At 62.2% G+C, this 57,671-nt stretch carries 46 protein-coding genes (2 of these 46 only partly in view); 15 read left to right on the top strand and 31 right to left on the bottom strand.

Annotation, left to right across the window (positions count from 1 at the left end; genetic code table 11):
• Both ABIE62_RS07195 and ABIE62_RS07190 read right to left on the bottom strand, forming a co-directional pair.
• A protein-coding gene (locus tag ABIE62_RS07195; protein ID WP_354324777.1) for an acyl-CoA dehydrogenase family protein crosses the window boundary here: on the bottom strand, positions 1–1,426 show its 5' portion. It extends 218 nt beyond the left edge of the window; the window shows 1,426 of its 1,644 coding nt (coding positions 1–1,426); it begins with the start codon at positions 1,424–1,426; the stop codon falls past the left edge of the window.
• A gap of 7 nt (positions 1,427–1,433) precedes the next feature.
• A complete protein-coding gene (locus ABIE62_RS07190) occupies positions 1,434–2,600 on the bottom strand; it encodes an acyl-CoA dehydrogenase family protein (RefSeq protein ID WP_354324776.1) in 1,167 nt (388 codons plus the stop codon).
• A gap of 373 nt (positions 2,601–2,973) precedes the next feature.
• Here ABIE62_RS07190 and ABIE62_RS07185 point away from each other — a divergent pair, with 373 nt between their 5' ends.
• From ABIE62_RS07185 to ABIE62_RS07170, 4 genes are all read left to right on the top strand, one after another.
• A complete protein-coding gene (locus tag ABIE62_RS07185) occupies positions 2,974–5,544 on the top strand; it encodes a TonB-dependent receptor (RefSeq protein ID WP_354324774.1) in 2,571 nt (856 codons plus the stop codon).
• Positions 5,544–6,398 (top strand): hypothetical protein, encoded by an 855-nt coding sequence (locus ABIE62_RS07180; protein ID WP_354324773.1) that lies wholly within the window; start codon positions 5,544–5,546, stop codon positions 6,396–6,398. Before ABIE62_RS07185 ends, ABIE62_RS07180 begins: the two co-directional genes overlap by 1 nt.
• 93 nt (positions 6,399–6,491) lie before the next feature.
• Complete coding sequence (locus ABIE62_RS07175) at positions 6,492–7,907, top strand: MmgE/PrpD family protein (RefSeq protein ID WP_354324771.1); 1,416 nt, start codon at positions 6,492–6,494, stop codon at positions 7,905–7,907.
• A 13-nt stretch (positions 7,908–7,920) separates the two neighbouring features.
• Entirely contained in the window at positions 7,921–8,769 is an 849-nt protein-coding gene (locus ABIE62_RS07170; protein WP_354324770.1) for an NTP transferase domain-containing protein, read from the top strand.
• Here ABIE62_RS07170 and ABIE62_RS07165 read toward each other — a convergent pair.
• From ABIE62_RS07165 to ABIE62_RS07155, 3 genes are all read right to left on the bottom strand, one after another.
• Positions 8,764–10,068 (bottom strand): nucleotide sugar dehydrogenase, encoded by a 1,305-nt coding sequence (locus ABIE62_RS07165; RefSeq protein WP_354324768.1) that lies wholly within the window; start codon positions 10,066–10,068, stop codon positions 8,764–8,766. The genes ABIE62_RS07170 and ABIE62_RS07165 overlap by 6 nt on opposite strands.
• A gap of 7 nt (positions 10,069–10,075) precedes the next feature.
• Complete coding sequence (locus ABIE62_RS07160) at positions 10,076–10,834, bottom strand: glycosyltransferase family 2 protein (RefSeq protein ID WP_354324767.1); 759 nt, start codon at positions 10,832–10,834, stop codon at positions 10,076–10,078.
• Between the two features lie 64 nt (positions 10,835–10,898).
• Complete coding sequence (locus ABIE62_RS07155) at positions 10,899–12,020, bottom strand: hypothetical protein (protein ID WP_354324765.1); 1,122 nt, start codon at positions 12,018–12,020, stop codon at positions 10,899–10,901.
• A 189-nt stretch (positions 12,021–12,209) separates the two neighbouring features.
• On the opposite strand from ABIE62_RS07155, the gene ABIE62_RS07150 reads away from it, so the two are divergent.
• Positions 12,210–13,643 carry an NAD-dependent succinate-semialdehyde dehydrogenase gene (locus ABIE62_RS07150; protein WP_354324763.1) on the top strand — a complete coding sequence of 478 codons (1,434 nt, stop codon included), beginning with the start codon at positions 12,210–12,212 and terminating at the stop codon, positions 13,641–13,643.
• A gap of 27 nt (positions 13,644–13,670) precedes the next feature.
• Here the strand turns inward: ABIE62_RS07150 and ABIE62_RS07145 are convergent, their stop codons facing one another.
• Positions 13,671–14,465, bottom strand: a complete 795-nt coding sequence (locus tag ABIE62_RS07145; protein ID WP_354324761.1) for an outer membrane protein assembly factor BamD — start codon at positions 14,463–14,465, stop codon at positions 13,671–13,673.
• Between the two features lie 107 nt (positions 14,466–14,572).
• Here ABIE62_RS07145 and ABIE62_RS07140 point away from each other — a divergent pair, with 107 nt between their 5' ends.
• The gene (locus ABIE62_RS07140; RefSeq protein ID WP_354324759.1) at positions 14,573–15,400 is read left to right on the top strand and encodes a hypothetical protein; all 828 of its coding nucleotides are present in this window, start codon (positions 14,573–14,575) and stop codon (positions 15,398–15,400) included.
• 104 nt (positions 15,401–15,504) lie between these two features.
• On the opposite strand, the gene ABIE62_RS07135 is transcribed toward ABIE62_RS07140, so the two are convergent.
• The 4 genes from ABIE62_RS07135 to ABIE62_RS07120 form a co-directional block, all read right to left on the bottom strand.
• Positions 15,505–17,223 carry a restriction endonuclease gene (locus tag ABIE62_RS07135; protein WP_354324757.1) on the bottom strand — a complete coding sequence of 573 codons (1,719 nt, stop codon included), beginning with the start codon at positions 17,221–17,223 and terminating at the stop codon, positions 15,505–15,507.
• 351 nt (positions 17,224–17,574) lie between these two features.
• Positions 17,575–19,392: a translation elongation factor 4 gene (lepA, locus tag ABIE62_RS07130; protein ID WP_354324755.1), complete on the bottom strand. Its 1,818-nt coding sequence runs from the start codon at positions 19,390–19,392 to the stop codon at positions 17,575–17,577.
• An 82-nt stretch (positions 19,393–19,474) separates the two neighbouring features.
• Complete coding sequence (locus ABIE62_RS07125) at positions 19,475–21,553, bottom strand: putative bifunctional diguanylate cyclase/phosphodiesterase (protein WP_354324753.1); 2,079 nt, start codon at positions 21,551–21,553, stop codon at positions 19,475–19,477.
• 191 nt (positions 21,554–21,744) lie between these two features.
• The gene (locus tag ABIE62_RS07120) at positions 21,745–24,531 is read right to left on the bottom strand and encodes an EAL domain-containing protein (protein WP_354324751.1); all 2,787 of its coding nucleotides are present in this window, start codon (positions 24,529–24,531) and stop codon (positions 21,745–21,747) included.
• A 196-nt stretch (positions 24,532–24,727) separates the two neighbouring features.
• On the opposite strand from ABIE62_RS07120, the gene ABIE62_RS07115 reads away from it, so the two are divergent.
• The 3 genes from ABIE62_RS07115 (at position 24,728) to ABIE62_RS07105 (ending at position 29,247) form a co-directional block, all read left to right on the top strand.
• Entirely contained in the window at positions 24,728–26,425 is a 1,698-nt protein-coding gene (locus ABIE62_RS07115; RefSeq protein ID WP_354324749.1) for a PHA/PHB synthase family protein, read from the top strand.
• 130 nt (positions 26,426–26,555) lie between these two features.
• Positions 26,556–27,419: an alpha/beta fold hydrolase gene (locus tag ABIE62_RS07110; RefSeq protein WP_354324747.1), complete on the top strand. Its 864-nt coding sequence runs from the start codon at positions 26,556–26,558 to the stop codon at positions 27,417–27,419.
• Positions 27,420–27,480: 61 nt separating this feature from the next.
• Positions 27,481–29,247: an N-acyl-D-amino-acid deacylase family protein gene (locus ABIE62_RS07105; RefSeq protein WP_354324745.1), complete on the top strand. Its 1,767-nt coding sequence runs from the start codon at positions 27,481–27,483 to the stop codon at positions 29,245–29,247.
• Positions 29,248–29,259: 12 nt separating this feature from the next.
• Here the strand turns inward: ABIE62_RS07105 and ABIE62_RS07100 are convergent, their stop codons facing one another.
• The 6 genes from ABIE62_RS07100 to plsY all read right to left on the bottom strand — a co-directional run bounded on the left by ABIE62_RS07100 (position 29,260) and on the right by plsY (position 36,059).
• Positions 29,260–30,342, bottom strand: coding sequence for a DUF2855 family protein (locus ABIE62_RS07100; RefSeq protein ID WP_354324743.1), 1,083 nt, complete (start codon positions 30,340–30,342; stop codon positions 29,260–29,262).
• A 242-nt stretch (positions 30,343–30,584) separates the two neighbouring features.
• A complete protein-coding gene (locus ABIE62_RS07095) occupies positions 30,585–31,205 on the bottom strand; it encodes a response regulator (RefSeq protein ID WP_354324741.1) in 621 nt (206 codons plus the stop codon).
• Positions 31,202–31,504, bottom strand: a complete 303-nt coding sequence (locus ABIE62_RS07090) for a hypothetical protein (protein WP_354324739.1) — start codon at positions 31,502–31,504, stop codon at positions 31,202–31,204. Before ABIE62_RS07090 ends, ABIE62_RS07095 begins: the two co-directional genes overlap by 4 nt.
• A 96-nt stretch (positions 31,505–31,600) precedes the next feature.
• Positions 31,601–34,189 (bottom strand): type I DNA topoisomerase, encoded by a 2,589-nt coding sequence (gene topA, locus ABIE62_RS07085; RefSeq protein WP_354324738.1) that lies wholly within the window; start codon positions 34,187–34,189, stop codon positions 31,601–31,603.
• Between the two features lie 87 nt (positions 34,190–34,276).
• The gene (dprA, locus tag ABIE62_RS07080; protein ID WP_354324736.1) at positions 34,277–35,398 is read right to left on the bottom strand and encodes a DNA-processing protein DprA; all 1,122 of its coding nucleotides are present in this window, start codon (positions 35,396–35,398) and stop codon (positions 34,277–34,279) included.
• Positions 35,399–35,474: 76 nt separating this feature from the next.
• The gene (plsY, locus tag ABIE62_RS07075; RefSeq protein WP_354324734.1) at positions 35,475–36,059 is read right to left on the bottom strand and encodes a glycerol-3-phosphate 1-O-acyltransferase PlsY; all 585 of its coding nucleotides are present in this window, start codon (positions 36,057–36,059) and stop codon (positions 35,475–35,477) included.
• A 116-nt stretch (positions 36,060–36,175) separates the two neighbouring features.
• Between plsY and murI the strand changes: the two genes are divergently transcribed.
• The 5 genes from murI (at position 36,176) to ABIE62_RS07050 (ending at position 40,395) form a co-directional block, all read left to right on the top strand.
• A complete protein-coding gene (gene murI / locus ABIE62_RS07070; protein WP_354324732.1) occupies positions 36,176–36,967 on the top strand; it encodes a glutamate racemase in 792 nt (263 codons plus the stop codon).
• 174 nt (positions 36,968–37,141) lie between these two features.
• On the top strand, positions 37,142–38,362 hold the full coding sequence (hemA, locus tag ABIE62_RS07065) for a 5-aminolevulinate synthase (RefSeq protein WP_354324973.1): 1,221 nt from the start codon (positions 37,142–37,144) through the stop codon (positions 38,360–38,362).
• A gap of 84 nt (positions 38,363–38,446) precedes the next feature.
• Positions 38,447–39,139 (top strand): nitroreductase, encoded by a 693-nt coding sequence (locus ABIE62_RS07060; protein ID WP_354324731.1) that lies wholly within the window; start codon positions 38,447–38,449, stop codon positions 39,137–39,139.
• Between the two features lie 114 nt (positions 39,140–39,253).
• Positions 39,254–39,856, top strand: coding sequence for a cytochrome b/b6 domain-containing protein (locus ABIE62_RS07055; RefSeq protein WP_354324730.1), 603 nt, complete (start codon positions 39,254–39,256; stop codon positions 39,854–39,856).
• The gene (locus ABIE62_RS07050) at positions 39,853–40,395 is read left to right on the top strand and encodes a helix-turn-helix transcriptional regulator (RefSeq protein WP_354324728.1); all 543 of its coding nucleotides are present in this window, start codon (positions 39,853–39,855) and stop codon (positions 40,393–40,395) included. Before ABIE62_RS07055 ends, ABIE62_RS07050 begins: the two co-directional genes overlap by 4 nt.
• A 302-nt stretch (positions 40,396–40,697) precedes the next feature.
• Here the strand turns inward: ABIE62_RS07050 and ABIE62_RS07045 are convergent, their stop codons facing one another.
• The 12 genes from ABIE62_RS07045 to ABIE62_RS06990 all read right to left on the bottom strand — a co-directional run bounded on the left by ABIE62_RS07045 (position 40,698) and on the right by ABIE62_RS06990 (position 52,934).
• Positions 40,698–41,882: a molybdopterin molybdotransferase MoeA gene (locus tag ABIE62_RS07045; RefSeq protein WP_354324726.1), complete on the bottom strand. Its 1,185-nt coding sequence runs from the start codon at positions 41,880–41,882 to the stop codon at positions 40,698–40,700.
• Positions 41,879–42,415, bottom strand: coding sequence for a molybdenum cofactor synthesis domain-containing protein (locus ABIE62_RS07040; RefSeq protein WP_354324725.1), 537 nt, complete (start codon positions 42,413–42,415; stop codon positions 41,879–41,881). Before ABIE62_RS07040 ends, ABIE62_RS07045 begins: the two co-directional genes overlap by 4 nt.
• Positions 42,416–42,567: 152 nt before the next feature.
• Positions 42,568–44,622 (bottom strand): ATP-binding protein, encoded by a 2,055-nt coding sequence (locus ABIE62_RS07035; RefSeq protein WP_354324723.1) that lies wholly within the window; start codon positions 44,620–44,622, stop codon positions 42,568–42,570.
• An 86-nt stretch (positions 44,623–44,708) separates the two neighbouring features.
• Positions 44,709–45,125, bottom strand: coding sequence for a lysozyme inhibitor LprI family protein (locus ABIE62_RS07030; protein WP_354324721.1), 417 nt, complete (start codon positions 45,123–45,125; stop codon positions 44,709–44,711).
• Positions 45,122–45,913: a heme-dependent oxidative N-demethylase family protein gene (locus tag ABIE62_RS07025; protein ID WP_354324719.1), complete on the bottom strand. Its 792-nt coding sequence runs from the start codon at positions 45,911–45,913 to the stop codon at positions 45,122–45,124. Before ABIE62_RS07025 ends, ABIE62_RS07030 begins: the two co-directional genes overlap by 4 nt.
• A 108-nt stretch (positions 45,914–46,021) precedes the next feature.
• Positions 46,022–47,032, bottom strand: a complete 1,011-nt coding sequence (bioB, locus tag ABIE62_RS07020) for a biotin synthase BioB (RefSeq protein WP_354324717.1) — start codon at positions 47,030–47,032, stop codon at positions 46,022–46,024.
• A complete protein-coding gene (locus ABIE62_RS07015) occupies positions 47,025–47,267 on the bottom strand; it encodes a hypothetical protein (protein WP_354324715.1) in 243 nt (80 codons plus the stop codon). Before ABIE62_RS07015 ends, bioB begins: the two co-directional genes overlap by 8 nt.
• 135 nt (positions 47,268–47,402) lie before the next feature.
• Positions 47,403–49,568 carry a methylmalonyl-CoA mutase gene (scpA, locus tag ABIE62_RS07010; protein WP_354324713.1) on the bottom strand — a complete coding sequence of 722 codons (2,166 nt, stop codon included), beginning with the start codon at positions 49,566–49,568 and terminating at the stop codon, positions 47,403–47,405.
• A 117-nt stretch (positions 49,569–49,685) separates the two neighbouring features.
• Positions 49,686–50,471: an enoyl-CoA hydratase-related protein gene (locus ABIE62_RS07005; RefSeq protein WP_354324711.1), complete on the bottom strand. Its 786-nt coding sequence runs from the start codon at positions 50,469–50,471 to the stop codon at positions 49,686–49,688.
• Positions 50,472–50,571: 100 nt separating this feature from the next.
• Positions 50,572–51,024: a methylmalonyl-CoA epimerase gene (gene mce, locus ABIE62_RS07000; RefSeq protein ID WP_354324709.1), complete on the bottom strand. Its 453-nt coding sequence runs from the start codon at positions 51,022–51,024 to the stop codon at positions 50,572–50,574.
• On the bottom strand, positions 51,024–51,356 hold the full coding sequence (locus ABIE62_RS06995) for a Rap1a/Tai family immunity protein (RefSeq protein WP_354324972.1): 333 nt from the start codon (positions 51,354–51,356) through the stop codon (positions 51,024–51,026). Before ABIE62_RS06995 ends, mce begins: the two co-directional genes overlap by 1 nt.
• Before the next feature lie 45 nt (positions 51,357–51,401).
• Positions 51,402–52,934 carry an acyl-CoA carboxylase subunit beta gene (locus ABIE62_RS06990; RefSeq protein ID WP_354324708.1) on the bottom strand — a complete coding sequence of 511 codons (1,533 nt, stop codon included), beginning with the start codon at positions 52,932–52,934 and terminating at the stop codon, positions 51,402–51,404.
• 106 nt (positions 52,935–53,040) lie between these two features.
• On the opposite strand from ABIE62_RS06990, the gene ABIE62_RS06985 reads away from it, so the two are divergent.
• Positions 53,041–54,147, top strand: a complete 1,107-nt coding sequence (locus ABIE62_RS06985; protein ID WP_354324706.1) for an NAD(P)/FAD-dependent oxidoreductase — start codon at positions 53,041–53,043, stop codon at positions 54,145–54,147.
• A gap of 3 nt (positions 54,148–54,150) precedes the next feature.
• Here the strand turns inward: ABIE62_RS06985 and gorA are convergent, their stop codons facing one another.
• The 3 genes from gorA to pgi form a co-directional block, all read right to left on the bottom strand.
• On the bottom strand, positions 54,151–55,503 hold the full coding sequence (gene gorA / locus ABIE62_RS06980; RefSeq protein ID WP_354324704.1) for a glutathione-disulfide reductase: 1,353 nt from the start codon (positions 55,501–55,503) through the stop codon (positions 54,151–54,153).
• 185 nt (positions 55,504–55,688) lie between these two features.
• Positions 55,689–57,221, bottom strand: a complete 1,533-nt coding sequence (locus ABIE62_RS06975; RefSeq protein WP_354324702.1) for a DEAD/DEAH box helicase — start codon at positions 57,219–57,221, stop codon at positions 55,689–55,691.
• 216 nt (positions 57,222–57,437) lie between these two features.
• Positions 57,438–57,671: the end of a glucose-6-phosphate isomerase gene (pgi, locus tag ABIE62_RS06970; protein ID WP_354324700.1), read on the bottom strand. Its footprint extends 1,329 nt past the window's final position; only the last 234 of its 1,563 coding nucleotides appear in the window; the start codon falls outside the window, past its right edge; it ends in the stop codon at positions 57,438–57,440.

The following is a 57,671-nucleotide window of genomic DNA, read 5'->3' as shown; positions in this document are numbered from 1 at the left end:
GCGCACCGCGATCCTTGGCCCGCGCGGCATAGTAGGTCAGTTCGCGCGCCATCACGATTTCTACTGCCATCAATGCCAGCTTGTCCGACACGCGCGGAAACTGCGTCAGCGCCGCGCCAAACTGCTTGCGCCCCTGCGCATAATCGAGCGCCAGATCAAAAGCGTTCCACGCCACACCGATGGCACGCGCGGCTGTTTGAATGCGCGCGCCTTCAAAGGTGCGCATCAGCTGTTTGAAGCCCTGCCCTTCCGCCCCGCCCAGCAGGCCATCCGCGGCGACCGCAAAGCCATCAAACCCCAGCGCATATTCCTTCATCCCGCGATAGCCGAGCACGGCAATCTCGCTGCCGTCGATCCCGGCATCGGGGAACGGCGCGGCTTCGCTGCCGCGCGTCTTTTCCGCCAGCAGCATCGAAAGGCCCGCATAGCCGGGGCGCGAGGGGTCACTGCGCACCAGCATCGTCATCAAATCAGCGCGCGCGGCGTGGGTGATCCAGGTTTTCGCCCCCGTAACCCGCCAGCTGCCATCGGCCTGCCGTTCGGCGCGGGTGCGAACGCTGGCAAGATCGCTGCCGGTATCGGGTTCGGTGAACACGGCAGCGGGCAGGCACGATCCATCGGCGATACGCGGCAGAAACCGCGCCTTTTGCTGCGGCGTGCCATTGGCCGCGATCAGCTCGCCTGCGATTTCGGATCGCGTGCCAAGCGATCCGGCACAAATCCACCCGCGCGACAATTCTTCGGACACCACCGCCATCGCCAGCTTGCCCAGCCCCAGCCCGCCGTGGTCTTCGGGGATGCAGATGCCGAACACGCCAAGCGCGGCCATTTCCGCGATCACCGCATCGGGGATCAGCGCATCGGCAAGGTGCCACTGATGCGCGAAAGGCGTAATTTGCTGCGCGGTAAAGGCGCGAAATTGCTGACGAATCAGATCGAGCGTTGCGTCCCCCAATCCCTCATCCGGGCGCACGCCATCGGCCAGCAATGCAGTAAGCGCGGCGCGGGTATCGGGCGTGCTGCCATCGGCCAGCAGGCGCGCAACTGCCGGATACGCTGACAGCGCGCGCGCCTCAGCCCCGGTGCCGAACGCCGATGGGCGCACCACCTCGCTCGCGCTCATCGGCAATCCGCTGGCAATCTGCGCGAGGTATTCGCCAAACCCGATCCGCAGTGTCAGTTCTTCGGCCTCGCCAAACTGCCCCGCCGCATCGGCCCGCACGGCCCAATCGAGCGTCGCCTCCAGCGCAGCGATGCTTGCCGCGATCCACGCAAAGCCATGCACGCCGTGCTGTTCGCGCGCCATCAGCGCAGGCTGCGGCGCGCCGTCAGGGGCAACCGCGTACAACACTGCTGCCCGCACCGCCTCGGCATAATCGCGCGCCGCGCCAAGGCTGGCGCGCGCTGTATCAATCCATTCGCTCATGCCCGGATCATTCCCGCGTGCCCAGCAATTGGCGCGCCACCACCCAGTTATGCACCTCGCTTGGCCCGTCATAGATGCGCATGGTGCGCAGTTTGTTGGACATGAGGTAAAGCGGCAATTCGCGGGTCATCCCCATCGCGCCGAACATCTGCATCGCGTGATCGACTATCTCGTAAGCGCTTTCGATACAGAAGCTCTTGATCATCGAGATTTCGCTGCGGGTATCGCGGCCTTCGTCGATTTTCCACGCGCAGTCATAGGTCATCAACCGCATCGCGTGGATTTTGGTCGCGGCGTCGCTGATCCAGTTCTGCACCGTCTGACGCGCCGATAATGGCTTGCCAAAGGTGGTGCGCTGCGGGGCGTAATCCACCATCATGTCGAGCGCGCGGCTGGCCATGCCGATCGCCCATGATGCCATCTCGATCCGCCGCGTGCCCAGCCGCACCTGCATCGGCGCAAACCCCTGCCCGCGCGTGCCGAGCAGTTTCCACCCCGGTACGCGGCAATCCTCCAGCACGATTTCATAGGTCGCGGTGCCATCGATCATCGGGATCTTGCGCAGCACGTTGAAGCCGGGGGTATCACGGTCAACCAGAAAGGCCGACATCGCGTTGCGGCCATTGGGGTTCTTGTCGGTCACGGCCATCAGGATGGTGAAATCCGCCTCTGCCCCGCGGGTGATCCAGATCTTGCGGCCATTGATGATCCAGTCATCGCCGTCCTCAACCGCCAAGGTGGTCATGCCTGCCGGATCGGCCCCCGCGCCGGGTTCGGAAATGCCGATGGCAGAGATGGTCTCGCCGCGCACATAGGGTTCCAGATAGGCGGCGCGCTGGCGTTCATCGGCGGCGACCATCAGCATCCGCAGATTGGGGGAATCGGGCGGCAGGGTATAGGGCACAGCGGTGCGGCCCAATTCCTCGTTCACGCCAACCATCGCCACCATCGGCAGGTTCATGCCTCCGACTTCCTCGGGCGCGTCGAGCCCCCACAGGCCCAATTCGCGCGACACCGCATCAACCGCAGCGGTTTCCTGTGGGGTGAGATAGCTGCCCTGCCCGGCGGATTCGCGCGCCAGCACGCTGGCTTCGAGCGGCATCAACTGGTCGCGCACAAACTTGCCGACCAGATCTTTCAACATGGTGTGTTCGTGGCTGAGATCAAAATTCATCTGCGGTGTGTCCCCGGCTGCGGTTGGATGCCATGCCCCCTGACAACACACAATCCGGCGCGTGTCACCCGCAGGATTGCGCGGTGGAGGTAAAAATTGGGGGGTGCACGGGGTCGCTGTCAATTATTTGTCGTAAATAAAACCTGACAGAAAACTTACAGAATTGTCATTTTTGACTCACGTTGAAACAATAGTTTGCCATTGCTGCGATCAGTCATGAATGATCCGGCATTCAATTTCATAAAACATTCACTGATTTGCCACGCCTGCGCAAAAATAGCCGCATAGGTGCCCCTGCGTATTCGGAATGTCGGTTCAACCGGCAGATAGGGGAAATCAGATGAAGGCCTATTTATTTGCAGGTGTGTGCTCAGTGGCGGCCCTTGCGGCCCAGCCAGTCTATGCGCAAACGACCGATAATGCTGACGATCTTGCAGAAACCGACGAAGGAATCGTCGTCACCGGCTTTCGCCAGAGCGAAGAGCGCGCGATTGAGGCCAAGCGCAAAGTCTTTGTGGTCAGCGATGGGGTTTCGGCTGATGACATCGGCCGCCTGCCCGATCTCAACACGGCGGCAGCGCTGCGGCGCATCCCCGGTGTGGCGGTGCGCAATGACCAGAACGAACCGCGTTTCGCGGTGATACGCGGTCTGGCACCAACCTATAACCGCACCCAGATCAACGGCGCGATCGTCGCCTCGGCCGACCTTGGCGGATCGCGCACGATCCCGCTCGACGTGATCCCCTCATCCATCGCCAGCGAAATGGCGGTGCTCAAGACCCTGACCCCCGATATGGACCCCAACGCGATTGGCGGGATCATCAACATCAAGACCAAAAGCGCGTTCAGCGAAAGCCGCCCGTTCCTGACCGGCACGGCGGCCTATACTCTGTTTGAACAGCAAAATGATGTCGAGCGTGATGCCCTGTCGTGGCGCGCCAACATGACCGGAGGCACCCAGTTGGGTAGCGATGATCAGTTCGGCGTGGTGCTCGCGCTCGATTATTCGCGCCGCAATTATGACATCACCCAGTTCGAAACCGCCAACCCCAGCTTCAATGAATTCACCGCCGCCGGCACGCCGACCACACTCGGCAGCCCGACCGGCAATGGCATAGCGGTTCCGCTGGAACGCCGCCTGTTCCTGTATAACAACGTGCGCGAGAGGTTCGGTTCGGCCTTGTCGCTGGAATGGCAGGCCAACCCCGATCTCTACATGCGGCTGTTCGGCACCTTCAACCGGTTTGACGATGATGAAACCCGCCACGAAAACCGGTTCCAGCAGCGCGGCAATATCACCAATCAGACCCCGACCAGCGGCACCTTTGAACGCGCCCGCAACCAGATAGGGCTGAACACGCCGCAGCAACGCCAGGAAATCTGGAACGCGCAGTATAATCTGGCCTGGGGCGGCGAAGGCCCGTTGCGGGTGGATGTGGACGCCATCTATTCGGGCGCGCATGGCCGCCAGCGCAATGCGTCCGAAGCCTTCCGCACGCCAACCGGCACCGATTTCGGGTTCAATTTCGACAGCAGCGATTTCTTCTTCAACTTCTTCCCGATCAACCCGAGCGCGATTGCCGATCCGGCCCGCCACATCCATGTCAGCCGCAATGAGACGCTCGCGACCGTCGATCAGGATGTGTATGAATTGCGCGGCGCGTTGACCTATGCACAGGAAAGCGGCAGCTTTGATTACGAAGTGAAGGCTGGCGGCCTCTATCGCCGCACCGATCACGTCAGCGATCAGGATCAGACCACCTTTACCGTCGATCCGGCCTCGGGCCTGGTTTACACGCTCGACGGAGCATTCACCCGCAATCCGATGGAGGTAATCGGCGGACAGCGGTTTGATCTGGTGGTTGACCGCACTTTCACCACTGCGTTCTTCAACGCCAACCGGTCTTCGTTCCGCGCGGTTGAAAACAATATCGTGTCCGACTTTACCGTGGACGAGGATATTTACGCCGGTTTCCTTCAGGGCCGCGTGACCACCGGCCCGGTAACGCTGCTGGGCGGATTGCGTTATGAACGCACCGAAACGTCGAGCGCCGCATCACGCGTGGTCAACGGGGTGATCGAACCGGCCAATGCCGATGGCTCCACCAATGATTGGCTGCCCAGCGTCCATCTGCGCTGGGATGTCACCGACGATTTCGTCATCCGCGCGGCCTATACCACCACCATCAGCCGTGCCGATTTTGGCAGCGTGACCGCCGCAGAAACCGTCAGCTTTGCCACCGGGACGAGGCCCACGGTCAGCCGCGGCAATCCCGGCCTCAGCCCGCGCAAGAGCGACGGGCTTGACGCGTCGCTCGAATATTTCACCGGCAATGGCGGGCTGGTATCGCTCGGCGTGTTCTACAAGGATATTTCGAACGAGATTTTCACCCTCACCGTGGTGGAAACGCTCGATGTCGGGCGTGGGCCGGAAGAGGTTGAAATCTCGCAGCCGTTCAATGCCCAAAGCGCCGAATTGCTGGGGGTTGAAGCCGCTATCCAGCAGCCGTTGACCTTCCTGCCCGCGCCGTTTGACGGGCTCGGCGTCAACCTCAACGCCACCTATGTCGATAGTGATCTGACCGTGCTGACCGCCGCCGGGCCACGGAACCGCGGGTTTTTCTTCCAACCCAAATGGACGACCAACGCTGCGATCTATTTTGACAAGGGGCCGATCCAGGCGCGCGTCGCCTATAATTACACTGGCGGCTATCTGGAAACGATCAATTCCACCATCCCCGATGCCGACCAGTTCTGGAAATCACGCACCACGGTGGATGCGCAATTGCGCTATCGCCTGACCGATAATGTCGAAATCTTTGTCGAAGGCGAAAACCTGACCGATAGCGGGCGAATCGAACTCACCGGGCCGAACCGTGATCTGTTGCAGGAAGCGGCGGAATTTGGCCGGGCGTTCTCTATCGGCGTATCGGCGAAGCTGTGATGCGGGGGTTGATTGTACTGGGCGCGCTGACCGCCCTCACCGCCCCGGCCCACGCGCAGGACAGCGATGCTGAGCAGGTGCGCCCGCCGGTATCCGCGCCTGCCACCGTGTTGCACAGCTGGCAGGCACCCGAGGCGCGGCAGGGCGCGGCGGTGGATGATGCGCATTTCTATGCCATCACCAACGCGCGGATCGGCAAATATCGCCGTTCTGACGGGGCGAAAGTCGCCGAATGGGTGGGTGATGCGGATGCCGCACGCGGCGGGCGGCGCATCGTGCACATCAATAGCTGCGCGGTGATCGCGGCTGAGCTGGTATGCGCCCATTCCAACTTCCCGCATCTGCCGATGGCGAGTTCGGTTGAGGTGTTCGACACTGCCACCTTGCGCCATATCCGCTCGATCCCGCTGGGCCTGCGCGCGGGATCATTGACCTGGCTGGTTCGGCACGAAGGCCATTGGTGGGCGGGCTTTGCCAATTATGGCCAGCGCGGCGGTGAGCCGGGGCGCGATCACCGTTTCACCCGGATCGCGCAGTTGGACGACAATTGGCAGGAAATTGCCAGCTATGCCCTGCCCGCCGATGTTCTGGCGGCGCTCGCCCCGATGAGCGCATCGGGCGGCGCATTCGGGCCCGATGGCTTGCTGTATCTGACCGGGCATGATGAACCTGAAATCTATCAGCTGCGCTTGCCGCAACAGGGCGCCGTGCTCGAATGGGTCGGCACAATCCCCGCGCCGCTCGCCGGGCAGGCGTGGGCGTGGGATCCCACATCGTTGGAGGGGCGCTGGCGGATTTTCGGGATCAGGCGCGCGACATCCGAAGTGATCGAATTCCAGCTTCCGGACAGGTGACGTTACCGGCGCAATGCTTGTGCAATGAGCGCGGCATAGCTATCGGCCCTGCGACTGTGCACAAACGGGCGCAACCGGGCCGAGGCGAACAACGTGAACACCAATCCGCTTGATATCTATGGCGCATGGATTGCTGACGTGCCGGATCGCTGGCCTGACGATGCGCGCGACTGGGCGCACCGCGAATTTGTCGATACGCTGGCGGTGATGGTGCCCGGCGCGGCAGAACCGGTGGCGCACAAACTGTTCGCCACCCTCGCCCCGTGGGGCAGCGGGCCTTGCACCGTGATCGGTCAGCCGCAGATGCTGGCTGCACCGTGGGCCGCGATGGTCAATGGCACGATCGCCCACGTGCTCGATTTCGATGACAATTTCGATCCGCCAAAGGCCCACCCCACCACCGTGCTGCTGCCCGCGATCATGGCGATTGCCGAGCAGGAACGGCTTTCGGGCGCGGCCTGCATTGATGCCTATATTGTCGGGCTGCAAATCCTTGGGCGGATCGGACAGGGGCTGAACCCCGCGCACCGCAACCGCGGCTGGCACGCCACCGCCACCGTCGGGGTGATGGGGGCCACGGCGGCGGTAGCGCGGCTGATGAAGCTTGACGCCGCCGCCTGCGCGCGCGCGCTGTCGATTGCCACCAGCATGTCGGCCGGGTTCATGAGCCAGTTCGGCACCGAGATGAAGCCAGTTCACGCCGGGCTGGCGGCCAAGGGCGGGATCATGGCGGCCAGCATGGCGCGCGCCGGGATCACCGCCGGGCGCGATACGCTGGACGGGCCCACCGGGATGAACCGGCTGATGGTGGGGCCGGATTACGAAGAATTGCGCGATACCATCACCCATATCGAACATGGTCAGAACCTGCGGTTTGAACTCGACAATGTGGGCGATCCGCTGCTGATCACCGCGCACAAGTTCCGGGTGAAGCGGTTTCCCACCTGCGGCGCGATCCACCGCGCGATGGACGGGGTGCAGCACCTGATGCAGACCCACGGGTTTGGCGCTGATGCCGTCGCCAGCGTGGATCTGCATATGCCGCGCGTGCATTTCAACAATGTCTTCTACACCGATCCGCAAACCCCGCTGGAAGCGAAGTTTTCCGCCGAATATGCGGTCGGCTGCATCCTTGCGCGCGGCGATTGCACGCTGGCGGATTTCACGCCTGAACGGGTGATGGGCGCCGATGTGCGCGGCCTGTTCCCGATCATCCACCGCCACCCGGTGGACAGGCTGGAGGGCGAATTTCCAACCGAGGTTCACATTACCCTCAAGGATGGGCGGCGCTTCACCTCGGTCAATGAATGGCCGCTGGGCAGCAAGGCCGCGCCGTTTACCTGGGCGCAATATTGGGGCAAGTTTGACGCCTGCAGCGCCGGGGTCATCACCGCGCAGGCCCGCGATCATCTGCGCGCCGCTCTCGAACAATTCCCCGCCCTTGCCGACGCGGGCGACGTGATGCGCCGCGCCGGGCAGGCCTTCGCCCCGCCCGCTGCCAACGGATAAGACAGGACAGATCATGCCAAGCCAGACAGTTACGCATCCCCAAACGGCCGGGCAAAAGCCAGCCGTGCTGGTGATGGCCGCCAGCCGCCGGGGGGTGGATGATCCGGTCGCAAAATTGCAGGGCAAGGCGCACAAATGCCTCGTCGAGATCGACGGGCAGGTGATGCTCGAACGGGTGCTGGAAGCGCTGATCGACAGCGATTGTTTTGATCGCATCCACGTCTCGCTCGACACGCCCGATGTGCTGGAGGCGACCCCGCGGATGCAGGCATGGGCGGCGGCCGGCACCACGGTTTTCGTCGCCGCGCGCGGTAATCTGGCGGACAGCGTGATCGCGGCGGTTGAAGAAATCGACAACCCGCTGCCGCTCGTCATCACCACCGGCGACAATGCGCTGCACACGCCCGAACTGGTACGCGATTTCGTGAACGGGTTTCTGGAATGCAGCGAAGACGTGGCGCTCGGCCTGTCGAGCGAGGAAGTGGTGCTGCGCGAATTCGCCAATTCAGGTCTGGCGTTTCACCAGCTCAAGGATGGGGGATCATCATCGTGCAACCTCTATGGCCTGCGCAATGCCCGCGCGCTGAGCGCGGTGAAGGTGTTTGAAGGCGGCGGCCAGTTCGGCAAGCGGCATATGCGCATCCTGAAGGCATTCGGGGTGTGGCCGTTTGTGCTCTACAAGCTGAAACTGACCACGATGCGCGGGCTGATTACCGCCATCGGTCGGCGGTTGGGGGTGACAATGGCCCCGGTGATGCTCGATTACCCGTTCGGCCCGATCGATGTCGACCACAAGCATTCGTTCGAGATTACCGAGGCCGCGCTGATCCGCCGCCGCATCGCCGCTGAAAAGGCTCTATAAGCGCTGATCAGCAGCGCCCTTCGGCAGCGCGGCTTTGACATCATACAGTGCCGCCCCCGGCTTACCCAGCGCGCGAATGGCCTCTGCCCCCATCGCGACAATATCGCCGTGCGCCACTGCAAGGATGATCCCGTCATATTTGCCGGGTCCCAGCGTGGTCAGCGGGCGGATGCCATATTCACGCTCGCATTCATCGCCATCGACCCAGGTGTCATAGACATCGGCGGCAATGTCGAATTCACGAAGGTGCTCCACAATGCTCGCCACTTTGGTGTTGCGGTGATCGGGGCAATCTTCCTTGAAGGCAAAGCCCAGCACCAACACCCGCAGATTATCGCGCAATAACCCCTTGCGCCCCATCAGGCGGACGAACTGGTTGACCACATATTTGCCCACGCGGTCATTGATCCGGCGCCCGGCCAGGATCACTTCGGGGTGGTGGCCGATTTCTTCGGCCTTGTGGGTCAGGTAATAGGGATCAACCCCGATGCAGTGCCCGCCGACCAGTCCGGGGCGCACCGCCATGAAGTTCCACTTGGTGCCCGCCGCCTCCAGCACTTCGGTGGTGTCGATGTCGAGCAGGTTGCAGATCATCGCCAATTCGTTGGCGAGCGCGATGTTGAGATCGCGCTGGGTGTTTTCCATCACCTTGGCCGCTTCGGCCACGCGGATCGAGCTGGCCCGGTGGGTGCCTGCCGTCACCACGCTGCGATACAGCGCATCGACGAAATCGGCCGCAGCCGGGGTCGATCCGCTGGTGATCTTGAGGATATCGGGCAGCTTGCGCAGTTTATCGCCGGGGTTGATCCGTTCGGGGCTGTAACCGCAGAAAAAGTCGCGATTATAGGTCAGGCCTGACAGTTCTTCCAGAATCGGCACGCAAAATTCATCGGTGCAGCCGGGATAGACCGTGCTTTCATAAATCACCACATCGCCGCGTTTCAGCACCATACCGATCGCGCGGGTGGCGCTTTCCAGCGGGAACAGATCGGGATGGTTGTGATCATTCAGCGGGGTCGGAACGGTGACGATGAACACGTTGCACGCCGCCATGCTGGCCCAGTCGAGCGTGAAATCAAGCTGGGTCGCGGCGGCCAGTTCTTCAGGCGAGGCTTCGCGGGTTTCATCATGCCCGGCGCGCAGGTTTTCAATCCGTCCGGCGCGAATATCGATCCCGACTGTCGGGTATTTCTGTCCGAAGGCGACCGCCACCGGCAGGCCGACATAGCCCAGCCCGACGACCCCGATCCGCGCTGCATCCAGCGTCAGCGGAAACCCTTGCGATTCGTGCTGGCTCATCGGCGTGTCAGCGTTCGGTGGTTTGCAGCGGCCAATAGCCGGACAGGATGCGTTCACCACCCTCCCCGCGCTCAACCTCGGCGATCACACGCTTGCCAATGCCTGACAGATTGCCTTCGTGCATCCGGTAGGAAAACAGCGCTTCGGGGATATGCAGCCCCTTCCAGCCATTGGCGATGATGCGTTTCCACTTGTGGTGTTTCGTCCCCTTGCGGATGGTTTCATCATAGGGGGCGGTTTCCATCACCGGCGCAGCCAGACACATCGCCGGTTCGGGAATGAAGGAATAGCGTTCAATCAGCGCCGGATCGAACGCGGTCGAGCGGCCCCGGTCAAGCACTTCGCCGGTCTGCGAAATCAGCGTGCAATCGGAATAGACGATGGCAATGGCAGGGTCTTCAGCCCGCGCAGCTTCGAGTTCAGCTATCGTCCGTTCTGCATAGCCGGGGCTGAGCAGATCGTCGGAATCATGGATCACGAAATAATGCCCGCGCGCATGGGGCATCCCGCGATTGAGCGCGCCCAGTTTGCCGACATTTTCGGGCAGTGCGATCAGCTGGGTCGAAAACAGCCGGTCGGCTGCCGCATCAAGCGCGGCGCGGATGACCTCCACCGAATTATCGGTGCTGGCATCATCCACCACGATCAGTTCGATCGGGGCATAGGTCTGATCGGCAATGCTGGCGATGGATTCGCTGACAAAGCGGGCGTAATTGTAGTTCGGGATGACGACGCTCAGCAGGCCGTCGGGGAGAGTTTCGGTCAATGGGTGTTCCACTTGTCAATGGGGCCGCGTGGCGCGATGGCGCGCTTTAGCCCGATTACGGCGATTATGCCAAGGCCTGCGCGCGCGGAAAGAGATTTGCGGGCGATGAATCGAGCTGCGCCAGCGCATCGCCGCAGATTTCCGCCACGCGCCGCCGGTCTGCTTCGGAAATGGACGCACGCTTTTGCGCGCTGTCCGATGTGAACTGCTGCTGGTTGTTATCGTCTTTGGAATGGAAGTTGAACTGTTCGAGCATCAGCGCAAGCTGGTCTGCATCGGGCCTGAAATTCAACCCGCGCGCCAGAATATCAGCGAATTTTTCGGGCTTGATGTCGGTGTAATTCACCAGCGCCGCCCGCCCTTCCATCTGCGCGGCAAACCGCAAATATCGGGCAAAGCAATGCGCCAGATATTCGATTTTATCCATCGCTGCGGTGCTGCGCCAATCCTGCCCGGACAGGAATCCGGCCTGCCGACGCCCCTTGGCCCACACCACGGCAGAGGTTTCACGCAGCACCGAGGCGATGACTTCCACCGGATCGCGATAGAGAAACAGCGCCGGAACCTGCGGAAACGCTGCCAGCGCAAAATCCATATACAGCGTGTTCCACGAAATGAACTTGATGAACGCGCGTTCTTCCTGCGCAAACCGGCGGCGGGTCATCGCTAGCACCAGATTGCGAAACGCATGCAGATTTTCCGCGCTTGGGACGGCATCTTCGGCCCAGTCGCGCGTGATCGTGGCCCAGAACCCGCGCTGCAACGGCGCGCCCTGATTGATCACCAGATGGCGCGGGCTGCGGGCCAGCGCCTTGCCGGTCAGGGTCGAACCGCAGCGCGAAATGTGGAACATGAAACCGCTCGGATCGATCGGATCGGCAAGGATGCGGTCGTCCTGCAAAATTGCAAAATCGGTGACGAAAGACGCACGCAAAACGCCCTGCTCGGCCAGCGTGCTGATGGTGAAAATATGCTGCCATTCGCGATAGGGATAATCGCCAATGTCAGCCCAGAACACCTTGCCACTGCCGCCGCTGTCAACCTCGGGATCAATCGCAACCGGGATCATTCCCGGCGCAGCGTGGATCGCCGCAATGGCATCCTCTGCGCCGAGGGTGCGGCTGGCGATCCCCGGAATCAGGCCGGAGACCACTTCGTGATCGGGCAAGGCGTAAAGAGCGGTCAAAGAAAATCCGTCGGCTGGGTTGCATCATCCGCAGCTTCGCGGACACGCGGCCCTAAGGTTCGCGCCGCCGCGCTGTCAACCGCTGGCGCAATAATCGCGCTCGGCCCTTTTCAAGTCCGGGCAAAATCGGCACAGCACCACGCGAACAGCACAGCGGGCTTTTCACGCTGGCGCAGCAGGCAAGGCGACATGACGAAACTCTTTTCGATGCTCAACCCCGATGCGATTGACGATGCAGGCGGCCTGGCGGTGATGAACCCGGCCACGGGCGCGCTGCTGGCCAAGGTGCGCACCTACTCCGCGCAGGAAATTGACGGCATCATCCACGCCGCTGAAGCCGCCCGGCGCGATTGGGCAGGCGAAACCGCACGCGTGCGCGCCGCCCGGCTGCGCGACTGGTTCAACCTCATCGTGGCCCAGCGCGAACAGCTCGCGGAAATCTGCACGCTCGAATGCGGCAAACCGCTGGCCGAAGCGCGGGCCGAGGTCGATTATGCCGCCAGCTTCGTCGAATGGTTCGCCGAAGAGGCCCGCCGCGCTTACGGCGAAACCATCCCCAGCTTTGCTCCCGGCAAGGAGATTCTGGTGCGCAAGGAGCCGGTCGGCACCTGCGCCGCGATTACCCCGTGGAACTTTCCGCTGGCGATGATCACCCGAAAATCCGCCCCGGCGTTGGCAGCGGGTTGCGCGATGGTGATCAAACCGTCCGAACTCACCCCGCTCTCCGCGCTCGCGCTGGAAGCGCTGGCGCATCAGGCCGGCATTCCCGCCGCAATCCTGCGGATCGTGCCGAGCAATCAGCCCGCCGAAGTCGGCCAGCTGTTCTGTTCGCACCCGGTGATCCGCAAGATCAGCTTCACCGGATCAACCGCGGTGGGCAAATTGCTGCTCGAACAGGCGGGGAGCACGGTCAAGAAAGCCTGCATGGAACTGGGCGGCAATGCACCGTTTATCGTGTTCGACGATGCCGATCTGGATGCGGCGGTGGACGGTGCGATGATCGCCAAGTTCCGCAACGCCGGGCAGGCCTGCATCGGCGCCAACCGCCTGCTGGTGCAGCGCGGGGTGCATGATCGCTTTGCCGCCGCGCTGGCTGAGCGCGCAGGCGCACTGAAGGTCGGCAACGGGATGGATCCTGAAAGCCAGATCGGCCCGCTGATCAACACCCGCGCGCTGGAAAAGGTCGAACGGCTGACCGATGCCGCGATGGCGAGCGGGGCCAGCCGGCTGTGCGGCGGCGGCAGGCACAATGCCGGGGCGCAGTTCTATACCCCCACCGTGCTGACCGGGGTAACGCAAGCCATGGACATCGCGCAGCAGGAGGTGTTCGGCCCGGTCGCCTCGATCATCCCCTTTGCCGACGAAGCAGAGGCGATCCGCATCGCCAATGACACCCGCTCCGGCCTCGCCAGCTATTGCTACACCAGCGACCATGCGCGCGCGTGGCGGGTGATGGGGGCGCTGGAATACGGGATGGTCGCAATCAACGAAGGGTTGCTCGGCACCGAAGTCGCGCCGTTCGGCGGGATCAAGGAATCCGGTTTGGGCCGCGAAGGATCACGCCACGGCATGGACGAATATCTCGAACTGAAATATGCCCTGATGGGCGGCTTGCGGGGCTGAACTCGCTGCGAAGGCTCGGCTGATGGCCTAGGAGGCGGTCACGTCCTGCGCGTGCTTGTCGATCAGCTTGAACGCGCGTTCGTACCAAACGCTGCCGGGATAATTCGTCCCCAGCACCGCCGCATATTTGACCGCTTCGTTAGGCAGGCCAAGCGCGAGGCTGCTTTCGGTCAGGCGAAACAGTGCCTCTGGCGTGTGGCTGGTGGTATCGAATTTTTCGACCACATTGCGGAACCGCATATCGGCGGCCAGCCACAGGCCCGAACGCTGGTAATGCCGGCCGATCTCCATTTCCTTGCCCGCAAGGTGATCGGCCACCAGATCCAGCTTCAACCGCGCATCGGCGGCATATTCGGTCTGGGGAAAGCGGCGGTTGACTTCGCGCAGCGCGGTCTGCGCCTGCTCGGTGATTTTCTGATCGCGGTTCACATCGCTGATCTGTTCGTAATAACTCAGCGCGATCAGGTAATGCGCATAGGGCGCATCCTTGTTGCCGGGGTGGATCGACAGGAACCGCTGCGAATTCTGGATCGCCTTGTTGTAATCGCGCGCGATGTAATAGCTGAACGCACTCATCAACTGCGCCCGGCGGGCCCAGGGGGAATAGGGGTGCTGACGCTCCACCTCATCAAACAGCGCCGCCGCCTGCAAGGTGTTGCCCCGGTCAAGCCGCCGCTGTGCCTCGGCATAAAGCGTTTCGACATCGCGCGCGACGTAGGCGACGTCCTTGCCCTCGGTGCTGCCAGCGCAGGCCGACAGGGTGGCAAAGGTCGCCGCAATCAAGGCTGCGCGCGCGATACGGGAGGGGAGTGTGGTTGTCATGCGAAGCCCTATAACCAGCCCCGCGCTGAACGCCAAGTGAAGCTGCACACCATGTGCGCAGCCGCCCACATTTTCCTACCTTGAGGTTTTGTGCTGCACCTTACCCCATGACCAGACGATCAGACCCCCGCACCGCCCGCCTCCCCGTTCCAGTGGGAGAGCTGCCCGCCTTCAACCCCGTCCCGCGCCAATGCGAACGCCACGACGGCTGGACACCGCAGCGCCAGATCGCCTTCATCGAGGCGCTGGCCGATACCGGATCGGTCGCGGCGGCGTGCAAGGCGGTCGATATGAGCCAGCCCGGTGCCTACTACCTGCGCCGCCAGCCGGGGGCGGAGGAATTCCGCGCCGCGTGGAACAAGGCGCTCGACCTCGGCGTGCAGCGGATCGAGGATGTGGCGATGGACCGCGCGCTGAACGGCGTGGAGGAACCGGTCTATTCCTATGGCGCACTGATCGGCACCCGCACCCGTTACAACGACCGGCTGCTGATGTTCATGCTGAGAAACCGCGCCCCGCACCGCTTTGCCGATGGCGGCAGCAAGGCAATGAACGCGGTCGACGCGATGCAGGTCGAACGGCTGAAAAAGCAATGGCGCAAGGAATGGGAGAGCGAAAGCGGCAACCTCTCACCCGAAGAAGCGCGCGCCAGCATCGACCGCAAAATCAACGCAATCCGCTGCCGGGTGGAGGCCAAGCAGGCCGCCGCATGGGCCAAGCTGTCAGACGAAACGCGCGCCGCATGGGCGCGGTTTGCGGAACTGCGCAACCGCGACCTCGAAGCCGCCGCCGCCAGCGAAGCCGAACGCGCGCTGGTCAACGTCACTCCGACGCACGACTGGCCCAACATGGAACCGCCGGGGCCGAGAAAGCCGCCGGAGCCGAGACCGCCGAAGACGGTTTGGACGTTGACGGATGATGGGTTTGGGCCGTGATGCGCGGTAATCCTCCCCCATTGGGGGAGGGGCGGATGCGGGTGTTCTCGACGGTAGCAAGGCCAAGCTGCAAGCCGGTGCGCACCATCCCCAACAGTGGCAAATTATCCTTTATTGTTCGCGAGTTCGCGCGCCTCCCGCAAATCAATTTTTGCTTTTTGGCCATGACGTTCCATCATGTGCAGCAGATTGGCCCCGTTCATCAATGTTATGGGCTTGCCGTTAGCAAAGCTATAGGCGTCAGGCCCATAGTCGGCAGTTGTCACCAATATGCCTCGTGACGCGCCTTCGTTCATTACTGTCCCGTAAAGGTCACGAACGGCCGAAACACCAACCGTTCGAGTATATCGTTTCGCCTGAATGACGATCTTGCCACCCGTAATCGGATCGGGATCAAATGCGACAGCATCGACCCCGCCGTCACTGCTTGATTGAGTCACTTTGACCTCGCCTCCACGGGACTCGAATTCGCGCTCAAAGAGTTCGCGCACCAAATGTTCAAAGTCCTCCCAGGAGATAGAGGCAAGGTTCGTTTCAGAGTTTATCGTCGATCCGACCTCACGAGCTTCAATAAACCGGCGATCCTCTGTATCCATCTCCATCACTGGCGGAATAGCAACCAAGGTTGAGAGTGATGCTGCCGAAACCCCCTTAAGCGATTTGAAGCATACCTTCGGCTCGACACGAGCGAGGTCGATTGCGGAAAAAATTTGCTTTCCAACCAATACAGAAAGAATGCAAACTCGTTGCTCAACCCCTTTTGCGGGATCAACGAAATTTACAAAACCATTGAACAGAATTTTTTCAATATTGTTGAATTCATCCGCTTCGAATATTTCGTGTAAGGTTCTTAAGCAAATCTGATAACATACTTTTTCGAAATTATTCTTCTTGTCCCTTTCTGAAATATGGCTTTCTCGCAATTCACCCGTCACCTTTACGAACTTGACTTGTCGCACACTCGGGAGTGCATCCGGTGCGGGCAGATCGTAAGCCAACTTGATGAGCTTTTGCTCACTATTATATTGAATTAAATATGATTTTTCAAATAAGCCCCTGTAGTCTGACGCCTCAAGCACCAAAGACGCATGCTCGATGACGGCATCCTCGTTACCTTGGGCGACTTCGGTTTTTAGGCGATCAACTTCCGCATGTGATGCAGCCTGCTCAACCTCAAATTGCTCCCTTTTTGCCGAGTGGTCAGCCCAAAAGGTAGCCCTGCTTGCCTCCCATGCGACGATTGCATTTGCGTGATTGGAGGCACGCTGCTTTTCACGCACCTCCCAATCGGAAATTGTCGCTTGGTGGCTCTGTTCAGCGGCCGCAAGGAGACTTGATTTCCGCCCAAAGACGACATCAAAAAAGCCTATCTTCGGCTCGCTATAGACAGGTTTAACCTCAGGCCGAGAGGTGGGTTTTGAATCTGGAAATGACTTAGGATAATTATATTGACTCTTATCCTTTAATTCTTCCCAATTAATACGATCATCAACATTGAGTGTATATTGAAGAATTGTATCGAGGCCATCTAACTTATGAATTGCGTCTGCCGTCATTTCTTCAGCAGCAGCGTGCCCAGCAACAATGTTATTTTTCTTGGTCAGATGCTCGAATTTATCATCCCATGACGCCATAAGCGCGTCCATTTTGCTTTGCAGGATGAAAATTTCGGGTGCGCTCACTTCCTTGTGAACGTTGAGATGCTTGTGACGAACGTCAATATAGTAACGAAGAATGCGGTCACCACGCGCACTCCACTTCACATTCAACTCACCTACGACGAGGTTTTCCAGGTTTGTGGAATGAATGGTGATGCCCGCCATATTCGCCCCGCTTCAATATGTTAATGGTTATACGGAAGCTTAGAGCAGACTGTGCTGGCCCTCAAGTGCGCTTGTGCGCACGTCGCCCTCCGGCTCGCAGAAGGGGGAAGTGCGACCACTCTTTAAAAAACCGTTCGTGCTGAGCTTGTCGAAACACTGCACTTTCTTTGAACCGAGGAAAGAAGTGAAGGACAGCCCTTCGACAAGCTCAGGGCGAACGAGACGTGGGGTTACTCCTCCCCCATCCGCAGCGCAGCAATAAACGCCTCCTGCGGAATGCTCACATTCCCCCCGGCCTTCGCCGGGGCAGGCCGCCGTTCGGGCGCTCCCGCATCCTCAGAATGAGAGAGATCACTCTTCACCCATACGTAGAGCGGCAATGAAGGCTTCCTGCGGGATTGAGACGTTTCCATACTCCCTCATTCTCGCCTTGCCCTTCTTCTGCTTGTCGAGCAGCTTCTTCTTGCGCGAGATGTCGCCGCCGTAACACTTGGCGGTCACGTCCTTGCGCATGGCGGCGATGGTTTCGCGGGCGATTACCTTGCCGCCGATCGCCGCCTGAATCGGGATTTTGAACAGGTGGCGCGGGATCAGGTCTTTCAGGCGTTCGCACATCCCGCGGCCGCGTTCTTCCGCCACGTGGCGGTGGACGATCAGCGATAGCGCGTCGACCGGCTCTCCATTGACGAGGATGTTCATCTTCACCAGATCGCCTTCACGCGTGCCGATCTGTTCGTAATCGAAGGAGGCATAGCCTCGCGAAATTGATTTCAGCCTATCGTAAAAGTCAAAAACCACTTCGTTGAGCGGCAATTCATACGTCACCTGCGCGCGGCCACCGACATAGGTGAGTTCGGTCTGGATGCCGCGCCGATCCTGACACAATTTCAGGATGCTGCCGAGGTATTCGTCGGGCGTGTAGATCACCGCCTTGATCCACGGTTCCTCGATCACGTCGATGCGGTTCACGTCCGGCCAATCGGCGGGGTTGTGAATGTCGATGGTCTTGGCATCCTCGGTCTTGGTATGGCCAAGGTGGATGCGATAGACCACCGATGGCGCGGTGGTGATGAGGTCGAGGTCGTATTCGCGGGTCAGGCGTTCCTGAATGATTTCAAGGTGCAACAGCCCGAGGAACCCGCAGCGGAAACCGAAACCGAGCGCGGCGCTGCTTTCCATCTCGAAAGAGAAACTCGCATCGTTCAGCCGAAGTTTGGCGATGCTCTCGCGCAGTTTTTCAAAGTCCGCCGCGTCCACCGGGAACAGCCCGCAGAACACCACCGGCTGCACTTCCTTGTAGCCGGGCAGCGGGGTGTCCGATCCGTTTTTGACCGTGGTGATGGTGTCGCCGACGCGGGCCTGCTCCACCTCCTTGATCTGCGCGGTGATGAAGCCGATTTCGCCGGGGCCGAGTTCATTCAGGTCGGTGCGCTTGGGGGTGAAGCAGCCCACGCGGTCAACCAGATGCTGCGTGCCGCCCTGCATGAAGCGGATGTTGAGGCCCTTGGTCAGCTTGCCGTCGATCACCCGCACCAGGATGACCACGCCGAGGTAGGGGTCATACCAGGAATCGATCAGGCTGGCGGTGAGCGGGGCGTCAATCTTGCCCTTGGGCGGGGGGATGCGGGTGACGACGGCTTCGAGCACGTCTTCGATCCCGATGCCCGATTTGGCGCTGGTGAGCACCGCGTCGGATGCATCAAGCCCGATGATCTCCTCGATCTCGGCCTTGACCTTTTCGGGGTCGGCGGCGGGCAGATCGATCTTGTTGATGACGCAGACGATCTCGTGGTCGTGTTCAATCGACTGGTAAACATTGGCGAGGGTTTGCGCCTCGACGCCCTGCGCGGCGTCAACGACCAGCAGCGCGCCTTCGCACGCGGCGAGGCTGCGTGATACTTCGTAGGCGAAATCGACGTGGCCGGGCGTGTCCATCAGGTTGAGCTGATAGGTGTCCCCATCCTTGGCGGTGTAGTTGAGCCGCACGGTCTGGGCCTTGATGGTGATCCCGCGCTCTTTTTCAATGTCCATGTTATCAAGCACTTGCTCGGACATTTCACGCGCAGTCAACCCGCCGGTGAACTGGATCAGCCGGTCAGCCAGGGTGGATTTGCCGTGGTCAATATGGGCGATTATCGAAAAATTGCGGATTTTGGAGAGGTCGGTCATCGCCCGCGACTTAGCGCCGGGTCAAACAGATGTCATTCGAGAAAAACGCAACACCTTGCGCCTCAGGCCGGGCGCCCCGATGCTAGCCCAGATCGGCGCGGGGCGGCATGGCGTAACCGAACTTGGGAATTGCTCCGCTTTGTTCGATCCCGTGAAAGTTGCCGGGGCCAAGCGCCGCGAGCGGCGAACCGGCGGCGGCGATTGCATAGGGTGACACCCGGTTGCGCGTGCACAGCCCGCCCGCCCCATCTTCGATCAGCGATTGTTCGAACTCCAGCCCCTGAACATCGCCATTGCTGCGGATAACAGTCGCCACCGCCAACTGCCCGCCGCCCAGATCGACAACGAATTGCGTTCCTTTCGGCACGTCCGCCAACCCCTGGATCAAGGCCCCAGTCTTGGACAGGTTGCGCAGAGTCACTTCGTAGGCGTAATCATCATGGATGACTTGAATCTTGCGGAACACCGTTCGCCGCCGCGCGCGGCGGGAGCGGTCGGCACCGGGCACGATCTTCCACGTGCCCCCGGCCATTTCCTCTTCGATGGTATCGTAATCGACCGGTTCGCTGAAGATCGGCCCGCCAAGATAGCGAACCCCGCAATCCTTGAGCGATTCGAGCAAGACCGCGCTTTCGATGCCGTTGGCGATGGTATCCATCTGTAGCGCCCCGGCCAAAGCGACGATGGCGCGCACCAGTCCCAGCTCGCGATTATCGTCCCGCCCGGCTTCGGCCACCAGTTTTTCATCGATCTTGATCGAATCAAATGGCGCCCGGCGCAGGTAAGCAAGCGAGGAATAGCCGCTGCCAAATTCATCGAGGGTCAGGCGCACGCCCAATTTGAACAGCGCGGCGAGCGCGTGATCGACGATGTTGGCATCGCCAAAGAACACCGCTTCGCTGATTTCAAGCTCAAGGCGAGCAGGAGCAATGCCTGCTGCGTTCACAGCCTGCGCCACGTGTTCAACGAAATCGTCGGCAAGAAAAAGCGACACCGGCACATCGACTGCCACCCACACGCTTTCAGGCCATAGCGCGGCGCGCTGGCACGCCTCGGCGACGGCCCAGCGGCCGACATCGCCGGCCAGGCTCGAACCTTCGACGATTTGGGCAAACTCCTCCTCGTCGATGATCCCGCGCTCGTCATGATCCCAGCACACATGGGCTTCGAGCGCGCAGACCGATTGCGAGGCTGCGTCGACAATCGGTTCGAACCGCAGAAACAATTGTTCCTCGCTCAGTGCAGTCCCAAGGTTCTGCTCGAGCCGCCTGCGGAAGATCGTTTCGTTTTCAAGCTCGCCAGAGAAAAAGCGATATTGCGCGCGCCCGCCGTTCTTAGCGGCATAAAGCGCAAGGTCGGCGGAACGCACGACCTCTTCCCGGGTGACACCATCATGCGGCGCAATCGCAATCCCGACCGATGCGCCGATGACGCAGCGCCCTTCTTCGAGGCTGTAGGGCTGGCGCACCATGGTAATGATCTTCATCGCCAGATCGCCCAGCACGCCGCGATCGTCGATATCGGGCAGCATGACCTGAAATTCGTCGCCGCCCAACCGGCCAATCTCGCATTCGCGATCAATCGCCCGCCCAAGCCGTGCGGCGACCTGTTTGAGCAGTTCGTCACCCGCCGCGTGGCCAAGCGTGTCGTTAACCTGCTTGAAGCGATCGAGGTCGATCATCATCACCGCGCAATTGCGGCGCGCAGCCTTGAACGCGGTTAGCGTCGCATCGATATGCTGCGCCATGCGGTAGCGATTGCTAAGGCCGGTGAGCGTGTCAAACCGCGTCAGGCGTTCGGTTTCCGCCTCGCGGTGATATTCATCGGTAATGTCCGCGCCGGTGCCACGAAATCCGGCAAACTGCCCGTCCGGCGTAAACAGGGGGTGCCCCGCCAGCCGCAGCACAGCGCCGCCCTGACGCCGCACGGCGTGCACTGCCATTCCGGAAAACGCCTTGTGTGCGGCCAGCATCAGCGGCAACGACTTGCCGCGCCCTTCCCGGTCTGCGGCTGTAAAAATCGAAACCAGCGGCTGACCCAGCAACTCGTTGAGAGGCAGTTCCAGCCGGGATGCAATCGCACTTGAAAGATAGGTCAGTTGGCCGCTGGCATCGCTTGCCCAGAACCAGCCAAGCCCGGATTGTTCAAGTTCATCGAGCATAGCCAAACGATCGCCATCGGACAGAGCCGAGGCGACCGGAGCACGCAGCAAACGCGATGCTGCACTGTTGCGCAAAGACAAGAGACCCTTGAGGGACATCTCGTGCAAGACCTCCAAACATCGAATGCGACAACCATGCGTGGCCGCCAGTCGTCATTCGGCAGAGGTAAACCCCGATGGTTATTTTTATCCTAATTTGCTTGCTTAAAGATTGCCCCTCTGCGCCGCGAACCCGTGGCTTGCGTGACACTTGGCAAATGGTCGGCGGATGGGGTGCCTTTACCATGCGAGGGGCCGAGCGCCTCAAACGAGCCATCGGCGCGGCGTTTGAGCGGTTCGTGGAATTCCACCCCGGCGCGGCTTTCGCGCGCCCAGCGAACTTTGCCGGCAACCATTTGGCCCGGGCAAAATGCGATCTGCACCTCGCATCCCTCCGGCACATTCCACAGGCCATCGATCATCGCGCCGCTTTCGGCAATATTGCGCAGCGTCGCATCGTGCCGAACGCCATTTTCCAGCACCACGACACGGCGCAGCAGGTTCTGACGAGGGGCGCGCGCTGATTGCGGGCCATCTGGCTGAACGGTGAGGTTGCCCGACGCCAGCACGGCCGCATCGTCAGCAGTCATCGGCTTGAAATAGATATGCCCCTGCACGTGGCTGCAACCCAGCAGCCGCACCAGTTCCAGTTCGTCAAGCGTCTCCACCCCTTCAGCGGTGGTTTCCATGTGCAGCGCCTCAGCCAGACTCGTGATCGAGGCGATGATCGCGCCGTTGCGGCTGTCTTGATCGGTCGCACCTTGCACAAAGCTACGATCGATCTTGATCTTGTCGAACGGCGCTTTCTTGAGATAGCCGAGCGATGAATAGCCGGTGCCGAAATCATCGAGCGCCAGCCGCACCCCGACGCGCTTCAACGCCGCGAACATCGCATCGGTTCCAGCGTTGTCGTTCAGAAACACGCTCTCGGTAATTTCAAGTTCAAGCCGCGATGGCGCAACCCCGCTATGCGCCAGGGCATTGGCAACGATGGTGGGCAATTCCGGGTTGGCAAATTGCAACGCCGAAATATTGACGGCGCAGCGGATCGGGCTGGGCCAGCGCGCAAGATCGGCGCAGGCGGTGCGCAGCGCCCATTGTCCCAGCCGATCGATCAGGCCCGCATCTTCGGCAATCGGCACGAACTTGGCGGGTGAAAGCCAGCCACGCGTGGGGTGGTTCCATCGCATCAGCGCCTCAAACCCGACAATCTTCTCGGTCGCGGCGCAGACCACGGGCTGGTAATGCAGGTCAAGCTCGCCGCGAACCATCGCGTCGCGCAGATCCTGTTCCAGCTCGGCGCGTTCTTCGGCTGCGGCGTGGAGATTTTCGGCAAAGAACCGGAACACACCGCGCCCCGCGTCCTTTGCGGAATAGAGCGCCAGATCGACATTGCGGATCAGTTCTTCGCTGGTCGAACCATGCTCGGGCGCGAGCGCAATCCCGACCGATGCGCCGATCACCACGCTTTGCCCCAGAACCGCATAGGGTTGCGACAGCGCAGCGATAATCTCGCGCGCGATATGGCCAAGTGTGGTGCGATCCTGCTGGCCGGGCACGATGACCTCGAATTCATCCCCACCCAGCCGGCCGCACCGTCCCGCGCCATCAATCACCCGTTCGAGCCGCTGCGCCACCTGTTTCAGCAAGGCATCGCCCGCCGGATGGCCGAGCGTATCGTTGACCTGTTTGAAGCGGTCAAGATCAAGCATCAGCACGGCGCAGGCCCGTTCACGCGCGCTCGGCGCGGCAAGGATCTGTTCAAGCACCTGGCTCATCTGCACCCGGTTTGCGAGCCCGGTCAGCGAATCAAAATGGGCCAATCGCGAAACTTGCTGTTCGCTGCGACGCTGTTCCGTAAGATCGGTGCCGTGGCCGCGAAAGCCGCAGAAATTCTTGTAGGAATCATATACCGGCCGCCCAGTCAGCGCCCACCAGCGTTCTTCGTTATCGGTCGCGGCGCGCAGTTCGACATCACGGAAAGCGGAACGCGCCGACAGGTGAAAGGAAAGCGTGCGCGCGGCATCATGTGTTCCGGCGCCGGAATGGAAAATCTCGCTCAACGGAAGCCCGCACAGCGCGTCGGCAGTCTTTCCCAGAGCCAGCGCGGCCCTGGGCGAAATATAGGTGATCAGACCGCGCCGGTCGATTTCCCAGAACCAGCCCTGCCCCGTCTCCTCAAAGCTGCGCAAGATATCCTCGGCCCGCGCGGCGACACGTTCACGCGCCTCACGCTCCAGCCTATTCCGCTCGGAAACTGCCCATTGGAACCGCGCGATCAACGCCAATGCGATTGCCGCACCGGTCAGGGCAGCAAATGTCAAAGCGCCGGGGGCAATGACAGCAAACCCCGCCCAACTGGCAATCTTGGCGAAAAACAGCGACGTGATGCGCGCCTTGAACAACAAGGCCGAAGCCGCGTTGATGCACAGCAGCGTTGCCGCCGCCCATTGCCACGGCAGGCCCTCGCCTACCCACGACGCCAAGGCATAGCCCGCGCAGGCCATTGGCAGCACAATTGCCGCCAGAACAACCAGCATACACGCAGCGTGCGATCCCTCGGCCTTGCGCTCAATCGCGGCAAACAGCGGCCCGCAGGCGATCATGGCCACGGATACCAGTGCCGCTGCGCCCGTCGTTGCCGATGGCAAACCCTGCGCCACGCCAGCCGCGACCGCAAACGCTGATAGCAGACACACGGCCATGCCGCCGGACTGAAGTGGCAGGTTGAACAGGCGACGCTCCGCAGGCAATGTAATCGCGCGGGTCAGCCCATCGAGTTGTTCGGTGCGATTGCGATCAAACCCGCGTCGTTCGCTGCGTCCGCGCAGGTTAACCTCAATCGGCTCATTGGTTAAAACATCGCGGATTCCCGGCGCTCCGCCGGAGGGAACAGGGTCGACAGATTCGACTTTTCGATTGAGCTCCCCGACCATCATCGAGAATCTGCCCAAAACCTTTGAGAGAAGCGTTAATCGCAAAGGTAAACATTTTGTGGACGCGAACGAATCTGATCAGTCATCACCGCCTGCGCGCGCTTGCAACTTGGCGCGGCTCGCGCCATTCTGCTGAAAATGGCTCCGTTAACCGATGGCACGCCAGGCCAGCGGGCGGAAGCCAGACACGGGGGAACCTATGGCACGCAGCGAAGTGAAGCTCGAAAACGAAGCAGCCCAGTCCACCAATGCGCTTGGCCCGCTGATCGGTGTGGCGCGCGAGGATTTCGTCAGCGCGGTTGCGCTGCTGCTGCGCGAAACCGCATCCGATCCAACCCGGTTGATCCGCCACTCTACCGCGATGGCTCAGGACATGGTCAAGATTCTGACCGGCAAGAGCGAACTGGCGCCCGATCCCAAAGACAAACGGTTCATGGACCCGGCCTGGGCCTACAACCCGTTTTTCCGCGCCGGGGCGCAATATTACCTTGCGGTGCAAAAAGGAATGCGGGGCTGGCTGGACGAACTGGAACTGGATGAACTGGAACGCAACCGTGCCAACTTCATCGCCAACATCATCCTTGATGGCCTGTCGCCCACCAACACCCTGGCCGGCAACCCGACCGCGCAGAAACGGGTGATCGATTCAGGCGGCCTGTCGCTCATCAAGGGGTTACAGAACGCCTATCACGACATCGTCCACAACAAGGGCATGGTCAGCCAAGTCGACAAGCGCCCGTTCAAGCTGGGCGAGAATGTCGCAACGTCCAAAGGCGCGGTCGTGCTGCGCACCGAAATGATGGAGCTGGTCCACTACGCGCCCACCACCGACGAAGTGTATGAAATCCCGCAGCTGACCATCCCGCCGCAGATCAACAAGATGTATATCAACGACCTCAGCCCCGATAAGTCGGTGGTGAAATGGCAGGTCGATAACGGCATCCAGACCTTCGTCATATCATGGCGCAACCCGACCAAGGAGCAGGGCCGCTGGGGCATGGCGGATTACGTCCATTCCTGCCGCGAAGCGATGGAGGCGGTCGCAGCGATTACGGGCGCGAAGAAGGTCAATGTTTCGGCCGGGTGTTCGGGCGGACAGACCGCCGCGATGGTGGCGAGCAAGCTGGCCGCCGAAAAGTCCGACCTGCTCGGCACGCTGACGCTGATGGTGTGCGTGCTGCACCCGAAGGCAACCGACATCGAAGCCGGGTCGCTGGTCAGCGAAAACGGCATGAAACTCGCCCGCCAGCGCGCCAGCAAGGCCGGTGTGATCAAAGCCGATGATCTGGCGCGCGGCTTTGCATGGCTGCGCCCCAACGACCTGATCTGGAACTACGTCATCAACAACTACCTGCTCGGCGCCGATCCGCCAGCATTCGACGTGCTGTTCTGGAATGCGGATGCCACCAACCTTTCCGCCAGCCTGATGGGCGATTTCCTCACCGTGTACGAAACCCTCGCCTTCACCAAGAAAGGCGAGGTCGAGATGGTCGATCACAAGATCGATCTCAGCAAGGTGACATCCGATCTGTTCATCCTTGGCGGGGTGACCGATCATATCACCCCGTGGAAGGCGACCTATCGTTCGACCCAGCTGTTCGGATCGAAGGATGTGACCTACGTACTCAGCCAATCAGGGCATATGCAGGCGATCCTCAACCCGCCGACCAATCCCAAGGCCAAGTATTTCGTGCAGGCGAAAAAGGGCAAGCTGCCCGCCACCGCGGATGAATGGCTGCAAGGCACCGAAGAGGTCAAAGGCAGCTGGTGGCCGCTGTGGATGGAATGGGTGCAGGCGCGCTCGGGCAAGAAAAAGCCCGCACCCACCGAACTGGGCAACAAAGCCTATGCCCCAACCGATCCGGCACCGGGACTCTACGTCCGCGAAGAAGTCTGATATTGCGGTGCAGCGCAAATGCTGCCTAACGGGCAGCACAGGCGCGAAATTATTATCGGCTCGCTCGTTCAAGGATTGACGAACGCGCCTGACCCGCGCCGCAGCAGGCGCACAGAAAGGACTGGTTTTCGTGGCCAATGCAATGGACGGCGCTGTCGTCACAATGGAACAGGTTGGCGGCCGGACGCTACGGGTTGCGGCATGGCGGCTGGATATGCCGTCGGACCATCTGCCAGTTCTGTTCTTCAACGGCATCGGCGCGAATATCGAAGCGGTCGCCCCGCTCGCCGCAGCCATGCCCGAACGCGGCTTCATCATGTTCGATATGCCGGGCACGGGCGAATCGCCCGATCCGCTGATCCCCTACAACCCCTTCACCATGAGCTGGACGGCGGCGCAGCTGCTGGGGCGCTATGGGCTTGATCAGGTTGATGTGATGGGCGTTTCATGGGGCGGCGCGCTGGCGCAGCACTTTGCGCTCCAGCACCCCGGCCGCACCCGGCGGCTGACGCTGATTGCGACCACGCCGGGAATGCTGATGGTGCCGGGCAACCCCGCCGCCTTCACCAAAATGGCCGATCCGCGCCGCTATATTGATCCCGAATTCATGAATGAACACTTCGCCACGCTGTATGGCGGGGTCGACAAGGACGGGGCGGAACACCAGAAAGACAGCCATATCGGCCGGTTAAAGCCCCCTTCCCCGCGCGGGTATATGTATCAGCTGATGTGTATGCTCGGCTGGACCAGCCTGCCCGCCCTGCCCTTCATGTCCAAGGAAACGCTGATCATGATGGGCGAGGACGATCAGATAGTGCCCGTCATCAACGGCAAGATTTTGAAAGCGATGATCCCCAAATCGCGGCTGGTGACATTCGCGGGCGGCGGGCATCTGTTCCTGCTGACCCACGCCGATGAAAGCGTCGCCGCGATCCGTGCATTCCTGAATGAACCTCACACGGAAAAGGAAGCGCGGCGGATGGCTGCGGCATAATCCCGCCGCTGGACAGCACGCCCGCTTTGCGACATTCTCCCGCGCAAACGGGAGAGAGAATATGGCGCAATTTGATCTGATCATCCGCGGCGGCACCATCGTTGATGGCAGCGGCGCACCGGGCTTTGTCGGCGATGTTGCCGTGAAAGACGGGCTGATCGCTGCGGTCGGGCAGATCGCGGGCAGCGCCGATCAGGAAATCGACGCGACCGGCAAGATCGTCACCCCCGGTTTTGTCGATATTCACACCCATTATGATGGGCAGGCGACCTGGGACCAAGAAATGGCCCCGTCAAGCTGGCACGGGGTGACAACCGTGGTGATGGGCAATTGCGGAGTCGGCTTTGCCCCCGCCAAGCCTGACCGCCACGAATGGCTGATCAGCCTGATGGAAGGGGTGGAGGACATTCCCGGCACCGCGCTGGCCGAAGGGATGACGTGGGATTGGGAAACCTTCCCCGAATATCTCGATGCCTTGGAAAAGCTCCCCCGCACGGTCGATATCGGCACCCACGTGCCCCACGGCGCGGTGCGCGCCTATGTGTTGGGGGAACGCGAACAGCCGGGCGCCGTGCCCACGGCCGACGACATCGCCGCCATGTCAGCCATTGTCGAAGAAGGCGTGCGCGCCGGTGCGCTCGGCTTTTCCACGTCGCGCACGGTGCTGCACAAATCGGTTGATGGCGAGCTTGTCCCCGGCACCACTGCTACGCCCGAAGAACTGATCGCGATCGGCAAGGCGATGGGACGCGCTACCGCAGCAGGTGGCCACGCGGTGTTCGAAATGGCGAGCGACCTGAAACGCGAATGGAACGAGTTCGAATGGATGGGCAAGCTCAGCCGCGAGGCCAGGATCCCCGTCACCTTCGCCGCGCTGCAATCGATCGCCAAGGAAATCCCGCTCGACGAACAAATCGCGCTGATGCGCGCCGAAAACGACAATGGTGCCAATATCGTCGCCCAGATCGCGCTGCGCGGGAACGGCATCATCATGGCGTGGCAGGGCACGGTGAACCCCTTTGCCTTCCGCCCAAGCTGGCAGGAAATCAAGGAATTGCCGTGGGAAGCGCAGAAGGCGAAACTGCTCGATCCCGCGTTCAAGGCGCGGTTGCTCGCTGAACCGAATGATTACTCCGCCGCGCCGCAGGATATCCTTGGCGTGGTGATGGTCATCTCCCAAGGCTGGGCGCTGCAATATGAAATGGACCCCGATTTCGATTACGAGCCGCAGGCCGATGCCAGCATCAACGCCCGCGCCGCTGCCGCCGGGGTTGATCCGCAGGAATATGCCTATGACCTGTTGTGTCGTGATGACGGCAAGGGCTTCATTTACCTGCCAATCCTGAACTACGCCGATGGCAATCTCGATTTTCTTGTGCCCCTCCAGCACGCCGATGACACGGTCAATTCGCTGTCCGATGGCGGCGCGCATTGCGGGACGATCTGCGATGCGGCCTCGCCCACCTTCATGCTCGAACATTGGGTGAAAAGCCGCAAGCGGGGGGCAAGGATCGGTCTGGAACAGGCAATCAAGCGCCAATGCCGCGATACGGCGCTGCTTTACGGGCTGGAGGATCGCGGGGTCATCGCGCCGGGCTATCTTGCCGATCTCAACGTGATCGACATGGATCGGTTGAAGCTCGGCAAGCCGTGGCTGGCATTTGATCTGCCCGCTGGCGGAAAGCGGCTGCTGCAAAAGGCCGATGGCTATGTCTGCACCATCAAGAACGGCATGGTGACGTTCCGCGATGGTGCGTGGACGGGCGCGACCCCCGGCGGGTTGATCCGTGGGCCGCAGCAGGTGGAACTGGCCGAAGCGGCGGAGTGATCCGCCGCTAATCTAAGGCTCGATCACGATCCCCTTGGCCGGGTCGACCTTGCCCGCCAGCATTTCGAGGAACACCGCGCGCGCCGCTTCGAGGCCCTTGTGGCGCTCAATCGCGATGCTACCGTCCGCTGCCGCAAGAAATTCGCGCCACGCCGATGCGACCAACTTGCCACCTTCCTCGGCCCCGTGCGCCTTGAAAAAGGCAACCGCGTGATCGGGCGCGAAAAACAGCGCGGGCTTTGGCCCCGGTAACGGCGCGCCGCCGCCCAGAGTGGATCGGGCCTCAACATGGGTCGCGCCGACCAGCGCGGAATGGGCGAGGTTTTCGCCAAAGTGTCGGTGCAACCGCGCCAGCAGATCGGCATTGCCGGCAAAATCAACGCTGACCGTGGATGCACGCGGCAGGCTTTCAAGGTCATCATAGGCGACCACCTGATCGTAAAGCCCGCTCGCCGCGACAAATGCAACATTGCCGTTCGATGTCAGCCCGATGCGCCGCACCCCCGGCGATAATTGCCGCGCCACGCTAGCCAGCCCCATCGCGGTTTTGGACGACGCGCTGGTAACGAGCAACTGCTGCGCCCCGAACCACCCTTGCGCCCGCAGGAAATATTCGATCAGGAACCCGGTACGGAACAACGGGCCAAAGATCATGCGCTCGCCTTCGTGCGCCGGATCATGTTCGGGATCAGCCGCAAGCCGCGTATAGCTGTTGTAAACCGGGCTCATCGGCTGGCGATAATCGGTTGTGTCGAGAAAGCCGCCCGCGCTCACCCTGCCCGGCAATACATCAAGGTGGCTGGCCATCGGCAGGTAGCCATAGACCCGCTCACCCAGCGTAAAATCGGGATGGCGGCTTTCGATCACCCGCGCATGGCCCCACATCGGAACAATGCCGAACCCATCGGGTGCGGGGAAGAAATCCCAGTATTTGAACCCGTCACCCACCACGGCATAGGTGATGTTGTTGGCGGTGACCGAGAAACTTTCGACCGCCAGCCGAACCGCGCCTTCAGCAAGGGGTGCGAAGGGCAGTTCGGCTAACACGGCGTCGCTCAGCGCGGATTTGCGGACGTGGACTTGGGTGGTGGTCATTGGTTTTCTCCTAAGCCCAGCCTGCATTTTATTGTTCAAAATTACAAATGTCGCGGCTTGCCGATTGTTGGAAACCGCTAACCCCGATGCGGCATTGATGGGAGTTCACGGATTGCCGCGTCCCCCGGATCAAGCCCGGTGTCTTCGCAATGGCGATGGTTCGTTATCCCGGCGCAGCTAGATAGGTCGGCTGTTTTCCGCACTGGGCCCCGGCCTGCGCCGGGGTGACGAATGGTGATGAGTTACCCCCGCGCCAGCTTTTCAAGCTTGGCCTTCAGCGCGGCCTCGTCGAACGGCTTGACGATGTAATCGTCGGCCCCTGCGGCGATGCCATCATGAATGTCCTTGGCCTCGCCGTTCGATGTGCAGAACACCACCACCGGTTCCTTGGGCGTGGGGATGGCGCGGAGTTTCTCCACGAACTCGATCCCGTCCATTTCCGGCATGTTCCAATCGGTCAGCACCAGATCGGGCATCGATTTCTTGCAGCGCGCCAATGCTTCTTCGCCGTTTTCCGCCTCGATCGGAACATAGCCGAGGCTAAGCGCGATTTTGGAGGAAACCTTGCGAATCACGCGGCTGTCATCGACGATCAGACAGGTTTTGGCCGTTGCGGCTGGCGCGGCGGAGCCCGCATAGCGATCGCGCATCGCCTTGGCCGCAGCGACGATTGAATCGGTGTCGTCAGCGCCCGCCATCGGCGCGGTGGGTGCGCGGGATTGCATTTCGTCATGCTGCGCGGCGACCGGGGCGGCTTCCCGCGCGGCCTCGCCCTGTGCCAGCTTTTCAGCCAGCGTCTTGCCTTCGATGCCGGTGCGGCGGTTGGGGCCGGAATTGCGCTTGATCAGATTTTGCACGTTCATCGCCCCCCGCCCAGCGTCGCGAACCCGGCTTCATGGCCACGCGCGGCGAAATCATCGGAGTAGGGATCTTCTTCGTCGAGCGTGCCGACACCCTCGCCCGGGGTCATGCGGATATGCAGGTAAGGCATCCACACATCGCCGAACTCGGCCTTCTGATACCACACGTCGAGCACATCGTAGCTCGCCCACATTCCGTCGGGCGCGCGCAGGCGGATGCCCTCACCGATACGCGGCACCGCAGCAAAGCGGATGCGATCCTGCGTCTGGTGGGTTTCGTTCTGGACTTCGATTTCTATCACGGTGCGGTCCCTGGTCCTGGGACTCGGTGATAGGTCGCAAAGCTTTATGATTTACCAACGCGGCGCGAAAGGCAGTGATGGCCGCCCGCGCCCGCATCAATCCGTCGCCGGAGCCGCTTTCTTTTTGGCAGGGGCTTTCTTTTTTGCAGGCGTTTTCTTCGCGGCGGGCTTTTTGGCGGCAGCCTTTTTCGGGGCGGCTTTTTTCCTGCCCTTTTTGGCTGGCGGGCCTTTGGCAATGCGCGCGTCGATAAGGGCGATGGCGGCGTCAATCGTCACATCTTCGGGCTTTGTGTCTTTGGGAATCGTGGCGTTGGTGGTGCCGTCGGTGACATAGGGGCCATAGCGACCCGGCATCACCTTGATCTCGCCCCCGCTGGTGGGATGCGCGCCAAGTGTGGCGATGGGTTCGGACGCAGCGCGGGTGCCTGCGCCCCGGTTGGCGGCCTGTGCCAACAGATCAACCGCGCGGTTCATACCGACTTCGAACACCTCGCGGGTATTGGTCAGCTTTCCGTATTTGCCATCGTGGCGGAGATAGGGGCCATAACGCCCGATATTGGCTTCGATTTCCTTGCCGGTGTCAGGGTGCGCGCCGACAATGCGCGGCAGGTCGAGCAGTTTGACTGCCCAATCGAGGTCGAAATCGTCGAGATCCTTGGGGATGCTGGCGCGTTTGGCGTCCTTGCCCTCACCCATCTGAACGTAAGGGCCGAAGCGTCCGGTCTTGCGATGAATATCTTCGCCGGTTTCGGGGTGCTGGCCCATCACGCCATCATCCGCGCCGTCCGCGCCCTCGCCGCCCGGCTGAGCAAAGCGGCGGGTAAACTTGCATTCGGGGTAGTTCACACAGGCCACAAACGCGCCGAACTTGCCACCGCGCAAGGACAGGCGGCCATTGGCGCGGCCTTCGCTGGCGCAAAGCGGGCAGGCGCGCGGGTCGCTGCCGTCTTCGCTCGGGGGGAACAGGAAGTCTGAGAGGTATTCGTCCAATGCCTCGGTCACTTCCGAGGGCAGCTTCTCCATCACCTCGTCGGCCTTGGGCTTGAAATCCTTCCAGAACCGCGCGAGCACCGCCTTGTAATCCTCGCGCCCATCGGAAACGATGTCGAGTTCATCCTCCATGCCGGCGGTGAAATCATAGGCGACATAGGTGGGGAAGAACCGTTCGAGAAAGGCGGTCAGCAAGCGGCCGGATTCTTCGGCGAAGAAGCGGTTCTTCTCCATCCGCACATAGGCCCGGTCGCGCAGGGTCTGGATGGTCGAGGCATAGGTCGATGGCCGCCCGATGCCGAGTTCTTCGAGGCGTTTGACCAGCGACGCTTCGGAAAAGCGCGGCGGCGGCTGGGTGAAATGCTGGGTCGCATCGACGGCGCGCTTGGCCGGGCAATCGCCCGATTTCATCACGGGAAGCAGGCTGCCGTCCTCGTCATCGCTATCGTCGAAACTTTCCTGATAAACCGCAAGGAAGCCGGGGAAGCGCACCACCTGCCCGGTGGCGCGCAACTCGTGCTGCCCGGTCGCATCGCGGAAGGTGACGGTGGTGCGTTCCAACTGCGCGGTCGCCATCTGGCTCGCCATCGCGCGTTTGAAGATCAGGTCATACAGCTTGCCCTCGTCACCGCTCGCAGCGCGTTCGCGGGTGAAATCGGTCGGGCGGATCGCCTCGTGCGCTTCCTGCGCGTTCTTTGCCTTGGTGCTGTAGAAACGCGGCTTTTCGGGGCGGTAATCTTCGCTGAAACGCGCGGCGATGGCATCGCGCGCGGCCATAATCGCGCTCATATCCATCTGCACGCCGTCGGTCCGCATATAGGTGATCGCGCCCGCTTCATACAGCGATTGCGCCAGCCGCATGGTGTGCTGCGCCGAGAAACCCAGCTTGCGCGCAGCCTCCTGTTGCAGCGTCGAAGTGGTGAACGGCGGCGCGGGATTGCGTTTGAGCGGCTTGGTTTCGACGCCTTCGACGGTGAAGCGCCCTGCTTCAACCGCGGCCTTAGCTTCCATGGCAATGCCGGATGCGCCGAGGCTCAGCTTCTCCAGCTTCTCTCCGCGGAACTTGACGAGGCGGGCATCAAACTCGGTGCCATCGTGCATCATCCGTGCAACGACGCTCCAGTATTCATCCGCACGAAATGCCTCGATCTCGCGCTCACGCTCGACGATCAGGCGCAGCGCGACCGATTGCACCCGGCCCGCGCTTTTCGCGCCGGGCAGCTTGCGCCACAGCACCGGCGAGAGGGTAAAGCCGAACAGGTAATCGAGCGCGCGGCGGGCGAGATAAGCGTCAATCAACGGCTGATCGAGCTCGCGCGGTTTCGCCATCGCTTCGGTCACGGCGGTTTTGGTGATCGCGTTAAAGGTGACGCGGTCAACCAGCGACGGCACGCTTTTGCGCTTCTTCAGCAGCTCCAGAACGTGCCAGCTGATCGCCTCGCCCTCGCGATCAGGGTCAGTCGCCAGCACAAGCCGGCTTGCGCCCTTGGCCGCATCGGCGATTTCCTTGAACCGGCTCTGCTTGTCGCGGTAAAGTTCCCACTCCATCGCGAAATCGGCGTCCGGATTTACGCTGCCATCCTTGGGCGGCAGATCGCGGACGTGGCCGTAGGAGGCGAGAACCTTGAAGTCCTTGCCCAGATATTTCTCGATAGTCTTCGCCTTGGCGGGCGATTCAACGATGACAAGCTGCATGATAGTGCCGAGGTGTCCCTTACGTGTGTACGCGCGAGGGTGGAGCGCGGCCTCATACGGCGTCAAGCGGGTTGTGCAAGAGGGAGCTTACCCCGCCCGCCGCACCAGCCCGCCCGCTTCGCGCGCCAGATCGCCCGTCAGTTCGAGTTCGAGCAGCGCCATGTGCACCGCCGCCGCGCCGCTGCCCGATTGGCGGATCAGCTCGTCAACGCTGACCGGCGCGTTGGAAAGCAGCGCGGCGATGGCGTCGGTGCTGGCCGCATCCCACGCGGCCTCAGCCAGTTCGGCATAGTCGAAATCCGCTGCGCCTTCACTCACCCGAAAGCGGGATCGCGGCGCGCCGGTGAAGCTTTGGAGCAGTTCCACCACCTCATCGGGCGTCTGCACCAGCACTGCGCCTTCGCGGATCAACTGGTTGCACCCCAGCGCGCGCGCATCGAGCGGGGAGCCGGGGATCGCCATCACCTCACGCCCCGCCTCACCCGCCAGCCGCGCTGTAATGAGGCTGCCCGATTGCGGCGCGGCCTCGATCACCAGCGTGCCGGATGCGAGGCCAGCGATGATGCGGTTGCGCGAAGGGAAATGCCGCCCGCGTGGCTCGGTGCCGGGGGGTTGTTCGGCGATCAGCAGCGCCTCTGCCGCGATGCGTTCCTGCAAGGCTTCGTGCTGCGGCGGATAGGCGATGTCGATCCCGCTGGCGATCACCCCGATGGTGGCGCGAGTGTGGTGGCCCAGCGCGCCTTCGTGCGCCGCGCCGTCGATACCGCGAGCGAGGCCGGAGACGACGGTGAACCCCGCCTCCGCCAAGGCCGCACCAAAATCACGCGCCAGCTTCACCGCTGCCGCGCTGGCATTGCGCGCCCCGACCAACGCAACGCAAGGCTGCGATGCGAGTGCCAGCTTTCCCCGGCAGGTGAGGATCGGCGGAGCAGAATCGAGTTCGGCCAGCAAAGCAGGATAATCGCTCTGATCGTGGAACAGGTAACGCGCACCCGCCTTGCGCACCGCCGCCACCTCACGCTCGATGCTGTCGGCAGGTGCAGGGCGATACGGCCCGCGCCCCCTGCTGGCGAGATCGGGCAAGGCATCCAGCGCCGCTGCCGCTTTGCCGAACCGCGCGATCAATTGGCGATAGCTGACCGGGCCGATATTGGGCGAACGCAGCAGGCGAATCCGCGCAAAGGCTTCGGTTTGGGTCAATTCAACCATCTGCGATTCCCCGCGCAGGCGGGGACCTCCTTCGAGTTCACGCAAAGTCGCAGGAGGTTCCCGCCTTCGCGGGAATTCACGGCGTTTTCTTCCCCACCCGCGGCTCCTCACCGCGCATCAACCGTCCGATATTGGCGCGGTGCTGCACCAGCACGATGGCGGCGATCGCCAGCAGCGGGACGATGACCTGCGGATAGCCCAGTGCCCACGCCGCAACCGGCGCGGCAATCACCGTCACCATCGACGATACCGAGGATATCCGGCTGAGATACAGCGTCGCGGCCCAGATCGCGGCGCAGGCCAGCATTGCGGGCCACGCCAGCGCCAGCAACGCGCCCGCCGCGCTGGCGAACCCCTTGCCGCCCTTGAACGCCAGCCACGGGGTGAAGCAATGCCCCGCCACCGCCGCGACAGCTGCGATACCTTCCGTCCCCGGCCAGAAATGCCCCGCCACCAACACCGGCACCGCCGCCTTGGCCGCGTCCAGCAGCACGGTTGCCGCTGCCAGCCCCTTGTTCCCGGTGCGCAGCACATTGGTCGCGCCGATGCTGCCGCTGCCGATATTGCGCACATCGCCAAGCCCCGCTGCGCGGGTCAGGATCAGGCCAAACGGGACGGAGCCAAGCGCAAAGCCCAGCAAAGCGGCGAAAAACAATTCCATAAGTCCTCATCCCGCTCATGCCGAGCTTGTCGAAGCATCGTATTTTCTTCTAATGCTGCGATAGTAGCAAGAACGACCCTTCGACAAGCTCAGGGTGAACGGTAATAAGGATTTTCGTGCCATCCTCCCCCATCCTGCTGTTCGATTCCGGTGTTGGCGGACTGTCGGTTTATGATGCCTTGCGCAAAGTCCTGCCCCACGCCCCGGTGATTTACGCCGCTGATCTGGCCGGCCTGCCCTATGGCACCAAGACCGAGGCGCAGATTGCCGCGCGGGTTTCTGGCCTGCTGGGGCGGATGGCGGAACGATACCAGCCGCGCCTCGCCTGTATTGCCTGCAACACCGCCAGCACCATCGCGCTGGGCATGGTGCGCGATGTGCTGGAGATTCCGGTGGTGGGCACGGTGCCCGCGATCAAGCCCGCCGCTGCGCTCACCAAAACCGGCACCATCGGCCTGATCGGCACTGACGCGACCATCCGCCAGGCCTATGTCGATGATCTGGAGGCACGGTTTGGCAATGGCACGCGGTTGCTGCGCATCGCCGCCCCCGGCCTGGTCGCTGCGGCTGAAGCGAAACTGCGCGGGCACGGTGTCGATCCGGCATTGATCGCGGACATTCGCGCGCGGCTTGCGGCGATGCCCGGCGGCGATAGGATCGATACGTTGGTGCTCGCCTGCACGCACTTTCCGCTACTGGCCGATGAACTCGCTGCCGCGTTTGGCGACCAAGTGGCACAGGTTGACGGCGCGCAGGGCATCGCGCGGCGCATCGCAGACCTGCTTAAAGGACAGGATTTCGCCGCGAGCGGCCCCAATCGCTTTATCACCACCGGGCCGCTCTCAGGCGCAGCCGGGCTGGAGGCCGCGCTCACGGCACGCGGGTTCGGCGCTGCGGAGGCGTTCTGAACACCGCCGATTCCCTTGCGAAACGCTCGCAAAGATCGTGGTGGCAAAACCGATTACCCTGACCTAAAAACCCGCGAAACATTTACTCCACTTGTGGGTTATGAACGCAAACGTTCGGAACAATGGGCGGGACGGATCATCCATCCGCACCGCCCGCAACACAAAGAGCCGCGTGTGAATTACGATCAGATTTTCGACCAGGCGATTGACCGCTTGCACGAAGAAGGCCGCTACCGGGTCTTTATCGACATCATGCGGAACAAGGGCGCCTATCCCAACGCGCGCTGTTTCCACGGGCACAACGGGCCGAAACCGATCACGGTGTGGTGTTCCAACGACTATCTGTGCATGGGCCAGCACGAAAAGGTGATCGCCGCGATGGAAACCGCGCTGCACGATGTTGGCGCAGGGTCGGGCGGCACCCGCAATATCGGCGGCAACACCCATCTGCATATCGAGCTGGAACGCGAACTGGCCGACCTGCACGGCAAGGACGGCGCGCTGCTTTTCACCTCGGGCTATGTCTCGAACGATGCGACGCTGTCCACGCTGGCGCGGTTGCTGCCGGGCTGCGTGATTTTCTCGGACGAGCTGAACCACGCCAGCATGATCGCAGGGATCCGCAATTCGGGCTGCGAGAAACGGGTATTCCGGCACAATGATGTCACGCATCTGGAAATGCTGCTCGCCGCCGAAGACCCTGACACGCCCAAACTGATCGCGTTTGAAAGCGTTTATTCGATGGATGGCGATGTCGCCCCGATCCACGCGATCTGCGATCTGGCGGATAAATACAACGCGCTCACCTATATCGATGAAGTTCACGCGGTCGGGATGTATGGGCCGCGCGGCGGCGGGATTTCCGAACGTGATAACGCCGCGCACCGGATCGACATTATCGAAGGCACGCTGGGCAAGGCGTTCGGGGTGATGGGCGGCTATATCGCGGCGAGCACCAAGGTGATCGACTGCATCCGCTCCTATGCGCCGGGCTTCATCTTCACCACCTCGCTATCGCCTGTGCTGGTGGCGGGCGTGCTGGCATCGGTGCGGCACCTGAAAGAGAGCAACGTCGAGCGCAACGCGCAGATGCGCGCCGCCGCGATGCTCAAGCTGAAATTCGCCGAGGCTGGCCTGCCGGTGATGGATTCTGTCACCCATATCGTCCCGCTGATGGTGGGCGATCCGGTGCGCGCCAAAAAGATCAGCGATATCCTGCTGGCCGAATACGGCGTCTATGTGCAGCCGATCAACTTCCCCACCGTGCCGCGCGGCACCGAACGCCTGCGCTTCACACCCGGGCCGCATCACAGCGAGCCGATGATGGACGAGTTGACGAGCGCGCTGGTGGAAATCTGGGACAGGCTGGAGCTGGAACTGGCCGAGGCGGCGTAATCCCGCCCGCGCCGTGCCGTAACGTCCTTTGACGCGCCGCGCGGCTGGGCTAGGCACTCTCCCGATCAGATTCGGGAGAATATAGTGAGCGGGACGCCAGATCAGACTTACGCCGAGGTCGTTCTCGGCCGCCGCAGCATTCGCGGCTATCTCGACAAGCCGGTGCCGCGCGCGCTGATCGAGGAAGTGCTTGCCCTCGCGATGCGCTCGCCATCGTCAATGAACACCCAGCCGTGGCATTTCCATGTCATCACCGGCGAGCCATTGGGCCGCATCCGGCGCGGCAATACCGAACGGATTTTGGCGGGCGAGCCCGACAGCCGCGAATTTCGCCGGGGGGAGCCATTCGCAGGCGTCCACCGCGACCGGCAGGTTGAGGTTGCCAAGCAATTGTTCGGCGCAATGGGGATTGAACGCGATGATAAACCCGCCCGGCAGGACTGGGTGCTGCGCGGCTTCCGCCAGTTCGACGCGCCGGTCTGCGTGATCGTCACCTACGACCGCGAATTGTCCGGCAGCGATGATACCGCGTTTGATTGCGGCGCGGTAACAACCGCGCTGGTCAACGCGGCGTGGAGCCGGGGTCTGGGCTGCGTGATCAACAGCCAGGGCATCATGCAAAGCCCGGTCGTGCGCGAACACGCGGGCATCCCCGACGATCAGGTAATCATGAAAGCCGTCGCAATGGGCTGGCCCGACCCGGATTTCCCCGCCAACGCCGTCGTGTCCTTGCGCAAAAGCGTTGACGAAGCCGCGCGGTTTGTGGGGTTTGACTGATCGCTCTGGCGGCATAAGCACCTGCTTATTGGCACCATCTAAGCGCCGCTCCAATGGAAGCGGGCGCGGGTAGCGTTCAGGTTTCCTTTGCAACCGACTGCAAAGGAACCTGTGATGACCGTACACACCCCGACCCGCCGCTGGGATCCGCTGGTAAAAATCACCCACTGGGGCGTGGCTGCGGTGGTGGTGGTCAATGCGCTGATCGTTGGCGAAGGTTCGATCGCGCATATCTATGCCGGCTATATTCTGGCGGCGTTGCTGGGCCTGCGCATCTTATGGGGCTTTATCGGCCCATACGCCGCGCGGTTCAGTTCGTTCACGCCCAACCCGGCCAAGGCATTTGAGCATATTGGTGACATCAGGGCGGGCCGCCACGAAATCCACAAATCGCATAACCCGTTGGGGGCGTTGATGGCCTATGCGCTGTGGGCCTGCCTTGCGGTGATTATCGCCAGCGGTATCGGCATGGCCGGAGCGCCGCCTGCCATCGACGCATCAGTCAGCCCTGCCGATTTCGTTTCGGATGAATACCGCGAAGCCGCCGACAGCAGCAAAGGCGAGGAAAGCGCGGCCACAGAATTGTTCGAAGAAGTGCATGAAGTTGCCGTCAACCTTCTCTATCTGCTCATTGCGCTGCATATTGGCGGCGTGGCCTTCGAAACCGTGCGCAGTGGCAAGCGCACGCTCACCGCGATGCTGCCAGGAGGAAAGTGACCAGCACCCTCAAACCAACCCCGCAACGCGGCGACCACCGGATCGCGGTGGTTGGCGCGATCGTGGTGGTTCAGGCGATTGCGGCTGTGTTCTTCATTGCCGACGCAGCGGTTGATATCGCGTCGGAAGAATGGGGTCTGCACATCCTTGCCGAAGTGCTGATCGCGCTGGCCTTATTGGCCGGGGTGGCATTGGGGGCGTGGCAAACCCGGCGGATGATCGAGATCGCACAGCGCAACGAACAGGCCCTGCAGGTTGCGCGCGGCGCAGTCGCCGAGATCATGGCCAGCCGGTTTTACGCATGGCGTCTGAGCGAAGCCGAAACCGAAGTCGCTCTGTTTGCGCTCAAAGGCTTCGAGACAACCGAAATCGCCGAACTGCGGCAAGTTGCCGAAGGGACAGTAAGGGCGCAGTTGACGTCAATCTACGCCAAGGCGGGGGTCTCATCCCGCCATGCGCTTTCCAGCCTGTTTCTCGAAGACCTGATCGAAGTGTCCGCGAGCAAAGGCGGCCCGCCAAAATGCAGGGATGCAGATTAACCCCAAGGTTCGATGCGCCTGACTCATCGACCCTTCGTTAAGTCCGTGCGGCATTCGAGCATGTCCAGCGCGTGATGTGTCAACATCTCGGCGCGCTGGTGTTACGCGGGCTTACCGCATGATCGCTGGCTTCGCACGCGGGTTGCGCCGCGCATCGCCTGTTTCTGGATGGCGGCAGGGATCGATGAGTTTCTCGACCGTGTCGAGGCTGAAGGTTCGCTCGCCTTCGCGGAAACAGGCCGCGGTGATCGCTGCCGGGGCGACCGCGAGCGTGCGACGTATGGACGCGGTCGCAATATGTTTCAGAAATCGAGCGCCATTACCGGATCGCCCGCTTCCGCTGCGGGGGAGCCGGGCGGACGGCGGATTAGCCAGTCGGCCCGCGCCAGCGCCGCCTGCGCGCCGCTATCCTGATTGGTGATCGGTTCCAGCCCCGCCTCGCCCCAGCGCGCACGAAGGAAAGTCTCACGATCGCCGGTGGCGGTGATACTGGCCGCCAGCGGAATTGTCCGCCAAGCCAAGGTTTCGCGCAAGCATTGCCCCTGCAAACCCGCCAGCAGCGGCACCAGAAACAGGCGCGCTGTAACCATTGCCGAGGTCGGATTGCCGGGCAGGCCCAGCACCCATTTGCCCTTTGCCCGCCCCAGCCACACCGGCTTGCCCGGCTTCAGGGCGACCTTGGAAAACAGCACTTCCAATCCGTGCGCTTCGAACATCGGCTTGGCAAAATCGCGCTCGCCCACCGAAGCGCCGCCGGTGACAATCACCACATCGGCCTGTTGCAACATCTCCCCGGCCAGTTGTTCAAGCGCTGGCAGACTGTCCTGCCCGATCATCCGGGCGACCACCCTGCCCCCTGCCCGTTCCGCCATGGCAGCCACGCCGAAGGTCACACTTTCGGGAATGGCATCGGCCCGCAGATGCGCCATGCCCGGCGGTGCCAATTCATCACCGGTGCCGATGATTGCCACGCTGGGCCGTGCGGCAACGGTGACGCTCGCCCGGTCGGCAGCCGCCGCAGCAATCATCGCGCGCGGGGTAAGGCGGGTGCCCGCTGGTAACAGGATATCGCCTTCGCAAATGTCGCTTCCGGCCGCGCGCACGTGCCCGCCGGGGCCATAGCCATCGGCAAAGCACACGTCATCGCCTTCGCGGCTGGCGTATTCCTGCATGATGCAGCGATCGGTGCCCGCTGGCATCGGCGCGCCGGTAAAGATGCGCACAGCCTCACCCGGCCTGACAGGCTTGGCGAAGCTCGCCCCCGCGCGTGCCTCCCCGATGACGCGCAGAACCGCACCGGGGCGCGTGGCCGCATCCGTGACCGCATAACCATCCATCGCGGCCGTCGCGGTGCGCGGGTAGGTGCTGCGGGCGATCAGCGGCGCGGCGAGCACGCGGCCCGCCCCCTCGGCCAGCGGCATTTCCACGCTTGCGAGCGGCGTGACCGCACCTTCGAGCAGGGCCAGTGCTTCATCAACGCTGATCACGCGCAAACGACCCTGAGGCGCGGCAATGCCCCCGCAATCGAGCACGGCTTGTGGCGACTGTCGAATTCCAGTTCGAGCAATCCATCCCACGCATCGCGGCACGCCCCCGTCGATCCCGGCACGCAGAAGATAAAGGCATCGCCCGCCTGCCCGGCAAAGGCGCGTGATTGCATGGTGGCGACGCCCACGCTGGTCAGGCTCTTGTTGTGGAACGCGACGGAAAATCCGTCCATCTCGCGGCGCAGCAACGGCTTGACCGCTTCGGGGGTGTTGTCGCGCGGAGAAAAGCCGGTGCCGCCGGTGGTGAGGATAATTTCGATCTGCGGACGCGAGAGCCAATCTTGCAACTGCGCGCGGATATCAGCGATCTCATCCCTCACAATCGCGCGGTCGATCAGCCGGTGCCCCGCAGCCTGCAAGCGATCGCACAGCAGCGCGCCCGAGGTATCGGTTGCCAGACTGCGGCTATCCGAAATGGTCAGCACCGCCATGCCGAGCGGGTGAAACATCGCCTCTGTGTCAATTCCAGCCATCAGGCCTTAGCCTCCTATTGATGCAAGATGCGGGGTTGCCCCGCTATTACCATCATGCAGGCGATGCGGGGGAGCCTTGGTTGCAACAAGCCCGCGAATATGCGCAATCAACGGCTGCGGATTCACTCGCCCCCGCCCGCAGGAAGCTGGTGCTACTCCAACTCCAGAATCACCGCGTCGACCGCTAGGCTTTCGCCTTCTGCTGCGTTGATCTTCGCTATCACGCCTTCCTTTTCGGCGCGCAGGATGTTTTCCATCTTCATCGCTTCGACCGTAGCGAGCGGCTGACCCGGCTGCACCGTTTCGCCTGCCGCCACGTGCAGCTTCACCAGCATCCCCGGCATCGGGCAGATCAGGAAGCGCGACAGATCGGGCGGCACCTTTTCGATCATCAGCGATTCGTGCCGCGCCAGCCGCAGCGGCAGCACCAGTGCAGTATGCGCCGCGCCGCGCGTCGTGACCTTCCAGCGGTTGCCGATCCGATCGACGATCAGGCCAAAGCGGACTTCATCGCCATCCCCCACCTTGCCGGTGGCAGTCGCTTCCACCATGCCGGGCAACCAGTCGCAGGTGCCGTCCACCCGCACCCCGTCAACCATGGCATGGCCATCGCCCAGAACCACCTCGAACCGCTCATCTCCCAGCTTCACCAACCATTCGCCGGAGACCGGCAACGGCCCGTCAAGCTGGCCCGAAATGTGCCGCGCGCGCGCCTGCAGGCTGAATTCGTTACCCGCACACACGGCGGCGAGGATGCGGCGGAAATCCTGCGAAGTCGCGGCCCCGTGGAAGCCATCAGGATATTCCTCGGCGATGAAGCCCGTCGTCAACTCGCCCGCACGAAAGCGCGGGTGCTGCATGATCGCGCTCAAAAAATCGACATTGTGCCCCAGCCCCTTGATGCGGAAATTGTCGAGCGCCTCGATCTGCAAATCGGCTGCTTCGTCGCGGGTGGGTGCCCATGTAATCAGCTTGGCGATCATCGGGTCGTAGAACATCGACACCTCGCCGCCTTCGTATACGCCGTCGTCAACTCGCACCGAGCCATTGCCGCGCGCCACCCCGCGCCGCGCCTTGCCTGCGACGGTTTCATCTTCGCTCCATCCGGGCAGCGGCGGCGAATAGTGCACCAGCCGCCCGGTCGAGGGCAGGAACCCGCGATAGGGGTCTTCGGCATAGACGCGGTTTTCAATCGCCCAGCCGTCAATCCCGATATCATCCTGCGTCATGCTGAGCTTTTCGCCGTAAGCGACGCGGATCATCTGTTCGACCAGATCAATCCCGGTGATTGCTTCGGTCACAGGGTGTTCGACCTGCAAACGCGTGTTCATTTCGAGGAAGTAGAAACTCTCCCCGCTCGGGTCGGCGCCGCTGACGATCAGTTCGACCGTGCCCGCCGAATAATACCCCACCGCGCGTGCCAAGGCGACGCATTGCTCGCCCATCGCCTTGCGCATTTTTGGCGTGACAAACGGCGACGGGGCTTCTTCAACCACCTTCTGGTGGCGGCGCTGGATCGAGCATTCGCGCTCGTTCAGGTAAAGGATATTGCCGTGCTGATCGCCCAGAATCTGGATTTCGATGTGGCGCGGGTTGAGGATGAATTTCTCGATGAACACGCGGTCATCGCCGAAGGAATTAAGGCCTTCGCGCTTCACGCTTTCAAAGCCTTCGCGCACGTCGGCCTCGGAATAGGCGAGCCGCATTCCCTTGCCCCCGCCGCCGGCGCTGGCCTTCATCATCACCGGATAGCCGATCTCGTCCGAAATCCGCACCGCGTGCTCGGTATCGTCAATCTCGCCGACAAAGCCGGGGACGACATTGACGCCCGCCTGCATCGCCAGTTTCTTGCTTTCGATCTTGTCGCCCATCGCGGCGATTGCGCCCACGGGAGGGCCGATGAAGGCGATGCCTTCCTTCGCCAGCGCCTCAGCGAAAGATGTGCGTTCGGACAGGAAGCCATAGCCGGGATGCACGGCCTCGGCCCCGGTCTGCTTGGCTGCGGCGATGATCCGTTCCGCGATCAGATACGATTCAGCAGCAGGCGAAGGCCCGATATGCACCGCCTCGTCAGCCATAGCCACAAACGGCGCGCGGGCATCGGCATCGGAATAGACCGCGACGGTCTTGATCCCCATTTTCCGGGCGGTGGTAATGACCCGGCAGGCGATCTCGCCACGGTTGGCAATCAGGATTTTCGAAAACACGGCGGAACCTCTCGTACAAACGCGTTATCTTGTCACCGGGCTATGCCGCCTGATGGCGCAGCCTGCAAGCTAGCGGATTTGAGGCTTCAACCCTCGGTTTCGACCAGTTCGCGCAATTGATCGGTGCGCATCCGGGTGAGCCGCGCCTTGCAGGTGGATATCAGCAATGGTTCCAGGCTGCCGCCGCGTGCATAGTACCCCTCAACCCGGCAATGCGCGTCGCGGTAGCGCAGCCAGCCGCGCTGGGATTCGAGCAGGCTTTCGAAATAGCCTTCGCGGGTGTCGCGTTCACCCGCACCGTGGGCCACAAATGCGGCATCGCGGGCCTTCATTGCGGCGGCGGTGATCGGCCACTGCGCATTGAGGCGTTCATCCGCGACTTCGAAATCGCGCGCGGCGCACCAGTTCATTTCCTGCTGCATGATCGGATCATCGCAGCTCCAACCGGGCACGGGGGCTTCAGCGGCTTGCGCGAACAGCGGGAGTAGCAGCGCGGCGATCATGGCGCGTTCCTTTGGGCAAAACCGATCAGGCTATCAGCGTAGGCGGGCGCGCCGCGCCTGTCACCCTCCCCGCTGACGAGGGTTTGCACCGCCTTCCCAAGCATGGCGATATTGGCGGGGGAGAGGTTGCCGAGCGGCTCAACGTAAATGCCGATGCCGAACAGGATCGCGCCCGTCTGCGGCAGCCGCCGCAGCGTCTGGCGTTCGGAGCGGACAAACAGGGTTTCGCCAGCGTTCTCGGGCGTGACATGGGCGAAGGCCTCTTGCGGCGGGCGGTCGGGCAGCCAGCGGCGTTCTCCCGTCGCGGCGATGAACCAGTTGCAGCGGGCATAGATCGGGCCGGGGCGCAGGGTTGCCATGAAGCGGTCGACCCCGGTGGCGAGTTGCTCCTCATAGCCCGCGATGGGCGCATGGAGCGCGCGCAGGGGCAGGCCGATTTTGTCCGCCGGGTGCCAGTCCGATGGCCATGCGACCGCCGCACCGATCAGGCGATACACCTCCTCGCCTTGGCGCTTGGTGAGCAGGCACAGGTCTTCGTGGGTGGCGAGCGCAGCTTCGGGCAGCGCGCCTTGGGTGCCGAGCATCGCCGCCAGCTCGCGGCCCGGCGCGTGAGCCTCGGGGGTGAGTTGCACGCCCTGCGGCCATTGCGCAAAGCCTTCTGCCCGCGCCGCAAGGTCAGGCGCAGGCTGGAGCCAATCGCGCTCCTCCAGCTTGACCAGCCCCATGCGCAACTGCCCACCCCCGCGCGCCTTGGGGAGCAGGGTATCGACGGAGAAACCCAAACTCACCCTAATCCGTCTTGCCGGACTTGATCCGGCATCCCGCTATCTTTGTCCCCACGTGCCCGAAGGAAGCGGGACCCCGGATCAAGTCCGGGGCGACGGATGGGCGCGGGTTCACGCCCCCACCACCGCCGCCTTGCATGCCCGTGCAGGTTCCTCACCCTTGAGCGCGGTCAGCCCCAGTTTGGCAAACAGCGCGCCATCGCTGTCGTCACCCGCATTGGGTGCGGTCAGCAGCTTGTCGCCGGTGAAGATCGAATTCGCGCCTGCAAGGAAGCACAGCGCCTGAGTCGCCTCGGACATCGATTCGCGCCCCGCCGACAGCCGCACCATCGAACGCGGCATGGTGATCCGCGCGACGGCGACCGTGCGGACGAACTCGATATCGTCGATTTTGGCGAGCGGGGTGTCCGCTAACATATCGCCCAGCACCGTGCCCTTCACCGGCACCAGCGCGTTGACCGGCACGCTTTCGGGATGCTGCGGCAGGGTGGCAAGCGTGTGGATGAAACCCACCCGATCCTCGCGCGTCTCACCCATGCCGACGATCCCGCCGGAGCAGACATTGATCCCCGCCTTGCGCACGTGATCGAGCGTATCCAATCGGCACTGGAAATCGCGGGTGGAAATCACGCGCTCGTAATATTCGGGGCTGCTGTCGATGTTGTGATTGTAGTAATCGAGCCCCGCCTCGGCGAGCATTTCGGCCTGATGCGGTTCGAGCATCCCCAGCGTCATGCAGGTCTCGAGCCCCATGTCGGCTACGCCCTTCACGATCTCCACGATCGCGGGCATGTCGCGGTCCTTGGGATTGCGCCACGCCGCGCCCATGCAGAAGCGCTGCGAGCCCGCATCCTTCGCCTGCGCCGCACGCTGCAGCACGGCCTGCACGTCCATCAGCTTGGTGGCTTCGACGCCGGAGTCCGCCTTCACCGATTGCGAGCAATAGCCGCAGTCCTCAGGACACCCGCCGGTCTTGATGCTGAGCAGGGTGCACAGCTGGACCTCGGTGGCGGGGTGGTGCGCGCGGTGTATGGTGGCGGCCTGAAACAGCAACTCGGTGAAGGGCAGGTCGAAGAGGGCCGCGATTTCGGCGCGGGTCCAGGTGGTGCGGATTTCAGTCATTTGATGCTTCACCGACCTTCTTGATGATTTTCCGCGCAAACCAATGAAACACGAAGACGCATATCACCGCGTAGATAATTGCCGGCAGCGAGCCGGACAGCCAAATTCCCCATTTTGATGGCTCGACGTTTCCCGTGATCTGCTGCTGGATTCCAATAATCCCCTGCACGGTCAACCAGAACAGGACTGAAAAGATTGCAAAACCAATCGAGACCAAACGAACGAAACGACCCATCACTCCACTACCTCCTTCGTCGTTGCGAGGAGCCGCAGGCGACGCGGCAATCCAGATACCGCCGTATCCTCGCGGCGCGACGTCAGAAGCTGGATTGCTTCGCTTCGCTCGCAATGACGAGGGAGTAGAACGACCCTACTCCGCTGCATCGTCCAGCCCCTCGCCCCCCAAGTCTCCGGGCGGCGGCATGTTGTGGCCGAGCAGCACCAGAATATCCGCCGCGCATTCGACCACGTTGCTGCCGGGGCCGTAGATCCCCTGCACCCCCGCCTCGCGCAAATAATCGTAGTCCTGTGGCGGGATCACGCCGCCTGCCGTCACCTTAATGTCGCCGCGCCCGGCTTCGCGCAGGAGCCGGATCAGTTCGGGGATCAGGGTCTTGTGGCCTGCCGCCAGCGAAGACGCGCCGACCACGTCGACGTCCTTCTCCAGCGCCATAGCGGCGCTTTCTTCAGGCGTCTGGAACAGCGGGCCGCTGATCACATCGAAGCCCATGTCGGAAAACGCCGACGCGATCACATTCGCACCGCGGTCGTGCCCGTCCTGGCCCATCTTGGCGATCATGATGCGCGGCGCGCGGCCCAAGCGGCGGCCCACGGCTTCGACGCCGTCCGTCACTTGCGCCCATCGGCGGTCGAATTCGTAGGCGCTCTTGTAAACGCCGCTGACCGGCGCAGGCGTGGCATCGTGGCGGCCGAACACCTCTTCCATCGCCGAGGAAATCTCGCCCAAAGTGGCATCGTGGCGGGCGGCTTCGACGGCGAGGGCCAGCACGTTCTCGCCCGCAGCGCAGCCCGCCGTCAGCGCCGCCAAGGCCGCCCTGCACGCCGCCTCGTCGCGCCCTTCGCGCACCTTGGCGAGCCGCGCAATCTGGCCGGTGCGCACCTTCTGGTTATCGACCTCCAGCGTCTCCATCGGGTCTTCGCTGTCTTTGCGATATTTGTTGACCCCGACGATCACCGTCTCGCCCTTGTCCACGCGGGTCTGCTTTTCCGCCGCCGCGCGTTCAATCGCGGCCTTGGGCGCGCCAGTCGCGACATAGGCGGTCATGCCGCCTGCGGCGTCCACATCGGCCATCATCGCCTCGGCCTCTGCCACCAGCGTCGCGGTCAGCGCCTCGATATAGTGCGAGCCGCCGAGCGGATCGACCACATTGCAGATGCCGCTTTCCTCTTGCAGCACCAGCTGGGTGTTGCGCGCGATCCGGGCGCTGAAATCGGTGGGGAGCGCGATGGCTTCATCGAGCGCATTGGTGTGGAGCGACTGCGTGCCGCCCAGCACCGCCGCCATTGCCTCCACCGTGGTGCGGATGACGTTGTTGTAGGGGTCCTGCTCCTGCAAGCTGACGCCGCTAGTCTGGCAGTGAGTGCGCAGCATCTTGCTACGTTCGTCCTTCGCCCCCAACCCGTCCATAACGCGATACCACAGCGTGCGCGCGGCGCGCAGTTTGGCGATTTCCATGAAGAAGTTCATGCCGATGCCGAAGAAGAAGCTGAGGCGGCCCGCGAAGGCATCAATATCCAGCCCCGCCGCCATCGCCTTTTGCGCATATTCCTTGCCATCAGCGATGGTGAAGGCGAGTTCCTGCACCGCCGTCGCCCCGGCTTCGTGCATATGGTAGCCCGAAATCGAAATCGAATTGAATTTTGGCATGTTGGTCGAGGTATAGGCGATGATGTCCGCAATGATCCGCATCGAAGGTTCGGGCGGGTAGATATAGGTGTTGCGGACCATGAATTCCTTAAGAATGTCGTTCTGGATCGTGCCCTCAAGCTTATCCTGCGCCACACCCTGACGTTCGGCTGCGACGATGAAGAACGCCAGCACCGGGATCACCGCGCCGTTCATGGTCATGCTGACGCTCATCGCATCGAGCGGGATCTGGTCGAACAGAATCTGCATATCCGCGACCGTATCAATCGCCACCCCCGCCTTACCGACATCGCCGACCACGCGCGGGTGATCGCTGTCATACCCACGGTGGGTGGCAAGGTCGAAGGCCACCGAAAGGCCCTTTTGCCCCATCGCCAGATTGCGGCGGTAGAAGGCGTTGGATTCCTCGGCGGTGGAAAAGCCCGCATATTGCCGGATCGTCCACGGACGGCCCGCATACATCGAGGCTTTCACCCCGCGCGTGAAGGGCGCGAAGCCGGGCAGGCCGGGGTCGAACCCGGCATGATCCTCCGCTGTGTAGAGCGGTTTTATGCCGAAACCTTCGGGCGTTTGCCACGTAAGGTCGCGGCCTTTCACCTCTTTATCGGCGAGGGCTTTCCAGTCAGCGAGGGTGAGTTTTTGGGTCATGTCTATACAATCCCGTCATGCTGAACTTGTTTCAGCATCCATGGCGCGGCATCCGGCCAAGGCTGGTGGGGCAAAATGGACCCTGAAACAAGTTCAGGGTGACGAAGTGGGGGAGGCCTACTCCCCCTTGAATTCCGGTTTGCGTTTCTGGAGGAACGACATCCCGCCTTCCGTTGCATCGGCTGTGCCGCCAGCAACGCGCTGCGCTTCTGCCTCGGCTAACAGCACCATTTGCAGGTTGGTGTCGAGCGCGACTGCGATGTTGCGTTTCATCTGGGCGTAGGCAATCGTCGGGCCGTTCGCCAGTTTGGTCGCGAGCGCGCGGGCATCGGTCATCAGGTCGGCATCATCGACGCATTTGTAGATCAGGCCCCATTCCTCGGCCTGTTCCGCCCCGATTTTCTCGCCCAGCATCATCATGCGGGTGGCGCGGGCGCGGCCGATGGCGCGGGTGAGCAGCCAGGTCGATCCGCCATCGGGGACAAGACCGATATTGACGAAGGCTTGGAGGAAATAGGCGCTCTTCGCGGCGATGGTAAAATCCGCCGCCAACGCCAGCGAACAGCCGACACCAGCCGCCGGGCCGTTCACAGCGCAGATCACCGGCACGCTCGCGCGGATCAGATGGCTGATCGCGGGGTTATAGTGATTGTTCAGCGCCTTGTGGCTACCGCCCTTGCCCGTCACCACGCTGTTATCACCGCGCGCAGACAAATCCGCGCCCGAACAAAAACCCTTGCCCTCTCCCGTAATCAGCACCGCGCGCGCGTCCCCAAGATCATAAAACGCCAGCCCGATTTCATCGGCCATTTCCGGGGCCATGGCGTTAAGGCGTTCGGGGCGGTTGAGGGTGATGGTCAGCAGCGGGCCGTCACGGGTGACGCGGATGGATTCGTAGGACATTTTTTCAACCTTTCTCATTTTCGTCATTCCGGCGAAGGCCGGAACCCAGTCCCGCCTTACCGCTTCTGGGCCCCGGCCTACGCCGGGGTGACGAGGTAAGTTAATTCGACCAATGCGCATCCTCGCGCGGCGTCTCCATGATCTCGGTCAGCATGCCGCCCATGTCCTTGGGATGGACGAAAAAAATCGGGGTGCCGTGCGCGCCGATCCGCGTGGGGCCGAGGATGCGCTTGCCTTGTTCCTCGAACTCGGCGCGGGCCTCGGCGATGTCGGGTACTTCAAAGCACAGGTGATGCTGCCCGCCGAGCGGGTTCTTGGCGAGGAAGCCGGCGAGCGTGGAGTTTTCCCCCAGCGGCTCGATCAGCTCGATCTGGGTGCCGTTCATCGCCCCGTCCGCACCGGGGGTGTCGACGAAACAGACCTTCACGCCCTGCTCCTCAAGATCGAACGGCGTATGGATCTTGGTCGCGCCCATGACGTCGCGGTAGAACGCGATCGAGTCCGCCATGGAGGGCGTGGCGACCCCGATGTGGTTGAGACGGCCGAGTTTCATTAGCCTGCCTTCCGACAAGGAAAAGCTCGTGCCAGCGCCTCACCCACTAGTACGTTAGCTGTTTCGGTTCCTCTTTCGTAACGGGTCGCAAGATATCTGCGGACGATGCCCCGCAGCTCTGCGCTTGAGACTTCCGAGTAAATACAGAAGATACCGTTTGCCGCGACGTTCTCTGATCGCAAACTTTCATGATCAATTACACCGTGGATATAACCAACGCAGAGCGCAAGGTTCACCTCATGTGAGATTTCGGTCGATGGCGTGTTGCAAACTACATTCAACTTTTCAGCGGTCGTGGCAGATGCTGGCGACGCAAACGCTATTGCGCTCATCGCTGCGGCTGCGGCCAAGAATAACTTTCGCACCAAACTTATCTCCTAGAGCGGAATATTGTCATGCTTCTTCCAAGGGTTCTCCAACTGCTTCGTCCGCAGCTTCCTTAGCCCCAGCGCGATCCGTCGCCGGGTCGAGTGCGGGTGGATCACCTCGTCGATATAGCCGCGCGATGCCGCCACAAAGGGGTTGGCGAAGCGGTCATCGTATTCCTTGGTCTTCTCGGCGATCTTTTCGGGGTTGTCGCGGTCTTGGCGGAAGATGATCTCCACCGCGCCCTTGGCGCCCATCACTGCGATTTCCGCCGTCGGCCAAGCATAGTTCAAATCGCCGCGCAGGTGCTTGCTCGCCATCACGTCATAGGCGCCGCCGTAAGCCTTACGGGTAATGACGGTGATTTTGGGCACGGTCGCCTCGGCATAGGCGAACAGCAGTTTCGCGCCGTGCTTGATGATCCCGCCCAGTTCCTGCGCGGTGCCGGGGAGGAAGCCGGGGACGTCGACAAACGTCAGGATCGGGATTTCAAACGCATCGCAGAACCGCACAAACCGCGCGGCTTTCTTCGATGAATTGATGTCGAGGCAGCCGGCCAGCACCATCGGCTGGTTCGCCACAACGCCCACCGTGCGCCCCTCAACCCGGCCAAATCCGCACAGGATATTGCCCGCGTGCGCCGGTTGGATCTCGAAGAAATCGCCTTCGTCCAGCACCTTGGCGATAACTTCGTGCATGTCATAGGGCTGGTTGGCATTGTCGGGGATCAGCGTGTCGAGGCTCGGCTCATCGCGGTCCCACGCATCACCGACCGGCAGCACCGGGGGTTCTTCCCGGTTCGACAGCGGGAGGAAATCGACAAACCGCCGCGTCGCCAGCAGCGCCTCGATATCATTGTCATAGGCGAGATCGGCCACAGATGTCTTGGTAGTGTGGGTGATCGCCCCGCCAAGCTCTTCCTGCGTCACGACTTCGTTGGTGACGGTTTTCACCACCTCTGGCCCAGTGACGAACATATAGCTGGAATCCTTCACCATGAAGATGAAGTCGGTCATTGCGGGCGAATAGACCGCCCCGCCCGCGCACGGCCCCATGATGAGGCTGATTTGCGGCACCACGCCGCTGGCCAGCACATTGCGCTGAAACACCTCGGCATAGCCGCCCAGCGAAGCGACGCCCTCCTGAATCCGCGCCCCGCCCGAATCGTTGAGGCCAATCACCGGCGCGCCGACTTTCATTGCGGTGTCCATCACCTTGCAGATTTTCTCGGCATGGCGTTTCGACAGGCTGCCGCCGAACACGGTGAAATCCTGGCTGAACACGTAAACCAGCCGCCCGTTGATCGTGCCGCTGCCAGTCACCACCCCGTCGCCGGGAATGCGCTGGGTTTCCATGCCGAAATCAATGCAGTCGTGTTCGACGTAGGCATCAAGTTCCTCGAACGAGCCTTCGTCGAGCAGCACGTCCAATCGTTCGCGCGCGGTCAGTTTACCCTTGGCGTGCTGGGCTTCGATGCGCTTGGCCCCGCCGCCCATGCGGGCAGCTTCGCGGCGGCGTTCCATTTCGGCGATATTGGCAGACACACTCAGGTCCCCTGTTGTTTTCCGGTTCCAGATGCGTTGCCTTAGGCGACCGGCAGCGTCAACGTGGCAAAAATGGCGGCAATCATGCAAAGGCAAGTATCATATCATGGTGCAACAGGCGGACATGGTGGTGATCGGTGGCGGGATTGCGGGGCTATCGATGGCTGCGCGGCTGGCGCGGCATGGGCGGGTGGTGGTGCTGGAAGGCGAAAGCGCACCCGGATACCACGCCTCGGGCCGCAGCGTCGCCTTTGCGCATTACGGGTTGGGCGAGCGGATCGTGCGGACGCTGACCGCGCTGAGCCTGCCCGACCTGGCGGCCCACGCTGCGCGGCACCCGGCGCTGCATATTGCTTCGGCAGAGCAAGCGGCGGCGCTCGATGCGCTGGAGGATGTGCATCGGCAATTCGGCTGCGACTATGCGCGAATCACGCCGGATGAGGCGCGCGCGCTGGTGCCGGTGCTGAAGCCCGAAGCCTACGCCGCCGCGCTGGTCGATCACGGGTCGCTTAAGCTGGACACCAACGCGATGTTACAGGCCCACGTGGCCGATCTGCGCGCCCACGGTGGCGATCTGGTATGCGGCGCACGGGTCAACGCGATCACGCACGAAGGCGGTGGCTGGCGGGTCGCAACATCGGCGGGAGCCTTCACTGCGCCGCTGCTGATCAATGCAGCGGGCGCATGGACGGATGAGATCGCGCGGATGGCAGGCGTCACCCCCATCGGCATCGAGCCGCGCCGCCGCACGGTGATTTCCTTCGCCGCGCCCGAAGGCGTGGACGTGCGCGCTTGGCCCTTTACCAAGACTGTCGGCGAAGGCTTCTACCTGCTCCCCGAAGGCCGGGGACAATTGCTGGCGTCCTCGATGGATCAGACCCCCAGCGCCCCTTGCGACGCGGCGGCAGAAGAACTGGACATCGCCATCGCGGCTGACCGGGTGGAGCAGGCTACCACGCTTGCAATCAGGCGCATCAGCCATAGCTGGGCGGGCCTGCGCAGCTTTGCACCCGACGAATTGCCGGTGATCGGCCACGCAGCCGGCGCGCCGGGGTTTGTGTGGTGTGCCGGCCAAGGCGGGTTCGGCTTCCAGACCGCGCCCGCGCTGTCACGGATTGCGGCAAGCGCGGCGCTGGGCCTGCCCTTCCCCGAAGATTGCGCGGCGGCGGGCCTTGCTGCGGAATTGTTCAGCCCGGCGCGGTTGGGGGCATAACCGCTATTTAAACAGCACCAGTTCTTCCGCCATCGTCGGGTGGATAGCAACGGTCGCGTCGAAATCGGCCTTGGTCAGGCCCGCCTTCACCGCCACCGCCGCCGCCTGCATGATCTCTGGCGCTTCGGGGCCGATCATGTGCAGCCCCACGATCCGGTCGTTCGCGGCATCGACGATCATCTTGTAAAGGCTGCGTTCGTTGCGCCCCGACAAGACGTTTTTCATCGGGCGGAAATCGGCATGATAGACCTTGATCGTGCCAAGAGTGTCGCGCGCTTCGCCTTCGGTCATGCCGACCGCAGCGATGGGCGGATGGCTGAACACCGCGCTGGGCACGCAGGAATGATCGACCGCGTAAGGTTCAACCCCGCCGAACACTGAATCCGCAAACGCCTGCCCTTCGCGGATGGCGACCGGGGTGAGCTGCACGCGGTCAGTCACATCGCCGACAGCATAGACATAATCGACATTGGTGCGGCTGAAAACGTCAACCACAATTTCGCCCCTGCGCCCGGTGGCAACGCCGATGTTGTCCAGCCCAAGGCCTTCGATATTGGGCACACGGCCCGTCGCCACCATCACCGCGTCAAACACCCGCGCATCCTGCCCGGTCAGCTTGACCAGCAGGCTGCCATCATCCTGCCTTTCGACAGATTCGAATTCTGTGTGGAAACAGAATTCGATCCCCTTGGTCAGCGAGATTTGCAGCAAGCGGTCGCGCACGCTTTCATCATAGCCCCGCAAAATCGTGTCCGAACGGTTGGCGATCGTCACCTTGCTGCCGAATGCGTTGAAGATTCCGGCAAATTCATTGGCGATATAGCCCCCGCCCACGATCAGGATGCGGCGCGGGATGGCGTCGAGATGGAACGCCTCGTTCGAGGTGATGACGTGCTCATTTCCGGGAAAGTCCGGAACCATCGGACGCGCGCCCGTGGCGATCAGGATATATTTGGCGGTGATGACCTTGCCGCTCGCCAGCGTGATCTGATGATCGCCGGTGATGGTCGCGCGTTCATCATAGACAGTGACATTGTGGTTGCTGAGCGTCTGGCCATACAGGCCTTCGAGGCGGCTGACGTCGGCTTGCACGCTGTCGCGCAGCTTGACCCAGTCAAAGCCTTTGCCCTCGATCGTCCAGCCGAATTGCTTGGCGTCTTCCAGATCCTCGGCAAAATGCGCGCCGTAGACGAGCATCTTCTTGGGAACGCAGCCGCGGATCACGCAAGTGCCGCCGACCCGGTATTCCTCGGCCACCGCGACCCGCGCGCCGTGCGCTGCAGCGACCCGGCTGGCGCGCACGCCGCCCGATCCTGCCCCGATGGTGAAGAGATCATAGTCAAATTCGTCGGCCATTGCGCTGCTCCCGTAGGTCACGGGCCGCATATGGCGAAGCGCGTCGATGGCGGCAACCATCGACGCGCAAAAAGCTGTAATTTCTTTTATTTAGAGCATCGTGCTGAAAAGTGGGAACCGGTTTTCAGCTTTTTACGATGCGACAACAAAGGATGGAGCGGGAAGGCCACGGCCCCCCACAGCAATCAGGCGTTGACCGAGCGCGGACGACCGCCCCCGCCGCCGCCGGGACGACCACGGCCACGGCCGCGATCACCGCCGCCTCCGCCATTGCCAGACGGACGCGCACCGCCGCCGGGATGACGGCGATCACCACCGCCGCCATTGCCGCCGGGACGGCCTGATCCCGTGGCCTGCTGCGGCTTGCGATCACCTTGCGGACGACGCTCCCCATCAGCGCGGCGTTCACCTTGCTGCGGGCGACGTTCGCCATCCGGGCGGCGTTCTCCCCGATTTTCACCATGAGGCTTGCGATCACCCTGCGGACGTTGGCCGAGCGGGCGCGGGTTGACGCGCTTCATCGGAACACGAGCGGCAGGCTTGGTCGGCCCTTCGCCTTCCACCACGGCGCGGAAATTATCCGGCAGCGGCAAGCGTTCCAGCTCTGCGCCGGTGACCTTGCGAATATCCTTGAGATAGGCGCGTTCATCCTCGGCACAAAAGGCAATCGCTATCCCGTCCTTGCCCGCGCGCGCGGTGCGCCCGATGCGGTGGACATATTGTTCGGCCACGTTGGGCAGTTCGTAGTTGATGACGTGCGAAACGTCCGGAATATCGATCCCGCGCGCGGCCACGTCAGTCGCGATCAGCACCGGCACGCGGCCCTTGCGGAATTCGTCGAGCGCGCGCTGGCGTTGCGGTTGCGATTTGTTGCCGTGGATCGCGTTGGCCTCGATCCCGCCTTGCTCCAACCGCTTCACCACCCGGTCCGCGCCGTGTTTGGTGCGGGCGAAGATCAGCACGCGTTCAATCGCGCCGGGAACGGTATGCCGCCCCTTGAGGATCATTTCGAGCAGGGACAGCTTTTCGTCCTGCTGCACCATGAACAGATATTGGTCGATGCGCTCGGCGGTGGTGCTCTGCGGCGTGACCGAAACCTGCACCGGATTGTTGCAGAACCCGCTCACCAGTTCCTTGATCGCCTTGGGCATGGTCGCGCTGAAAAACAGCGTCTGGCGATCCTTGGGGGTGATGTCGCGGATCTTGCGCAGTGCGTGGATGAAGCCGAGGTCGAGCATCTGATCCGCTTCGTCGAGCACCAGCACTTCGATCCCATTGAGGTTCAGCGCTTTCTGATCGATCAGATCGAGCAAGCGGCCCGGCGTGGCAACGAGGATATCGGTGCCGCGATGCAGCTTGTTACGATCCTTGCCGACGGACGTGCCGCCGACGATGCATTGCACCTTGAGGCCGGCGAGCGCGCCGTAATCCTTGGCGCTATCGGCGATCTGCACCGCCAATTCGCGGGTCGGTGCCAGCACCAGCATCCGGCAGGATTTGAACGGGATCTGCTTGTCGGATTCGCGCAGCCGGTCAATGCTGGGGAGCATGAACGCGGCCGTCTTGCCGGTGCCGGTCTGGGCAATGCCGAGCAGATCGCGGCCCTTGAGAACGGCCGGAATGGCCTGTTCCTGGATTGGGGTGGGGGTAGTATAGCCCTTCATATCAAGGGCCTGGAGCACGGGCTGCGACAGCCCGAGTTCAGCAAAAGTCGTCATGTAGATAAAACTCGCAAATAATCTGCGGCGCGCGAAACCCATAGCGGGCGCGCGGCGCGGGGGTTGAAACCGCCCGCGTGAAAAGGGAAGTCTTGGGTAGAACCGAGGCGCGGCCGGGGCGGATGCTTTTAGTTTTCCGCCGCTTCACGCATGGCTAGCGCGCTTCGATGGGGGCCATGTGGGCGCGGAGCCTCGGAAAGTCAAGCAGTTCCCGCGCTACCCCAACCCCGCCGCCGCCATCAGTGCCTTCGTCGAGGGATCAAACTCGCCCTCTCCGCTGTCGATCTGTTTGGCGATGGCCTTGCCCAGTTCCACCCCGAACTGGTCGAAGGGGTTGATCCCCATCAGCACCGCGCTCGCAAAGGTGCGGTGTTCGTGGAATGCGATCAGTGCGCCCAGTGCCGCCGCGTCGCAATCGTCGAGCAGAAAGGTGGTGGAGGGCCGATCACC

Source organism: Porphyrobacter sp. MBR-155 (genome assembly GCF_040547625.1).
GTDB lineage: Bacteria > Pseudomonadota > Alphaproteobacteria > Sphingomonadales > Sphingomonadaceae > Erythrobacter.
The sequence above is the reverse complement of the archived record's forward strand: the minus strand, read 5'-3'. Positions and strand labels throughout refer to the sequence as shown.

Coding starts and splice junctions, on each gene's coding strand:
- ABIE62_RS07190 (WP_354324776.1), bottom strand. CDS start 2,600: ATGAATTTTGATCTCAGCCACGAACACACCATGTTGAAAGATCTGGTC.
- ABIE62_RS07180 (WP_354324773.1), top strand. CDS start 5,544: ATGCGGGGGTTGATTGTACTGGGCGCGCTGACCGCCCTCACCGCCCCG.
- ABIE62_RS07170 (WP_354324770.1), top strand. CDS start 7,921: ATGCCAAGCCAGACAGTTACGCATCCCCAAACGGCCGGGCAAAAGCCA.
- ABIE62_RS07165 (WP_354324768.1), bottom strand. CDS start 10,068: ATGAGCCAGCACGAATCGCAAGGGTTTCCGCTGACGCTGGATGCAGCG.
- ABIE62_RS07150 (WP_354324763.1), top strand. CDS start 12,210: ATGACGAAACTCTTTTCGATGCTCAACCCCGATGCGATTGACGATGCA.
- ABIE62_RS07145 (WP_354324761.1), bottom strand. CDS start 14,465: ATGACAACCACACTCCCCTCCCGTATCGCGCGCGCAGCCTTGATTGCG.
- ABIE62_RS07140 (WP_354324759.1), top strand. CDS start 14,573: ATGACCAGACGATCAGACCCCCGCACCGCCCGCCTCCCCGTTCCAGTG.
- ABIE62_RS07135 (WP_354324757.1), bottom strand. CDS start 17,223: ATGGCGGGCATCACCATTCATTCCACAAACCTGGAAAACCTCGTCGTA.
- lepA (WP_354324755.1), bottom strand. CDS start 19,392: ATGACCGACCTCTCCAAAATCCGCAATTTTTCGATAATCGCCCATATT.
- ABIE62_RS07125 (WP_354324753.1), bottom strand. CDS start 21,553: ATGCTCGATGAACTTGAACAATCCGGGCTTGGCTGGTTCTGGGCAAGC.
- ABIE62_RS07120 (WP_354324751.1), bottom strand. CDS start 24,531: ATGATGGTCGGGGAGCTCAATCGAAAAGTCGAATCTGTCGACCCTGTT.
- ABIE62_RS07115 (WP_354324749.1), top strand. CDS start 24,728: ATGGCACGCAGCGAAGTGAAGCTCGAAAACGAAGCAGCCCAGTCCACC.
- ABIE62_RS07105 (WP_354324745.1), top strand. CDS start 27,481: ATGGCGCAATTTGATCTGATCATCCGCGGCGGCACCATCGTTGATGGC.
- ABIE62_RS07100 (WP_354324743.1), bottom strand. CDS start 30,342: ATGACCACCACCCAAGTCCACGTCCGCAAATCCGCGCTGAGCGACGCC.
- ABIE62_RS07095 (WP_354324741.1), bottom strand. CDS start 31,205: ATGAACGTGCAAAATCTGATCAAGCGCAATTCCGGCCCCAACCGCCGC.
- topA (WP_354324738.1), bottom strand. CDS start 34,189: ATGCAGCTTGTCATCGTTGAATCGCCCGCCAAGGCGAAGACTATCGAG.
- dprA (WP_354324736.1), bottom strand. CDS start 35,398: ATGGTTGAATTGACCCAAACCGAAGCCTTTGCGCGGATTCGCCTGCTG.
- plsY (WP_354324734.1), bottom strand. CDS start 36,059: ATGGAATTGTTTTTCGCCGCTTTGCTGGGCTTTGCGCTTGGCTCCGTC.
- ABIE62_RS07055 (WP_354324730.1), top strand. CDS start 39,254: ATGACCGTACACACCCCGACCCGCCGCTGGGATCCGCTGGTAAAAATC.
- ABIE62_RS07040 (WP_354324725.1), bottom strand. CDS start 42,415: ATGGCTGGAATTGACACAGAGGCGATGTTTCACCCGCTCGGCATGGCG.
- ABIE62_RS07030 (WP_354324721.1), bottom strand. CDS start 45,125: ATGATCGCCGCGCTGCTACTCCCGCTGTTCGCGCAAGCCGCTGAAGCC.
- bioB (WP_354324717.1), bottom strand. CDS start 47,032: ATGACTGAAATCCGCACCACCTGGACCCGCGCCGAAATCGCGGCCCTC.
- ABIE62_RS07015 (WP_354324715.1), bottom strand. CDS start 47,267: ATGGGTCGTTTCGTTCGTTTGGTCTCGATTGGTTTTGCAATCTTTTCA.
- scpA (WP_354324713.1), bottom strand. CDS start 49,568: ATGACCCAAAAACTCACCCTCGCTGACTGGAAAGCCCTCGCCGATAAA.
- ABIE62_RS07005 (WP_354324711.1), bottom strand. CDS start 50,471: ATGTCCTACGAATCCATCCGCGTCACCCGTGACGGCCCGCTGCTGACC.
- mce (WP_354324709.1), bottom strand. CDS start 51,024: ATGAAACTCGGCCGTCTCAACCACATCGGGGTCGCCACGCCCTCCATG.
- ABIE62_RS06995 (WP_354324972.1), bottom strand. CDS start 51,356: ATGAGCGCAATAGCGTTTGCGTCGCCAGCATCTGCCACGACCGCTGAA.
- ABIE62_RS06985 (WP_354324706.1), top strand. CDS start 53,041: ATGGTGCAACAGGCGGACATGGTGGTGATCGGTGGCGGGATTGCGGGG.
- gorA (WP_354324704.1), bottom strand. CDS start 55,503: ATGGCCGACGAATTTGACTATGATCTCTTCACCATCGGGGCAGGATCG.
- ABIE62_RS06975 (WP_354324702.1), bottom strand. CDS start 57,221: ATGACGACTTTTGCTGAACTCGGGCTGTCGCAGCCCGTGCTCCAGGCC.